This window comes from Streptomyces desertarenae (genome assembly GCF_042681365.1).
Lineage (GTDB): Bacteria > Actinomycetota > Actinomycetes > Streptomycetales > Streptomycetaceae > Streptomyces > Streptomyces desertarenae.
The window spans coordinates 56,881-114,551 of record NZ_JBHUFU010000016.1; the positions used below are offsets into that span (position 1 = coordinate 56,881).

A 57,671-nucleotide genomic window follows, 5' to 3' on the forward strand; every position below is an offset into this window, starting at 1 on the left:
GGGGAAGCGCGCGATGATCTCCCGGCCGCGCTCGGAGGCGGCGGCCCCCGGCTCCGCGTATATCTCGCGTACGTCGAGCATCCGGAGTGCCGCGGGGGAGCCGCGGAAGGCGGTTTCGGGAGCCGGACGGCGGACCGCTCCGGAGGGCGCGGGCGGCAGCAGGTCGTCCACGGGGAACAGTCCGTCCGCTTGGTCGGGGTGGTGCAGCACGGGAGACTCCGGGCGGTTCGCGGGACGGCCGTACCGTCGAGTCTACGGGAGCGCACCCCTCGGCGGACCGGCGCAGGCCGACGGGGGCCGGGACCGATCGGCGCCGGCCCGCGCCGGGGCGAACGCCGCTCGCCGGTGACGCCGGACGGCGAGGAGGGCGCCGCGCAGGACGGCAGGGGCCACGCCGGCGGCATGCGCGTCGCGGGCACCGAACCGGTGGCCCCGAGGGGATCAGCACCGGTCCGCACCGCCGAAGCGGCTCCGCAGCGGATCTCCGGGCCGCCCGGCTGCCGCCGGCTCGACCACCGCTTCGGACGCGCCCCCGCGGCCACCTGGTCCCTCCCGGTCCCGCCGCCGCCCCGGTCCGCTGCAGGCGGCTCGTCCGCACCACCGCGGGGACACCGCCCCGAATGCGGTGACCCGCGTCACACCCGGTTCCTGTCAGCAATCGGGGCGCCGTCTCGTTCAAGGGGCACGCGAACGAGACAGGAGCAACGCCATGAAGCACCGCATCGTCGTACTCGGCGCCGGGTACGCCGGGGCCTTCGCCGCCGGAAACCTGGCCCGCCGGCTCTCCCGCGCCGACACCGAGATCACCGTCGTCAACGCCGTGCCCCACTTCGTCGAGCGGATGCGGCTCCACCAGCTCGCGATCGGCCGGGATCTCGCGTTCCACAAACTCGCCGACGTGTTCGCGGGCACCGGGGTGCGGCTGCGCCTGGCGCGCGTCACCGGCCTGGACCCCGAGCGCAAGACCGTCGCCGTGACCGGCGAGGACGGCGACGGCGAGCTCGCCTACGACACGCTCCTCCACGCGCTCGGCAGCTCCGTCGCCCACCACGGCGTCCCCGGCGCGGCCGAGTACGCCTTCGACGTGATCGGCCTGTCTTCGGCGCTGCGCCTGCGCGAGCGCCTGGCCGGCCTGGGCAGGGGCGGCACCGTGCTGGTCGTCGGCGAGGGACTGACCGGCGTCGAGACCGCCACCGAGTTCGCCGAGTCCCGGCCCGACCTCTCGGTCGCGCTCGCCGCCCGCGGCGAGCCGGGCGCCTGGCTCTCCCCGAAGGCCCGCCGCCACCTGCGTCAGGCCTTCGACCGGCTCGGCATCACCGTCCACGAGCACACCGGCATCGAAGCCGTCGAGCCGACGCGGGCGGTCGCCGCCGACGGCACGTCCATCCCGGCCGAGGTGACCGTGTGGTCGGCCGGGTTCGCCGTGCACCCCATCGCGGCCGCCGGCGGCCTGGAGGTCGCCGGAACCGGTCGGATCCTCGTCGACCGCACCATGCGCTCGGTCTCGCACCCGGACGTCTACGCCGCCGGCGACTGCGCCCACGCGATCGGCGACAACGGCCGGCCGCTGCCGATGTCCTGCGCCTCGGCCGGCTGCACCGCCACGCAGGCGACCGCCGCGATCATCGCGCGCCTGACGGGCGGCGAGGTCCCCACCACCGCGCTGAAGTACCACGGCAACCACATCAGCCTCGGGAGGCGGGACGCGATCTTCCAGATGGTGGACGGGAACGCGCGGCCGAAGACCTGGTACCTGGGCGGCCGGACCGCCGCGCGGCTCAAGTCGGGAGTGCTCAAGGCGGCCGGATGGGGCATCGCCCACCCGACCTTCGGCATGCCCAAGCGCAGGCGCCGCCTGGCCACCGCGTCCGGCCGGTCCGGCGTGAAGATCGCCGCATAGGCTGTTCCGCATGGACGGCGCAGCCATCGAACGGTTCGAGGCCGGCCGGTGCCGCCTGGCCTCGCTCGCGTACCGTCTGCTCGGCTCGGCCGCCGACGCCGAGGACGTCGTGCAGGACGCGTTCCTGCGCTGGCAGGCCGCGGACCACGAACGGATCGAGGTGCCGGAAGCATGGCTGACCAAGGTCACCACCCGCCTCTGCCTCGACCGGCTCCGCTCGGCGCAGGCGCGCCACGAGCGGGTGGCCGGTGCCTGGCTGCCCGAGCCGCTCCTCGACGGCGACCCGATGCTCGGCCCGGCCGACACCTTCGAACAGCGCGAATCGGTGTCCTTGGCCGTGCTGCTCCTCCTGGAGCGCCTCTCGCCGGTCGAGCGGGCCGTCTACGTCCTGCGTGAGGCGTTCTCGTACCGTCACGCCGAGATCGCCGGCATCCTCGGCATCACCGAGTCCGCGAGCCAGCAGCACGCCCACCGGGCCCGGATCCGGGTCGCCGCCGAGCGCCGCGGCGGCGACGAGGTGGACCCCGCGTCCGCGCGCCGGGTCGTCGAGGAGTTCCTCACCGCCGCCGTGTCGGGACGCACCGAACGACTGGTGGCGCTGCTCACCGACGACGTGACGGCGGTCTCGGACGGCGCCGGACCGGGCAAGCGGCTGCTGCGGTACAGGACACGCGAGCGGGTCGCCTCCTACGCACGGGCCGGCTTCAGGGCCACGCCGGCGAAGCGGCGGCTGGCCGGCGGCTCGCCCGCGATCCATATCGCGCCGGTCAACCGCTCCCCGGCCGTCCTCGCCGTGGTCGGTGGCCGGGTCGTGGGCGCGGTGGTGTTCCACGTCGACGGCGGCAAGGTCGCGTCCCTGTACGGCATCGCCGCCGCGGACCGGCTCACGCGCCTCAACGAGGCCTGGCGGCAGCACGAGCCCGACGCGCCGGTCATCGGCACCTGGTGACCGGTGCCACCGGACTCCGGTGACCCGAACCGGGGCCCGGTGGCCGGCCGCGATCGTCGGGGAGGGCTGCCGCGTGACCGGGCGGCCGTCGGGCAGGCACGGCAGGACCCGGCTCGCCCCGGTCCACAAGGCTCGACCTCGGGTTTCGCCCGGGCCCCGCACGGGTGCCGGGGGCGACACGGGCGCCGTCGAACGGACCGGCGTCCGGACCGGCGTCGTCAAGCCGGCGCAGCAAGACCCCGCGCAGGTGATCCCGCACCCCGGTGCGCGACCGGATGGCGCCGTCGGCACGAGGGACATGCCACCCACTCCGCCCCGTCCCCCGTGGAGGTCGGCGGTGTGGCCGCGACCGCCTCCGTCAGCGGTGGTCGACCTGCGCCGCCTTCTGGGCCGCTCGTCGCACGGCGTCGATCAACGACGACCGGTTGGCGCGCAGTTCGTCCGGACGGACGGACAGGGCGACACACCCGACCACGGCGCCCCCCGCACCGAGCACGGGCGCTGCCAGGCAGGCCAGTCCGGGCTGGGCCTCCTCGACGTCCTGGGCGAACCCGAGGCGCCGGACCCGCCGCAGTTCCTCGTCGAGCCGGGTGACGGACGCGATCGTGTACGGCGTGAACCGGCGCAGACCGAGCTCTTCCAGGTACCGGCGGCGGGCTGCCGGGCTCGCGGCCGCCAGCGCGATCTTGCCGTGGGCGTAGGCGTGGGAGCGCGGATCGATGCCGACGCCGAGACGGGGGCGCTCCGCCCCCTGGGCGGCGACGGTCCTGACATCCGCGATCACCAGGCCGTTTCCCTGGAAGGCCACGTAGTTGGCCGAGGCACGGGTGGCGCGCTGCAGCCACGTCAGCAGCCCGACGACGCCCTCGTCCAGACCCGTCTGCTTCTGGAACGAGCGGTGCAGGGCGGGGACCCGGTAGCCGAGTACGTAGCCGCCGTCCGCGCGTACCAGGTATCCCCGCTCGGTGAGGGGGGTCAGCAGGGTGTACACCGTGGACAGCGCGCAGCCGAGACTGCGGGCCAGTGCCTTGGCCGACACCGGCCCGGCCGCGTCGGCGACGAGCTCGAGCACCTCAAGGGTGCGCTCCGCTGCTCGCGGCCCGGTCTGACCGGGCATGGGCCCCGCTCCTCCTCACTCGCCTCGGTGCTGCGCCTGCACCCGGGAGCGGGTCGGCCACCGGCCCCGCTCCCGCCGTTTCGGCAAGTGGGGCCGCTCCGTGCCCACCGTGGCGTCCCGGCCACGGCCAGGATAAACCCGGGTGGTGCCGGGCGGCCGACCGAATACCGTGGCTTCCACCCCGTTGGACAGGCCGGCGGGGGCAGCCGGGCCGTCGGAGGCGGCGCCCACCCCGCCAGGGAACAGGCAGTGCCCGGTGAAGAGGTGGGGGTGCCCTTGCGGATCGTCGTGGAGCAGAACGACGGAGCCCGGCGGGTGTCCTTCGAGGCGGTGAGCGACGAGCGCGATGTCACCCGGGCGGATCCTGTCCCCGTCGCCGACGAGGACCCCGGCAGGTGCCGTCATGCCTCACGGGGGGAGACCTCCGCCATCAGGTCCCAGCCCTCGCGGTCGGGCACCTCGATGCTGACGATCTGCGGGGTCGCGGCGACGGCGTACGACATGGCCTCCACGGCCTGCTTGAAGTGCGCGGACTCCACGTGCTCGCGGCCCGCCTCACCATCGCGGAAGGCCTCCACGAGGAAGAACTCGTTCGGGTTGTCCACGCTGCGGGACCACTCGAAGAACAGGTTGCCCGGTTCCCGGCGGGTGGCCCGGGTGAATTCGTCGACAAGGTCCATCCAGTCCGCACTCCGCTCGGGACGGACAGGGAACTTCACGGTTATGAAGATCATCATGGCTCCTTCGGCAGGCGGATCGGGCAGGGGGATCGCCCGGCTCCCCACCCTGCCCCACCGCCGTCCTCCGCCGGCAAGGTCCGGCGCCGCGATTCCGGCCATGCCGGAAACGGGATTTCCTCACCAGCCGCAGAGGGCGCCGTCCGGCGAGGCCGGGGATGGCCGCGGCGGTTCGGCAGCCGGCCGAAGGAACCGGCCGGAAGGGCTTCCCCGGGTACGCGGTCGCGCAACTCGTGGCCGCCGACGCGGGGTCGGCGGACCAGGTGGGAAGCGTCACCGGTGGGGCGTCGGCCCGCTGCCGGCCATCCGGCTCGTGCCGTTGCGCGGTTCGGCCGTCCGCCGGTACCGCGCGGACGACAGCACGGTCGAGACCGTGCTGCGCCCCGTCCAACCCCGCCCCGACGCGTCACGCGCCGGTGAGTCGCTGATCGCCGTCTGGTCGGGTGAACGCGGCACGGCCACAGCGGCTCGACTCGCCGCCGACACTTCGCTCGGCGCCGACGACGGCCTCGAACTCGACTTCCGCCGCGCGGTGTCCACCAACACCTTCGACGCGCACCGTCTCGCCGCTCAGGCGTCCGAGCAGGGGAAGGGCGAGGAAGTGGCCGAGCGGCTGTTCCGCGCCTACTTCACCGACGGCCTGAACATCGCGGACCCTGCCGTACCCGCCCGGATCGCCGCCGAGACGGGCGTCATGACCGACGGCGGTGGCGCGGACGCGGTGCACGCCGAACTCGCCCGCGTCCGCGAAATCGGCCTGCCGGCCCCGCCGGTGTTCCTCCTCGCCGGCGGCTCCGTCCTGTCCGGGGAACGGCTCTGCCTTTCGTGATTTCTCCGCACTTGAGGAAGGAATGCGGAAAATCGGCGGGTCGAGTCGACAGCTAGCCGAATGCGCCCGTGACGGCCTTGCCGCGGGCATTTTGACACCGGAGGAGTGAGGACTGGGCAGGTGCCCCAGGGGGCGTGCTCCGCACAGATCTGGGCCGGATGGTTGATCAGGCAGCGCCTGGTAGAAATGGGCTTGGAGTTCCGCTCCACGTCACACTCAGCGCTTCGCGAGCGCGAGTGCAGGCGACGAAGAGAAGGCAACGTTCCCGGAGCAGGTCGGCTTCGTGCTGCAGCGGGTCCGCCTCACGCGAGGTGATTTCGCGGACGAACGGAATGGTGCCCTCGCTGACGCCGAGGACGGACACCGCTCGGAACTCCAACCCCTTCATCGCGTGCATCGTTGCCAGCCGTACGCCCTCGGTCTCCCGCGTGATCTGTCCTTTGACCCGTTGCACCGGGATACCGGCGGCCTTCAGTTTCCCCTCGGCTGCGTCCAGGGAGAGGTTGAAGCGCGCGCACACGCCGATCTCGTGCGGTGCGAGGCCCTCGGCCAGCAACGTCCGGATCCGATCCACCAGGGCCTCGGTTTCGTCCTGCCGGGATGCGTACCCCTGCGTCTGGGGGCGGCGTCCGTGGAGCAGGGAGCGGTACCCGGCCAACGAGTCCGTCCCCTCGCCTTCGAGCGTGTCGACGGTAACGGGCGCGAGGAGCCGTGCCGACCAGGTGAGAATCTCCTCGGTGGAGCGGTAGTTGACGCGCAACCGGAAGCTCCGGCCGGCCGTGGCGATGCCCAGGGAGCCGAGCGACACCCGGGAGTCGTAGATCCGCTGGTGCGGGTCACCGGTGACGAACAGGTCGTCGGAGCCGGGGGACACGGCGGCGCGCAGCACCCGCCACTGCGCGGGGTGCAGATCTTGTGCCTCGTCGACGACGACATGGGAGTACGGAGTCGGCTCGCCGGCGAGGATTTCCGCCGCCCGGGCGCAGACCCGCAGGTATGTGGTCTCGCCGCGATCGCGCAGGAGCCGTTCGAACCGTTCCACGCCGCTCCACACCTCTCGACGCCGCGTGGGACCGAGTCCGGTGCCGCGGCCGCGGCGGCTCGCGCCGAGGTAGGCGTCGAGCTCGCGGAGGTTCTGGCCGAGTATGACGTGTCGGTACTCCTGGGCCAGGAACTGGGCGGTGAATGGCAGATCGAGTTGCTTGACGACCTTCTCCCACAACCGCCGCTGCTCCCGGTCCCCGATCGGCTGGGGAGCGGCCGCCGACTTCGCGCGCACGACGCCGTGCGCGTAGGCGTCCACCGTCGTCACGTCGACCCGCGCCAGCAGCTTCTCGTCCTCCTCGAGGAGCAGGCCGAGCATCTCGAGCAATCCGGTGACGAGGGCGTTCGTGTACGTGGTGAGCAGGACACGACCGTCGTCGGAACGTCCGAGCAGGTGTTTGACCCGGTGCAGGGCGGCCACCGTCTTGCCCGTTCCCGGACCACCGGTGACTTGGACGGGGCCCCCGTACGAAGTGCGGTAGGCGACACGCCGCTGGGAGGGGTGGAGGAAGACCCGCCAGGCCGCGAAGGGCTTCTCCAGGATCTCCTCCAACTCCTGCGGTCCGGTGACCAGGCGGATGCGCGCGGGAGTGTTGGCGATCACCGTGGCGAGGTCCTCGACCGGCTCGGCGGGGGCTTCGGCGGGCCGGCGAACGGCCACGACATCCCGGTAGACCTCCTCGGGGCCGAAGCCCTCGGCGAGGTACTGCAGCACCTCCAGCTGGTCCTCCGGCAGGAGCGTGGAGAACGCTTCCAGCTGGGCCTTGTCCACCAGGGAGCGCGCCGCGCGCAGAACCTGGTCGTCGATGCCGAGCTCACGCAACGTGCCGTCGGAGATGTCTGCGAACAGCAGCCGGGGAGCCGTGCGCGCGGCCGTCTCGTACAACGGTGTCAACTCGTCCAGGGCGACGGCATTGCGCACCTCCAGGGCCCGGGTCGCGGAGTTCGCGCTGTACAGACGCTTCGCCGCCCAGGTGTAGGCGTCGTCGTGCGGCAGAACGTTGACCAGGAGGAACACGTCGCTGCCGTCGTCGGGGGCGAGGACGACGCCACGCCAGAAATCGGTGATGCGAATGGTGCGCATGCGCCGGTCGCGGGCGTTCTCGACGGACTCCAGGTGCAGTCCCTTGTCCGCGTTGAGTTCGGCGACGTTCATGGTTTGGAACTTCGCCATGGCCTTGCGCACCCCGGCCCGGACCGGCTTTTCCAGGGTGTCGTAGCCGTCCCAGAAGCTCTGGGCGAAGGCGAGCCGGGGCATGAGGCTTTTTCCTTTCCCTCTGACGGTTTTTCGTGATCACGAATGTGGGGCGGTGCCGGACAACCATCCGGCCATCTCCCGGAGAGCGGACAGGAGCGGTTCCGGTTGGAGGGAGAGGTCGAGGCTGTGCAGGTAGAGCCGTATTCCTCGTCCGTCCGGCCCCGTCGTTCCGCGCACCTCGTGGAAGCGCTCGGGTCGCCGTCCGGCTGCGTACACCAGGTGCGCCTCGCGCAGACCGAGCACGGTGGCATACGCAAGTGCCTGGTACAGGTCGGCGTTGTGGGGGCCGCTGGCCTTGTCGATCTTGTACTTGGCGTCGACGACAGCGAGCGGGGTGCGGCCGTCGCCGGTGCGGACGACGAGGTCGGGGCGCATCCGCACGAGACCCGCGATGTCGAGGTGGTGGAGGTCTTGGAGGCGTGCGGTCAGACCGCGCTCCCGGAGGGCCTCGCGCAGGGCGACGGTGATGAAGTCCTCGAACAGCTTGTTCATGTCGAGTAGGAAGCCGTCCACGGTGAGCGGTTCGGACCCAGCCGGCCGGTGTTCCGGCGAGGAGCCCCGCAGGACGGCCTCGGCGAGCCGTAGCGCCGGCTGGTAGCGCGAGTTGAGACGCGATGGCTGCCAAGGCGGCAGTTCCTGCCCCCGTACCAGTGGCAGGGCATCGGCGAGACGTGCGCGTTGATGGGCGAGGCGCCGTCGGACGGGGCCGGGGACACCCGGCAGCCGCAGCAACCGTTCGGAGGCGGCACGCAGGATGCGGTTCTCGGCGGTGTCGGCGGTGTACGCGTCGTAGGAGATCTCCACGGGCGGTGTACGGCCGAAGTGCCGCCGGATCTGCTCGGCCTCGCGCAACCGCCCGCGCACGACCAGTGCGGATTCCTCCACTTCCCGGTAGCCCTGGAGGACTCCCTGCCGCAGTGCCGTGTCGATCTGTCGCTCCACGGCGTGAGCGAGCGCGGGGACGACGTCGTCGTACGCGCCGGTGTCGACGGTGCCCTCCCGGCTGTCGCGCCAGGCGCGTGCCGGGTCGAGGCTGAATCCGAGCAGGAAGAACAACCGGCTCACCGGGATCTTGGGCATGATCCGTACGACCGGACCGCCGGGCGTGCGCACGGCGCCGACATGGTTGCCCGCCCGCAGTAGCCAGTGTCCGTCTCGGCCGGGGTCCGGAACCGCGCTCTGCAGGATGCCGGAGGCGGCGAGGGTCCGCCCCACCGCGGCATCCAGCGGGACGGAGACTGCGGGCCCGTACTCGTGCAGCACCACCTCGGATATGGGCGCGGGCACGGTCATGGGTGCTGCTCGCGCAGCGCGTCGAGACCGTAGCGGGCGGTGACGTCGATGCCTTCGCCGTAGTGGTACTCCTCGAGCAGCGGCAGGATTTTCGTGCGCCAGATCCGTTCCAGGCCGCCGTCGCGGTACACGCCCGGTTTCATCAGGTAGGAGGGGCCGATGGCGAAGTCGGCGTCGTCGACGAGGGCGTTGAGAGCGTCGAGGAGGCGGGCGGGCTCCGGATCCCTCTTCTCGCGCTTGAGCCAGCGCGCGAGCAGTCCGGCGGTCGGCTCGACACGCGGGGACAGCTCCACGAACGCGAAACGGCGTCGCATCGCCGTGTCGACCAGGGCGATGGAGCGGTCGGCGGTGTTCATCGTGCCGATCACGAACAGGTTCTGCGGCAGTGCGAAGTCGTCCCCGGAGTAGGTGAGCCGGACGGACTTCGTGCGGTACTCCAGGAGAAAGTACAACTCGCCGAAGACCTTCGCCAGATTGGCGCGGTTGATCTCGTCGATGATCAGGAAGTGTGGGATGTGTCGGTTGCCCTCGCGGGAGGCGAGATCGGCGAGTTCCCGCAGCGGACCCGCCGTCAGCCGGAATGCCACCTCCCGCGTCTCGGGATCTTCCACGGGCCGGAACCCCTCGAAGAAGTCCTCGTAGGCGTACGAGGGGTGGAACTGCACGATCTTGACCTGCTCCGGGCCGCCGCCGAAGTACTCGGCCAACTTCATCGCCAGGTAGGTCTTGCCCGTGCCCGGCGGGCCGTAGAGCACCAGTTGCCGCTCGTCCAGCAGGAGTTCGCGTATCTCGTCCAGCCAGGACCGGTCGTGGACGAGGAGATCGGCGGCGAGCTCCTCGGTGATCCCCGGCAGTGACAACTCCCGCTGTGGCGGCCGTTCCGTGACGGGGTGCTGATCCGTACCGTCGGTTGCCGTCGGGTTCGTGCGTTCCGCCTGCCCGGTGAGCCCGTCCAGCGCGTCCAGGACACCGGTCAGGTCGACGACGTCGTGCTGCACTGACAGTTTCTGCTGCACCTCATCCGGCAGATCCTCGTACGCATGGCTGTCAGGTTTCCAGGCGACGGTCCGCCGCAGGTTGGACAACCCGTCCGGCGACGAGGTCTGCACGGCCTCCCCGGTGATTCGTCCGACGTGCAACCGGCCGTCGCTGATGGTGGCCACCGTGTCGCCGACGCGCATCTGCGTCAGGAAGGCGTGCAGTTCGTCGACGAGGCCCTGTTTCTGGTTGTACGAGGCCGCTCCCTCGTATCCCTCCTCGACGAAGCGGCGCAGCGCGCTCTTGGTCGGGTCGGGCTCCTCCAGGGGAGGCAGATGAGCACCCGCGAGCGAGACGAACTCCTCCTTCAGCCACAGTTGCCGCACCAGGTTGTGCCCGGAGACGTTGGAACCGCGCACCAGCCATGCCTTGCGCGGGGCGCGCCAGCTGGTGGACAGGTAGTCGGCGAGCGGATGTCCCTCGGCGGTCCGCCAGGACTCGGGCCCGGAGGCGGTGTAGCCGTACACCAGTGTGGCGGCGGCCGAGGAGGAGTTGCACTCGATGTCCCGGGCCGCTACCCAACGCGGCGGTGTCTGCGGCCGGTCGGGATCGGCGGGCGCATCGACGAGTCCGCCGCTCGCGCGCAGCTCGGCACGGAACCGGCGTGCGTGGTCCCCGATCCTCGGCCATGCTTCGGCGGCTACCGCCGACCCTTTGAACAGGAGGAACTTGTTCGTACCGTTGCCGCCGAACTGGGTGAGCAGACACCCGCGCGCCTCGCCGCCGCCCCTGGGGAGCCTGATGCGGAACTCGGGTGCGCCGGGGAGGCGCTCGGACTGAGTCATGGGAGGACCCTCCGGGCGGGACGAGGCATGCGAAGACATCGCACACCCTACTCGTTGACTCTGTCAAACGATTGAGAACTATGAACAGAGAGATCCCTTGGATCTGTTGACTATGTAAACGAAGTAACTCTAGGGTGTGGGCGTATCCGGCCGGATCTGTAGGGCGGAACTGGCGCTGGGGTGCTGAAGTGGGGGGCGCTATGGGTGAGAAAACGATGGCCGCAGCCGACCGGCGCGCGATCGAGGCGGAGTTGCCGTCCGTGATCGAAAGGCTCAGACGCTGTGCCTCTCGTACGGGAGTCGTCAGTCAGAGCGTCTTCACCCGGGAGGCAGAGCGGCTCGGCCTCACGACCGATGAGCAGCGACGAAGGCTCCGCAACGGACTTGCCGCCGTCGACATCCATGTGAAGTCCCCGCGTCGAGGGGGGGCGAACCACCGCCCCGCGCGTTCCGCGCCCGCCTCCGGCCCCGAGACGCGGATCGCGACCCCGCCGGTGGAGGCGTCCGCCTCGCCGCCCGTCGCCCCTGAGCCCGGGTCCGGTACCGGCCAGGCGGCCAGGCGTCTGGTCCAGGCCCGACGGATGCTGGCCCGTTATGCCGACGCCGACGGCAGCGTGGGCAGACTCGCCCACGACGGCGTTGTACGGCTCCACGGACTCAGCCCTGCCGAAGTGCGCGAGCTGGCCGCCGACTTCCCCATCACCCGTCCTCGCCCGCCGCGCACGTCCGTCCAGGCGGTGACAGGCGGTCGGGCCCGTGCCGAGACGCCTGCCCCTCCGGTGTCGAGCGCCGCGCTCTCTAAGTCACCGGCCGGCAAGAAGCACGCCCGCTCTGCCGTCTCCACCATGGACAGCAGGCTGTCCGACGCCGTCCGCGCGGCCCGTGCCGTGATGGAGGAGGACCGGTGGCGCCGCAACCCGGGCAGGGTGGTGCTCAAGGCGGAGGAGGAGGTGGGCCTCGCCGTTCTCCTCCGCGGCGGCGACGGTCTTGACCGAGACGTCCCGGCCGACGAGATCGCGGCACTGCCCCGCGACGGCGAGCGGTGGCGCGCCTACGAGTGCCTCCTCCGGCACAACCAGCGGCTGGTGTGGAAGATCGCGCAGCGCTACCAGGGACGCGGGCTCGACATCGAGGACCTCGTCCAGCACGGGACCATCGGACTGATGCGCGCGGTCCGCAGGTTTGACGCCACCGAGGGATGCAAGCTGTCGACCTACGCGACGTGGTGGATCAAGCAGGGCATCACACGGGCCATTGCCGACGAGGGCACCCTGATTCGGCTTCCCGTGTACGTTCACGAGAAGGTCAGCAAGGTCGCCACGGCCGAGCGCAGGCTCCTCGGCGAAGGCCGCCCCCGGAGCGTCGAGAACGTGGCCTACACGGCCGGCCTCACTTTCGCCGAGGTGGAGGATGTGCGCAGGATCAGCCGGCCCACTGACTCCCTGGACCGGATCATTGGTGACGACACCGCCCTCGGTGACCTGATCATCGGACCGAGCCGGCTTCCCGGCCCCGCTGTCGTCCTGATCCGCAAAGAACTTCAGGCGCAACTGCGGCATGTCCTGGGGCACCTCACCGAGCGTGAACGGCACGTCCTCGTCCGACGTACCGGTCTCGACGGTGACGAGCCGGACACGCTGGAGGAGATCGGCCGCGTTTTCGGCGTCACCCGTGAGCGCATCCGCCAGATCGAGCCGAAGGCCAAGGCGAAGTTCCTCGGCCAGCTGGTCCGCCACAAAATGATCCCGTCACCCTTCTGAACCGACCGCAGGCCACGGCGGATTCACTGCCGTCGCTTCCCCGTGCTCCGCCCCTGATCCGGAGGAACCCGCACATGGACCCGCGCCAGGAGCTGGTCGACTACCTCACCCGCCAGCTCGTCGGTCCCGCCGGCGGTGACGACGAGGTGCTCGACGCGCCGCCGGATCGGCAGTACCTGATGGGAACGCTCTACCCGCAGCAAGCCGACCTCCAGCGGCAGCTCGCCCTCGCGGCCGACGACCCCGAGGCACCCGGGGCGGAGCAGGACGCCCCCGACACGGCCCCGGCCACCGACCCGGTGCCCGAGACCAACAGCTGGCTGCCCGCCTCCCTCGGCCTGAGCTTCTACACCGCCGCCGCCCGCGTCGAGGTGGAATGCGCCGCCGCCCGCTACGAGACCCAGCGGAACGAGCCCGGCCGTGGGCGGCGCTGGCAGCGCTTCCCGATCGCTCCCGAAACGCACACGGTCGGCCCCGAGCGGGACACCGTGCCCGTCCTCGGCGGCCGCGCGGAGATCCGGCTGACCCGCCGCTCCTACGGCGACGGCACGCTTGTCACCGTGGCCCTGGTCAACACCGCCCGCCACGACGGCTCCGATGGCAAGGCGCCGAGCTGGGACGACATGCTGTTCCAGTGTCGGCTCACCGTCCGCCCCGCCGACGGCGCCGTGCTGCCCTATCCCGGCGTCCGGCTCGCCAGCCGCGACCCGGAGGAGCGCGAACTGCGCCTGCAGTACCGGCACGTGGTCACCCATGCCGTCGGCCACGGCTGCGCCGTGCGCGAGGAGCGCGGCGAGGACGGCCGCGTCGAACTCCTGGCCTGCGAGGTCCTGCCGCGCGTCGAGGTGCCCGCCATCCGGGCCGGCGGACCGCTCGACGCACCCGTACTCACTCTTTCCCACCTGGCCGACCCGTCTGTCGGCAGGGACCAGCTTCGCGAGGAGCTGGCCGAGTTCGCCGCCTCCTACCACGCCTGGTACGTGGGCCAGCGGTCCGTCGAGGTGCCGCCGTGGGGGCGGGAGGCCGCGGAGCGGATCCTCGGCCGCGTCCGCGAGGCGGTCACCCGCATCGAGTCGGGCGTGCGCACCCTGTGCGACCCGGAACGGCCCGAACTTCTTGATGCTTTCCGCATCGCCCAGCGCACCATGCTGCTCCAGATGCGGCACTCCGCCCCCGACCAGGCCGGCCTGCGGCGCCCCCGCTCCGAGGCCGTGGCCCTCGAACCGCCCGTCGATCCCAAGGCCGCCTGGCGCCCCTTCCAGCTCGCCTTCTTCCTCCTCGCTCTCGACGGCGTCGCCGACCCCAGCCACCGCGACCGGGGGACCACCGACCTGATCTGGTTCCCCACCGGCGGTGGGAAGACCGAGGCGTACCTGCTCCTGGCCGCCTTCACCATCGCCCTGCGCCGGATCCGCGGCGAGGGCGGCGGCACCACCGTGCTCAGCCGCTACACCCTCAGCCTGCTGACCACCCAGCAGTTCCAGCGCGCCGCCACCACCGTCTGCGCCCTGGAGCACATGCGCCGCACCGAACCCGCACTCGGCCTCGGCAGCGAGCCGATCACCATCGGCCTGTGGGTCGGCGAGTCCACCACCCCCAACAGCTTCCAGGCCGCCGAGGACGCCTTCGGCCAGCAACGCGAGGCCAGCCACCCCGAAGACGTCTTCATCCTCGACCGCTGCCCCTGGTGCGGCACCCGCATCCTCCCGGCGACCCGCTCCACCGTCCGCTCCGACTACGGAATCCGCGCCGGGAAGGACGAGTTCGCCTTCTTCTGCCCCCGGGACGAGTGCGCCTTCCACGACCTCCTGCCCGTCGCCGTCGTCGACCACCACCTCTACCAGAGCCCGCCCACCTTCCTCCTCGGCACCGTCGACAAGTTCGCCCGGCTCGCCTGGGAGCCCGATTCCGGCCGCCTCTTCGGCGCCGGAACCGGAAACCCGCCCCCGTCCCTGATCATCCAGGACGAGCTGCACCTGCTCACCGGGCCGCTGGGCACCACCGTCGGCCTCTACGAGGCGGCGATCCTGGAGCTGTGCACCGGCCCGGACGGTCGTCCGCCCAAGATCGTCGCCGCCACGGCCACCATCCGGCGCTCCGCCGAGCAGGTCCGCGCCCTGCACCACCAGGGCGTCCAGCTCTTTCCGCCCTCCGGGCTCGACGCCCGCGACAGCTTCTTCGCCGTCCCCGACACCGGCCGCCCCGGCCGCCTCTACCTGGGCGTCATGGCGCAGGGACACACCGCGGGCCGCGGCGCCGTCGCCACCGCGGCGGCCATGCTCCAGGGTGTCCACCAGCTCCCCGAAGAGCACCGCGACGACTACTGGACGCTGGTCGCCTACCACCACAGCCTGCGGGAGCTCGGCCGCACCGTCACCGCGGCCGGCGACGACATCCCGGCCCAGCTCCGCGGCCTGGAGGAGGGCGCAGGTGTGCGCACCCTCGGCGACGGCGATGTGCAGGAACTGACCAGCAACCTCAGGCGCGCCGAACAGCCCATCCTCCTCGACCGCCTCGAGAAGCCCTGGACGGATCCCCGGTCGGTGTCCTTCCTGCCGTGCACCAACATGCTCTCCGTCGGCGTCGACGTGAAGCGGCTCGCCTACCTGCTCATGCAGGGCCAGCCCAAGACCACCGCCGAGTACATCCAGGCCACCAGCCGCGTCGGCCGCCACCACGTGCCCGGACTGGTCGTCACCTACTTCAACGCCACCCGCCCGCGCGACCGGTCCCACTACGAAACCTTCGACGACTACCACCGGGCCCTCTACCGCCACGTCGAACCCGCCAGCGTCACCCCCTGGTCCCCGCCCGCCCGCCGCCGCGCCCTGCACGCCGCACTCGTCATCCTCGTCCGCCACCGGCTCGGCCTGACCGCGGAGAACCAGGCCGGCCTCATCACCCGCCACAGGAACGCGGCCGAGCGGATCGCCGACGCCCTCGCCGAGCGCGCCGCGACCGCTGAGCGCGGCGCCGCGGGAACAGGCGGCGACACCTTGCGCGCCGCCGTCCGCGCGGAACTCGGCGACCTCCTGGCGGCCTGGCACCGGCAGGCCGAGACGGCCGCGGCCGAGGGCAAGTCCCTCCACTACCGCAGCCAGGGCAAGGGCCAGCACAACCTCCTCAAGACCTTCGAGCAGCGCTACGGCCTGTGGGAGACCCTCAACTCCATGCGCAGCGTCGACCGCGAGTGCCAGATCACCGTGACGGGAGCGGGAAAGTGACACGCAAACTCCGGGTCCGCCAGGCACAGACCGTGCTGCCGTTCGGTGTCGGCGCCGTCATCGACGTCCAAGGCGAGTCCTTCGTCGCCGCCGGCATCGAGAACTGGCCGCAGCTGAAGACCCCCGTTTCCTCCGAACGGCTCGCCGCCCGCCTCGGTGTCAGGGGCTTCTTCGCCGCTCCCCACACCCTCAACGACCGCTACGACCGACCCGACCTCCCCGGCGTCCCCTACGTCCGCTTCCCCGGCTGGCTGTTCTGCGGCGCCTGCCGGAGCATGGTCCGCTTCCTGCGCGAGATGGAGAAGCCCGGCGAGCCGCCCGTCTGCACCTCCTGTGCCGCCGCACCCCGCCTGACGCCGATGCGGTTCGTCCGCATCTGTGCGGACGGGCACCTCGACGACGTCGACTGGTGGTACTGGGCCCACTCCGATCTCGCCCCCGAGCAGCGGGCTGCCTGCTCCGAAGCGGGGCGGGCCTGGAGGGCGAGCCGCCTGAGCTTCCGCGTCGCCGACCGCGCCTCCGGGCTCGAAGCCCTCTCGGTGCGCTGCGGGGCCACCGGGGCGGGCGGCAGGCCGTGCGGAGCCGAGCGCGACCTGCTCGACATCCTCGGCCCCCAGCCGGGGCGCTGCTCGGGCCGCAACCCCTGGCAGCGCAGGAAGGAGCACGCCTCTTGCGGCCAGCAGGTCCACATCGTGCAGCGCACCGCCGGCAACGTCTACTACCCGGTCGTCTACTCGGCCCTCGACATCCCCCGTACCGCCGAACCCCCGCGGGCGGAACGGAACGCGGCAGACGCCGTCCTCGGCCACGATTACTGGACGAATCTCATCGACGCGCTCGGCACACCCCGGGCCGACATCTTCCGCAACCTGATCAAGGAGGACACCGAGGCCCCCGACACCCTCATCGACCAGCTCGTCGCGGAGGCCACCGGGGAGCCCGTCCAGCGGCCCGCCGACCGGCCGAAGCCCGAGAGGATCGACCTCAGCCGCGACGAGTGGCACGCCTTCGACGCCGACGAACTGCCCGAGCCCGCCAGGAACTTCGCGGTCCGTCGCGGAGGCCTCGGCCTGGAGGGCGAGAGCGGGGAGCTCTGGGCCGCCCTCGACGCGCACATCGGCGGCGTCGTCCTCGCCGACCGCCTGCGCGAGGTGCGGGCGCTGACCGGGTTCCGCCGCCACTCCCCGAACGGCACCCTCGTGCCCGCCGACACCAGCGGGCGCCTGCGCTGGCTGCCCGCCACCGAGGTCTACGGCGAGGGCATCGTCCTCACCCTCGACGAACAGCGCCTGACCGCGTGGGAGAACGACCCCCGTGTCCGGGAGCACGTCGACGGCATCCGTACCGACCTCGGCGCGTCGTTCCGCGGGGACCAGCTCGCCGAGACCGTCGGCAGCGAGCTCTCGCCCCGCTTCCTGCTCCTGCACACCCTCGCCCACCTGCTCATCCGCCAGCTCTCCTTCGACTCCGGCTACACCACCGCCAGTCTGCGCGAGCGCGTCTACGGCCGCCCCGAGTACGGCCAGCGCGGACTGCTGGTCTACACGGCCGCCGGCGACGCCGAGGGCACCCTCGGCGGCCTGGTCCGGCAAGGCGAGGCACCGCACTTCGCCGAGACGCTCGTCCGGATGCTGGAGGCCGCCGCCTGGTGCTCGGCCGACCCGCTGTGCGCCGAGCACACCGGCCAGGGCTTCGGCAACCTCAACCGAGCCGCCTGCCACGCCTGCACCCTGCTGCCCGAGACGAGTTGCCAGACCGGCAACACCCTCCTCGACCGCGCCCTGGTCGTCGGCTCCGCCCGCGTCCCCGGCTACTTCACCGACGTCCTCACCGCCGGCCGCGAGTACGCGGCCGCCACCGCCCTGGGATGACGCCCATGATCGCCGCGAACACCCCCGTCCTCCATCCCGACCTCACCCCGGCCCAGCGCGACTGCCTGGACGCCCTGCCGCTGACCGGCAACCACGTCGTCGACGGCCCGCCCGGCAGCGGCAAGAGCCTGCTGGCCGCCCACCGCGCCGTCCACCTCTCCCTCACCGGCCACCCGACTCTGCTGCTGTCGCGCTCCAACCTCCTGCGCCAACTCCTGCACGGCACCCTCCAGGGCCTCACGGTGCCCGGCGCGCCCGTCGAGGTCGCCACCGTCCACGGCTGGGTCCTGCGCCACTTCGGCCGGGACGCGCCGCGCACCGAGGACGGCTGGTTCGACTGGACGGCCCTCACCCACCGGGCCGCCGCCGCCCTCGGTACGGACGGCGAGAAGGACGCGGACGGCGCGGCCACACCCCACCTCGTCGTCGACGAGGGCCAGGACCTGCCGCCGGGCTTCTACCGGCTGGCCCGTCTCGCCGCCGCATCCGTCACGGTCTTCGCCGACGAGTGCCAGCGCCTCACCGAGACGAACTCCACGCTCGCCGAGATCACGGCCGCCCTCGGCCGCGCCGCGACGCGGACCGGCATCACGGGCAACCACCGCAACACCCGCGAGATCGCCGCCCTCGCCGAACACTTCCGCACCGGCGGCCTCCGCCCCGTCCCGCCCACCCGCAGCGGCCCCCTGCCCGTGATCCGCCACTACTCCGGGGAGAGGGACATCGCCGACGACATCGCCGCCATGGCGGCCCGGAATCCGCAGCACCGCATCGGCGTCATCGTCAGCTCCCTGCGCACCGCGGCCGGTCTGATGCGGCGGTTGGAGCGGGCCGGTCTGGCGTACGAGCCCCGGCTCTACAGCTCGGCGGCCCCCTCCGGCCGCTACCGCGACATCGACCTCGCCCGCCCCGGCATCGTCCTCGTCCACCGGGCCAGCGCCAAGGGTCTGGACTTCGACACCGTCGTCATCCCCGACACCGAGACCGACACCGCCGCCGACCCCACCTCGGCAAGCCTCCGCACGGCCTACTACGTCATGATCACCCGCGCCCGCGAGCAGCTGGTTCTGGGCTGGCAGGGCAGCCGACTGCCGCGGCACCTGGAGGGGCTGCAGGAACGGGTGCAGACGCGGTGACGGCGCGACCGCGGCTACGAGCACACGAGGAAGCCAGTCCGGTATCGGCATGGCCCTGTGTGAGGCGGGTGACGTCCGAGCGCTGCGGCCCGAAGGGCGAGAAGCCGTCGTTCCTGTCGGACGTCAGCCGTAGGGTGTTACGGGAAACCAGGGGGAGACGATGATCAACTACTGCAAGGCAACCGTTCCGGTGTGGACGCTGGCAACGGGTGACGTCCGGGTGCCCGCATTGGCTGGGGACAAGCCGATGACGGTCGAGCGGCTGGCTGAATTGCGCAGCGTCTTGGCCGCCCTTGCAGATGAGCCGATCGCCACACTTGAGGTACATCCGCTGCCTGGCAAGCCCGACCACAGCCGAGGCATCCCGCTCGATGTCGTTAGTCCCTTGGCACAGCACCTGTCGCAGCTCATCACGCAGTCAGCGCGAAGTTCCCCTGCGGTGGCAGCGGCGACCGCTGCCGGCGAAGGCTTGTACCGCATGGTGGTTCCGGCGAAGGTAGCCGCCCAGTTCGGTCAGGGCATCGTTCGTCCGATGGCGGCGAAGGGGGTGGTCGGTGGCATCCGCGGTGCACTCGTCGACTCAAAGGGCAGCATCGCCGCCGGAGCGACGTTCGTGCCGGTCGGCAAAGTGGCAACAGCGGGCGCAGCCGGTGGAGCCGGTGCGACAGCCGGCGTCGCGGTCGGCGGCAGTGCGGCGCTCACCGTGGCCGCGCCGCTCGTGCTCATGGCCGTGGCAGTGGGGGTGAGCGCGAATGCCGACTCCAAGCGCCAGGAGGCCATCGCACACATCACGGAACTGCTGGAGCAACTGCACGAACAGAAGCTCGAAGATGAGTACAGCGAACTCGACGGTTGCCGCGACGCCATCGACAAAGCCACTGCCATTCTGCTCGACCAGGGCAAGCTCGGTGTCTCGTTGGGACTGGACTCGGCAGTGCATGCCATCAACACGGCACTGGGTGCCGCAGACCGGCGCCTCACCCGGTGGCAGAGTGCACTCGACAAGCTGCCCGATGGCAAGGCCGTCGCGATCGGCACGCTGACCGAGTCGTTCCCCGGCGTCGACGACCATGGCGGCACGTTCCGCACCCACCTCGAACTCGCTGCTCTGGCCATTGCGCTGAAGCGGCGGGTCAACGTCCTGCAGGCCGTCGAGCATGCGCAGAGCGATCCCAGCAACTTGTTCGAGAACTTCGTCCGCGTACTCAAGCACGACCAGCAGCGCCTCGACGAACTGGAGTCGGGCATCGCCGGTGTCCTGCAGCGCCTGTCGACGCTGGAGCTGGCACGACCGAATGGTTTGCGACCCATCTTCACGACCGGTGAGGTCGATCGCCTGATGAGTGCGGCACACCGGATTCACAAGCTGGGCGACGGCGTCATGGTCGACAGTCGCCCGACAGACGTGGTGATTGAGATCGCCCGCAGCAAGGACGGCTCCTTGGTCGTGTTTCCTGCACTGCCCGCGTAGGCATGACGAGTTCATGCACGGTAGGCGGTGAGGCGTCGAGCTCTCGATCACCGATCATGGTCGGGCGGTGGGGAACGCGACGCGTGCAGCGACCGTCAGCGACCGGAGGATCACCGGTTTATCAGCCGGTGTGATCGCTGAACTCGTAGCCGAGCCGGGGCCACTGTGGCATGAGCGGCACCAGGCCAAGCTCACCTCCCGGCCGCGGAAGCGGCCGTGGGTGCTGGCGCGAAGCACCGGCTGGTGTCCGTCGACCGGCTCCTGGCCACCCTCGTCCATCTGTACTACGGGACCACGCACGACGTGTCGGCCTGCTGGTTCGGCGTGGACCGTTCCACCATCACCCGCGCAGTCGGTGAGGTGCGGATCCTGCTCGCGGAGCGCGGCTGCACCGTCGCACCGGGCGTGCGGTTGCGCACCCTGGCCGCGGTCATCGACCGCCTGGGTGCCAACAGTAAAACCGGAATTATCGACAGCATCGAGATCCGAGTCCGGCGCCCGGCCGCCGGACGCAGAGACCGGGAGGCGTTCATCTCCGGCACGAGCAAGCGGAACGCCGTCAAGCCCATGGCCGTCACCGACGACGGCGGCCGCGTGCTGTGCTGCAGTCCGACCCGGCAGCTGCGCGGACACCACCCACGCCGCCAACTGGATCTGGTCAAGTTCCTGGCCGACGGGGCGGCCGTGGAGCTCCGCCGGCGCCGGCTACCAGGGACTGGGCGCGCAGAGCGGCGGGCGCGTGGTCACCCCATCACACCGCAAGGCCAAGAGGAGCGCTCCGGACTGGTACGGGAAGATGGACCAGCGGCAGCGCACGGCGCATTCCTCGCGGCGCATCCGCGTCGAGCACGGCATCGCCTACCTGAAGAATCGGCGCGCCCTGACTTGCCACGGGCCGTCGAGAGGCTGAAACCTTCCTCCAACGACTTCGGCAGGACATCCAATCTCTTCTGATTCCGGAGGCACGGCCGTCTCAGCGAGGGATACCACCCTGTGTAGCTGATGCCGGGTGCGGACAGGGCGTGGCTGGTCCTTGCATGCCGCAGCCTGCGTTCAACGCAGGAAGCGGCGCATGATGAGCAACTTCCGAACGCCTCAACTTCTGTCCTGCCTGGAACCTTTCACACTCAGGGCATGTAGTGAAGTCGATGCGGGCATGCCAGAATCCGTTCCGCCCTCTTGGCGGCGGACCGGGACACACCGGCTGACGAGCCGCTCCTGTCCGTTTTGGTCAACGCATCCGACGTCTCGCCGCACCGGCTCTACCGCCAGGTGCGTCTCGGCCTCGGCCGGAAGCCCGTTCCCGACGTGGAACTCGACGTCCATCGGGCGATGGAGGTCCTGCGGTTGCGGCAGCTCTGGTGCTACCGCAGGTGAGCAGGCTACCGGGGTGACGCCCGCGACGGGGCGGGGGTGAGCCGTGTCACGCTCCGACCGGTGCCGGGTGCACAGCACGGACGGTCGTGCCGCCAGGCGGGGGAGGCGGCCCGGTGGCCGGCAGGAAGGGCCGAACGAGTGGGCCAGAGGAAACGAGGTCCTCCGGGGCGTGCGGTGCAGGCTTGGACGGGCCCTGCACCGCACCGGCTCCGGCAGCCTGTCACCGCCTGGACGGCAGTACGCTCCCGGCGGCGGGGGTGCTCACCTCCGCGAACTGGTCACGGCCTTGTTCGTAGAGGCGTCCGAGGCGCACGAGCTGGGTGTCCTGGGCGGCCTGGTCGCCGCGTTCCACAGCGTCGCGCAGGGCGTCGCGGGCGGCCAGGACCTCCCTGCGGAGGGTTGCCGGATAGGAGTCCTGTTCGGCGAAGCGGATGGCGAGGATCGAGACGCGGACCGCCGGATCGAGCCCGGTCCACAGGTCCTCGGCCCGCTCTGTGGCAGCTCGCATCGCGTCGGTGTCCATGGCGCCACGTGCGTCCCTGACCGCCTCCGCCGCGTCCCGCAGTTCCTCCAGGAGCGCCGGCGGCAGCAGTCCGCGCCCGCCCCGGGCGGCGACCGACGCCCGGGCGGAGGCATCTCGGGCCCGCGCGCACAACTCCAGGGTGTCGCGGGCCGAGTCCAGCAACCCGTCCAAGGAACGGCCCACGGCCTCCCCCCTGCCCAGAGCCGCCAGGTCCGCCGTGATCTCGGTGAGCGCGTCCTGCTCGGCGGGGGTGATCTCCTGCTTCCAGGTGTCCAGGAAATCCGTGTAGCGGGCGTGGAGCTCGGCCGCCTTCCGGCCCACGGCGGGGGAGATCATGACGCGCCGTAGCCGGGCCTTGTACCAGTCGCCGGAGTCGACGCGGTACTTCAGGTCGATGGTCCGGTCGGCGTCGAGTCGTGCCAGGACGGTGAGCGGTACCTCCCCCCGGAGTCCGTCGGTGCGCTCGTGGACGAAGCCGCCGCAGAACTCGTTGCGCTGCGCCGAGCGCAGGTGCGGCCCCTCCCAGATGTTGAACCGCACCGATCCGCCGCTGTCGCGCACCACGAGGTCGTCCACCCGCCGCCATTCGGTCGGGTAGGGCGTGCTGTCGGGGAAGAGGACCTCCACGGTGCCGTCGGAGAGTTCGAGCCCGATGGGCTGAGCTGTGACCTGTTCGGCGGGGGCGGTGCCGAAGGCGCCGTCGCAGAACGAGCAGGTGCTGAGGCCGGCGGCGTTGACCATTGCGCAGTCGGGGCACTTCAGGCCGCCCGCCTCCAGCGGCGCGTCGCAGTCCAGGCACAGGGTCGCGGAGGCCGGGTTGTCGGTTCGGCCGCATTCCGGGCACTCGGTGTGGGCGGCCACCGGAGTGGCCGCGCGCAGTCCGGACAGGTCTGTGGCGCACACAGGACAGACGGCGGTGAGCTCGGGGGCGGGAACATGACAGACCGGGCAGTCCACCGTGGCCGTGCCGAGCAACGGAGCGGTACAGCCCGGACAGGCGTCGGCGGTGGCGGGAATGCCCTCGACGGTGCAGGTCTCGGCGGGGCAGTCGAGGGTGCCGAGGAGGCCGGCCTCCACGGCGGCGCCGTGGGCGACGGCCATCATGGGATCCACCGAGTGCGCCACCTTGTCGGCGCCGAAGATCTCTTCGAGGATGCGCCGGACGGCCGGAATGTGGGTGGAACCGCCGACCAGGAGGACCCGCTGAACGTCCTCGGGCAGCGCGTCGCCCTCCTTCAGCATCGACTCGACCGTCTCCCGCATCCGGCGCAGATGCTCGCTGAGGAGCCCTTCGAAGACTGTGCGCCGCACCGTCCCGGACCAGGACCCGCCCCGGCGGCCGAGCGGAGCGAGGACCACCTCGGAGACATCCTGCGAGGACAGTTCGATCTTCGCGCGCTCGGCGGCGGCCCGGATCCGGAAGGCGTCCAGTTCACCACTGTGGTCGCGCTCGCCGAGCCGTTCATGCAGGTGGTCGTCGAGCAGCGCGTCGAAGTCGGCGCCGCCGAGGAGGTTGTCCCCGCTCAACCTGTCCACCGCGAAATAGGCCGGACCGATCGTCAGCAGCGACACGTCGAAGGTGCCGCCGCCCAGATCGAAGACGAGCACGGTGGCGTAGTCCTTGGTGCCGTCCTCGCCCGCCCTGACACCGAAGGCGTGCGCGGCGGCGGTCGGCTCCGGCACGATCCGCGCCACATGGAAGCCGGCCAGCCGCCCCGCCTCGCGTACCGCGTCGATCTGCGGTTCGGCGAAGTACGCCGGCACCGTGATCACCGCACGCCGGAACGGCACCCCCGCGGCGCTCTCGGCGTCCTCCTTGAGCCGGCGCAGCAGGATGGCGGAGACCTGTACCGGTGAGAGGTAGTGCTCGCCGAGCCGGATCTCGACCGAGCCGCCGGCGCCCGCCCGGACGGGCGGCGCATTGTCGGGCCGCGTGGTGAGCGCCTGCTGCACGAGTTCGTCGTCCCAGCGCCGCCCGATCAGCCGCTTGACCTCCGTGACCACGGAACCGGGTGCCGCGGCACGCCAGTGAACGGCTTCGCGTCCGGCCAGCAGGGCACCGCGGGAGTCGATCCCGAGAGCCGAGGGGGTGGCCTGGTCGCCGTGCCGGTTGGGCAGGACGACGGGGACGCCGTCGTCCAGCCAGGCCGTGACGGAGTTGGTGGTGCCGAGATCGATGCCGAGAGTGCGATGCATGGAAGGTTGCTTCCCGATGGTCGTGAGGTGTCGGTGAGGGCGTGGACGATGTGGCGTGGACGCGATGCGAGGGCTGCGGTGCCAGGCCGGGGCCGGGCGGGGACCGCCGGAGGCCCGCGGCACGCCGGGTGCGTCGCGGACGAGGGCGCCGGTGGAGTGCGGCCACGGAGTCAGGCGCGACGGGAGCGGCGAGGGCGACGTCCCCGCCCGGCCGAGGGTTTGCGTGGCAGGCGTCGCTGGGAGCGCGTGGTACGCCGCGGCTGCGCCCGCCTGCCACCGGCCGAGGTCGTCCGGGACGCCTCCCGACCCGGAGCGTCCTCGACGGCCGGGGCCGACTCGGACTCCGGAGCGGAGCCCGGCACCGCGATGACCACCTGCGCGGGCCGCAGGGTGGATGTGCCCAGACGGAAGCCGGTGACTTTCTCCCTCAGGACCGTCCCGTCCGGGGCGGAGGGGTGGGCTTGTGTCCCGACGACGCGCATGTCCGCCGGATCGACGGCTTTGCCCACCGCGTCCATCGGGCTGACGTCGTACCGGGCGAACTCGCCGCGCAACATCAGGTGTGCCGCCTCGATCTGCTCGCTCAGCGCGACGGCGGCCGAGGTCGCCTCGCGGGCGGACCGCACCTCGTGCAGGGCGCCGGCCCGGCGACGCGTGTCGGCCAGCAGATCGTCCAGCGGCAGCAGGGAGCCCAGCAGGGCGTGCAGCCGAGCCTCGGCCTCGTCACGTTTGCGGGACAGCGCCTCGACCCTGCGCCGCAGCTTGTCGAGTTCGGACGGCGGACCGGCGGGGGTGGCCGGAGCGGAACCGTTCACGGGAGTTCCTCGGTGTCGCGGCGGGGCAGAGGCGGGGTGAGCATTTCGGCGACGAGGGCGGCGACGGCGTTGCGGGATTCATGGTCGGCCCGGCGGATGCGTTCACACCGGTCCGGATCCCGCTGCGCCTCGGAGAGGGCCTGCCCCACCTTCCTGCGGAGGACCAGGGGCCGGGTGCCCGGCGGGCTGCCGGGAACGAGTTCGTGGAGTGTCGGGCCGAACCAGGGGATCGGGGGCGCTTCGGTGTCTTCGGTGTGCGAGGTGGTTTTCCCGGTGGTCAAAAGAGGGCTTCCTGTCCGGAGTCGTGGTGAAGGTGGCGGCTGCGAGGGGAAGGGCCGAACAGCAGGCCCTGGTCCGGCAGTCCGGCACCGATCCGTTGCGCGTGTGCGCGGTCGCGCTGCGCCCCGCCGTGGTCGCCCTTCCTCTCGCGCATCGCGGCGCGGCGCAGATAGGCGGTTTCCACGGTCCGGTCGAAGCGCGCGCTGACACCGGTCCGTATCAGGTCCCGCAGGAACAGCTCGATGACGTCCGACGGTGGCGCCTTGGCCTCAAGGTGTTCGGCGAGGTCGAGCACCGCCGCCTCGTGCTCCTCCCTGACGTGACCGGGGGCCGGGTCCGCGACACCGGCAGCCGCGCTCAGCAGGTCGACGCGGCGTTCCAATCCGGCGCGCGTGCTCTCGGCTCCGGCGAGCCGGGCCGCGTCGAGCAGGAGGTCGACGAGCACGCTGTCGACGAGTTCCTCCTCCTCTTCCTCCCAGTACAGGTCCTCGTCGAGGTCGCTGTACCGGATCATGTCGCGCACGGCGGACCGCGCCGCTGCCGTACGTCCGCCGGACGCGGCGGCCACGGCCTGCTCGGCGTAGTGCCCCCCCAGCCACTCCCGGGCCGGTGCACAGCCCGGATCGCGCCGCAGCAGGTCCCGTACCGCGTCCACGCGGATCTTCTCCCCGGGCCGCGCCCCGTCGAGCACCTGGCGCAGGTCCGCCCTCAGATGGTCGTCCAGGCCGCACCGGGCGTCCCGGTCACCGGGCGAGACGGCCAGGGCCCGCGCGAAGCGGTTCCTGCTCTGCCGGGGGTCGCTGCCGAAGACTTTCCGGCCCTGCCGCACCAGTTCGGCGGTGAGCTCGGCCGCCAACGCCCTGTCCTCGGGCAGCAGCGCGTGGGCCGACTCCAGGCCCTGGATACGTGTGATGGGGGAGTAGTCGCGCCCGGTGCGGCTCCGCCCGACGTTCCTTCCCGCGCGCAGGACAGCCGCCCGTTCCTCGGCGCCGAAGGTGCGTCCGAGCCGCGCCGCCGCGCCGAGGTCGGTGAGCGCTTCACTCCACTTTCCGGCCCGTACCCGGCTCTGGGCCCGTTCCACGAGGGCCCGGGCGAGAGCGTCGGCGCAATCGCTGTGGTCGGGCGATTCCGCGGTCCACGTGGCGGGGTCGGGATGGCGCGCGGTGTAGGCATCGAGGAGGGCGTCGTGGCGGCCGTGGCCCACCAGATACCGGGCGGCGTCCCCGAGCGGAACCAGGCCGTCGGGCCCGGCCCCCGAGAGGACGACCGCAAAGACGGCGCGCTCGGCCTCCCAGGCCGTCTCCCAGGCGGCGAGAACGTCCCGGCCCGCCCGGACGTCCAGGACGTGCAGCAGGTCGGTGATACGCCCGATCAGCTGCCGGCGGGCCCCCTCCCAGAGCTCGTCGGACACGGAAGAGCCACGCCGCTCGGTGAGCAGCGCGCGGAAGTCGCCCGGGTCCCCTTCGTCCAGGAGGTGTGCCCACAGCACGATCGCCAGCGCCGCGGTGCCGTGGTCGGCGTGCCGGCCGCCCTCTTCTCCCAGTCTGCGGAGGGCACTCACGGCAAGAGCGTGCACGACCCCCGTCGCCGCCGGCTCCAGCTCGCCGTCGGGGAACCGCCGGACCGCCTCCGGCCATTTCCCGACCCGCGCGGCCAGCGCTGCGCGGAGCACGGCGTACCGTACCGCGGCGTCGTCGGCCTCGGGGGTGCCGAACTCATCGTGGAAGCGCTGCAGGAGTGGTCGTACGATGTCGAAATCGGCGTGTGAGAAGGCGCGTTCGGCATCGGTCAGCAGATGGTCGGCCGTGACGGTCCGGCCGGGTTCACCGGTGTCGTCCACCCCCACGGCCCCCGCCCCCTGATCCCCCCGCATGACAAAAGCCACCATAGACAAGTCTGTTGACGGCATCAACGCGCCGCCGGAGTGGGGAATGGAGCTTGATGTGAAGCCTCTCCAGGCCGGGGCGCGATACGCGAAAAGGGCTACCGCGTCTCGTCGTCATCCTGCCCGGTTCGGCTCGTTCGCGGGGCGGACGTGGCGAGTTCGGCCCGGACGGTCTTGCCGCCGGGCGGGTGGGGGACGCACTCCCAGCGGTCGGCGAGGGCGGCGACGAGCGTCAGGCCGCGCCCACCGGTGCGGAGCGGCTCGGCCTCGGTGCCGACATCCGGCCCGGCGTCCGGCGCGGGAGGGCGCAGCTTCGACTCTCCACGGGCGTCGGTCACTTCGACGACCAGGCGACCGGCCGCCCGGTCGTGGGTGAGCGCCAGCCGGAAGCAGCGGCCGGGCACGTGGCCGTGGAGGACGGCGTTGGCGGCCAGCTCGGCGACGACGAGTTCGACGCGCTCGGCGAGGTCGTGCGGCACCTCCCAGGAGAGCAGTTCGGCCACGGTCAGGAGCCGGGCCAGACGGGCTCCGCGCCGCGTGGAGGACAGCAGTTGCGTGAAGACGGCGACGGCCGGTCCGGCCTGCGGTGTTGCTCGGTTCATGCGGGTCAGGGTGGGGGTCGCGCGGGGGCGTGAACGAGTGCGTGACCGTGTACGCGGAGCCCGTGTACGAGCACTTCGGGTGGACGGTACGGAAGTGTTCCGTCACGCCGGCCGGTGATCGTGAGCGCCTTCGGTGTCCATCGCGTTCCAGGCCCGGAACACGGCGTCCCCGGTCGTCGTCGCCGGGGCCCGGTCGGCCCCTCGTCCATGGCCCGGATGCCCTCGATACCGCGCAGTTGGTGCACGAATCCGTACCGCGCGTCCGGCAACGCGCCGCCCGGCCCTGAGGCGCGACGAGAACCCGCCCGGGCGACAGGACCGGGCGGGGGTGGTCACGCGCGGCCGGACTCCGGCCCTTCGGCCGTGCCCGGCCGCGCGGTGTCCCCTCGTATCACCGCGTCCCGCACCGCGTCCCGCCACGGCCCGTCGCGGAACCCACGGCGCGCATCACGCCTTCGCGGGTGAACCCGGCCTTCTCCAGGGATCGTTGCTCGGCGACGTCACCGGTCTCGGTGTCCGCTTCGAGCCGTACGACGGGAAAGTGCGCGAACAGGTAGTCGACGGGGAGGCGCTGCGCGGCGGTGCCGATGCCCCGGCCGCGCGCCCCGGGCCGCAGTTGCGCGCCGACGTTCCGGTACGGTGTGCGCCCCGCGCTGGTCCGGCGCCAGGCGACGATCCCGAGCGCGCCGCCGCTGGACATGCCGGCATCTCAGAAAATCTGAATGGATGTGATGTTCGGCGGCCGGTTGGGGTAGGTCACGATGTTCCAGCGACTGATCCTGATGGTGGCGCCGTTGGCGTCGTTCATCTGGATGTCGTTGTTCCCAGTGGAAATCTTGTCCACCCAGGCGCCGGCTCCGAGCCGCATGGTTCCCGCGTTGGCGGCGCAGAATTCGAAGGGCCCGGAAGGGCCGACAATGAGCGGACGATCATAATGGCCCCATACGTGCAGCAAGTCGCCACTGGTGCAAGGTGTCTGATTCATGGCGTACGCGGCATTCGTCGGAGCTGTAACGCTGAAGCCCGCGGCCAGTAACGCTACAGCGAACAGGCTCCGGGCGGTCTTCCTGGTGGTGGGCACGGTGTGATGTCTCCTTGAGGATTGGGGCCACGCTGCGTGAGTCAGGTTGCTTCCGAACGATGAGGCAACTGTCCGGTCGGGCGTGAGGGTCGGCCTTCTGCGTTTCCATCCTGGTGCGGTGCTGTGTCGGCCGGGAACAGTGCGCGGGTTTGGTGCCTTCCCGTTGCACGGGCCGGTTCTGCCGCAGCTGTTACACCTACGGCCAACTGCGCGCCGTCGGCGAGTGAGTCGGCTGCCGACGGCAGGTCCCCGTCGATGATAAGCACAGATACCGAGCTCTTTCCGTGCGCCGGTAGAACAGGAGGTGACACCGTGACATAGCGGTGTCACCTCCTGTTCTACCGGCGCACGAAACCGGTTCAGTTGCCGCGTGGTTCGCAGTGGATCGTTCAGACGCTTCCACCTGGGTGCCAGTGAGACAGGAGGAAGGCCGAGACATGCGAACTGTTCCCAACGGCGGTCATCTCGAGCCCTCGGGCGAGACGTTCCTGCAGGCGCCGGCCGCGAACTCACCGAGGAGACAGGCATCCCGCCCCACGTCGTCACCCCGCACGGCGAGACCCCACTCCATGTCGACATCCACTCCATCGACGCCAACCCCGCCAAGAGCGAGCCCACCCACCGGGACATCGACTTCCGCTTCCTCTCCCGCGCCACAGCCGGAGTCGGCGAACTGCAGACAGAAGAGGTCGGTGACGCCGCCTGGCGCGTGACCGAGGGCTTTCACGACGAACGCCTCAGGCGGCGTGTTGCCCAAGCACTCCGCTGAGCCACAACCGGCTGCCTCGTGCTCGTGCCGCCGCGCTCCTGTCCGTGTGCGCGGGTGAGCGCGTGCCTCTGTGCACTGCCGTCATGCCCGATGACGACGGGGTCTTACGGACTCGTTGGCGCACCGAGCCGACGCCGGGCGACCGCGACTGGGCACTTCGCCGACCCCAGGGGTGAAGGCTTCGGCCGCCCCGTCCCGGAGTGGTGGCCGACCGGCCGTCGAGTGGCCATCGGTCGTGAGATCCGGTCACGCAAGCCGAGATCCCACACCGGGGGTGCGACGCCTCGTCGTCGGCGGAGAGCGGTCCGGGCTGCGGTGTTGCCCGGGGCGTGCGGGGCGGGGCGGAGGCGCGCGGGAGGCGTGAACGAGTGCGGGATCGCGTACGCGAGGTGAGTGTACGAGCACTTCGGTGGACGGTGCGGGAAGTGTTCCGTCACGCTGAGTGGTGGCCGCAGGCGCTTTCGGTAGCCGTTGCGGTCCGGGTACGCAGCACGGAGCAGGCGGAGAGGGCGGCGGATGGACAACGTCGACAGGGCCGGGGTCGGGGCCGAGGTCGGGTTCGAAGTCAGGGCCGGGCACGAGGCCGACGACGAGGCCGGAGCCGGGACCGGCGACGGGGACGAGACCGCGCGGGAGGCCGCGGGCGACGAGGAGCGCTCGGGCCCGGAGCGGGAGTGGGACCGGGAGCCGCATCCCTCGGACAGCATGCGCACCTTCGGCGCGGTCGTCCAGGCCCTGCGCGAGCACGCGGGCCTCAGCCGCGCCGAACTCGGCACCTGGGTGCGGTACTCCAAGCACACGGTGGCGTCGGTGGAACTGGGCCGCCGTATGCCGGACCAGGCGTTCGTGGAACGCGCAGAGCTCGCCCTCGGCAACACCGGCGCCCTGCGCAAGGCCACCCGCCACCTCACGCGCGGCGAGGTGGGCCTCGCCGCGTGGTTCCGGCAGTGGGCACGGCTGGAGCGGAAGGCGGTGAGCCTGTCCACCTACGAGTGCCGACTGGTGCCGGGGCTGTTGCAGTCCGAGGCGTATGCGCGCGCGGTGTTCGACAACAGCATCCCGCTGCTGACCGACGAGCAGGCGGAAGCCCAGGTCGCCGCACGAATGGACCGACAGAGGATGATGCGGGAGCGGCCGACCGCCCCGTTCAGCTTCATCGTGGAGGAGGCGGTTCTCCGGCGCGGGCTGGGCGGACCGCAGGTGCAGGCGAGCATGCTGGACCACGTGCTCGAACTCACCGCACCGCGCAACGTGACGTTCCAGGTCGTGCCGCTGTGGCTGGAGTTCCACGGCTGCCTGGACGGGCCGGTGCGGATCCTGGAGACGACGGAGGGACGGTGGCTCGGGTACTCCGAGGGGCAGCAGAACGGGCGGCTCATCTCGGACCGGAAAGAGATCAGCCTGCTCTGCCGGCGCTATGAAACACTGCGCTCGCAGGCCCTCAACCCCAAGGAATCCCGGGACCTGCTGGAGCGACTCCGAGGAGAGCTATGAGCAGCGGTACGACGGAACTCACCTGGTTCAAGTCCAGCTACAGCGGCACCCAGGGGGACGACTGCGTGGAGGTCGCGATCGCCGAACAGGCCGTCCACGTACGGGACTCCAAGGACCTGACCCGCCCCGCCTTCACAGTCGGCCGCGAGGGCTGGACCCGGTTCGTGCGCTTCGCGTCGGAACGCTGAGCGACTTCGGGCGCGCCATCCGCCACCGGGCCTCCCCGGCGGCGGACGGCACACCCCGTGCGGCTCACGAGGGGAACGTAGGACGCCACGATGGAAGCGCCTCATCGAACGTCCATGTAGTCAAGCCGAATTGGTGGATGAGCGAGCCGACATCAGCTTCGAGGGGAGTCGGCGGGGGCAGATCTTCGGGCCCCACCACCTCCACTGTGGTCCACTCGCCGGTTGCATACCTTCTCGCCACATGAGTGCTGCGATCGGAGGAGCGCATCTGGCCGCATGCAGCCGAGTAGAGGCGCTGTGCCGCTTGTCGGCTTGCGGCGGGTGAACCATCGTGCGTCGGCGGCTCCCTGTGGGGAAACCTGAACAGCACCTAGTTCTCGGAGACCAGCTCGGCTGTGTACGGATGCTCGCTGATTGCATACGAACTTTCGGAGTCGGCTGTGGTGTTACGCCCCGCAGCCGACGCAAGCACGTGGTCGAGTGACAAGAAGAAGTTGATGGCAGAATCGACACTTCGGATTTCCGGCCAGAGCGAGGTGCTGCACCTTGCCCAAATCTCGTCATGGTCGCGCAGGCTCAGCGCATGGATGATTTCTTCCGGTCCGCGATCTTCCACAGAGCATAGCGTGTGCAAAACGTCATGATCCGTTGTCCCGTCTGAGCAAGGCCACACGAGAGCCCAGGCGGCATCATCGTGCAAAGGGCAGTACGGGTCCTCTCGGGGTGCACTGCCCGGATCATCGCAGTACGGACACAGGTCCCAGGCCACCTCCTGCCGGTACCAGATATTACGCGGGCCATAACCACGGTTCCGCTTCCAGTCTTTTGACTCCAGATACGCCTCGATGGCGGCGGGACCGTGGGAGATGAACGAGGCGATCTGGGTGTCCGATATTTCGTAGGTCACGTATCACGTTTTCTGTCAGGTCGGTCGATGGAGGCTTGACCGGAGGTGAGGCAGGGAGGAGCGGTACGTGCCGAGCTTGCCTCTGTTACCTGGGACATGGCCACGCCTTACGCCTTGTCGGTCGGCGCGTATCCGAGGGCCGCGCGGTTGATGTAGCGATTGCCGAGGTCGTGAACGGGAGCTGGCTTCGGTTTTTGTGCGGCCTTCGCCGTGGACTTCTTCGCAGTGGTCTTCGTGGCCGATTTCTTACCGCCCGCACGTGTGGTGGGCTTCGGCTGCGGCTTCTTGCCGTTCCTCGCGGCCGGCGTGTCACGCGCCGCGTACTTCTTGCGGAGCTGCGAGAGCTGCTCGCGTTCCTGAGTGGTCAGGTTGGCGGGAAGGGCATTGACGAGGGCCCACGCCCTGCTAAGCGCGTAACGTGCCTGCGGCCAGCGCTTTTTGTTGATTGCCGTGCGGGCCACCTCGATGGTCTGCTGCAAGGCTTTGATTTTCGCGGGCTGCCGGCGGGGCATAGGGGACTCGGCTCCGCTGCTGCGCCGCTGGGACGCAGCACGGGTACCCCAGCCCGTGCCCGAGGTCAGGACGACGGTTGAGCGCGGGTTGCTGGTCTGGCTTCGACGTACCACGTGGTGCTGGTTCCTTGCGTGAGGTCAGTCGCCCCTGGGTGGCCGCGCCTGCGACCACCCGGGGGCGGCGGATCAACCGTGCCGGGGCCCCTGGCCGGGGGGCGGTGTGAGGGTGGAGCGGTACGTGCCGGACTCACCCTCGGTGAGCGGGTTATCCAGCGTCAGACCAGTGCTGGCCATCCGGTCGTACTCGGCGAGAACCAGCCGCTTGGTGCGGTACTCACCGAACTTGGCGATCTCGTTGTTCTTCAGGCCACCCGACTCCGACTGGAAGGACTCCAGGATGTAGTCGGTGTCCTCCCGGGAGATCCCGTAGAGGTGGAAGAAGTACGCGTCCAGCTCGGCGCGGAGCTGGGCGCGACGTTCCTCGTCCCACTGGAACGGGTTGCCCCCGTCGCCCAGATCGCGGGCGAGCGGGGTCATGTCGTAAGCGGTGTAGACGAGTTCGAGGACTCGGGGAAGGAGGAAGGGGAGGTGTGGCTCAAGAGTGGCGGGGGCAGGAACTGGAAGCTGCTTCCAGATGAAGAGCCCCATGCTCGTGCTGCCGATCTTCTGACGACTGACGAAGTCGAATACGAGAGAGGACTGAGTGGCGATCAACGCCGCCACCAGCCGAGGTGTCACACAAGGCATCATCAGAGGGAATTTGTGGCCGACGGCCGTGCGCGGGAGGAAGGCCGGGATAGCGGTGCGCTCATCCGTTGCACGGCACACATCGCGCCAGCCCAGCAGCCAGCCATGTGTCCAGTGCACTTCGGTGAGACGCTCATTGACGCCGCGCTCCTCGGTGTCTTTGCCCCGGCGAACCGTGGGGATGGGGCCGTTTTCGAGGATCCAGTATCGAGGATCAGCGCATGCCGCAGGATTTGCCTTCTCCGAGGCGCTGATGCGACGGCGGTCTTCATTGCCAGTACCGGTGTACGAGTTCCAGCGGTGGTCGAAGAGGTGAGCCATCTTGCCCTCATACAGTGGCAGCATCCGCTCCCCGCCGCGCTCGAAGACGTTGCCACACAGCTTCCACCCCTCGGCCTCCAACAGCTCACGGCTGCGGAAAAGGTCGGAGTCATCGGTCATGTTGAAAAGGTTTTTGAAAGCCATGCCCCACGGGTTGCCGTCACGGCGCCCGTCGTTCCACAACACCGGAATGCGCCGATACACGTCGGCCGTGATGTCTGCGTCGCGCTGCGTTCGGAACACGGGAAGGGTGCCTGTGTTCGGGTTGATCCGAGCCAGGTCCTCGGGGTCCAGGGCGAACACCCGGTTCGGGTCCTCCAGATCCGTGATGTCGGACAGGAAGAAACCAATACGACTGGCGTCCGCGTGTGTGGCCCGGCCGGTGAGGGAGAGCAGACAGAACTTGTAGCTGGAGTGCACACTCTCGAACCACTTGCCGCCCTTAGGCAGCGCGGGCGACTTGGGGCGCTTGTTCTCAAAGTCGTACAGCGAAGCCAGAGCTCCCCGCTGGGTGAAGTCCGCGAACAGGTGCTGGGAGCCAGCGCCTGTCGCAATCGCTGTCGGCAGAATCAAGCCGAACCGCCCCTCGGGTGCGACCACGTTCGCCATCCGCTCGGCGAACAGCGTATCCGTCTGGAGGGAGTTGACGCCCTTGACCGTCAGCCCCTTCGCGCACAGCGGGAACACTCCCGAGTCTCCTGCGAAGTGGAACGTTCCCTTGACCGCACGTCGCGCCTGGCGGTACCGCTTCCCGGCCCCCGGGTTTTCCCGTTCCCACTCGGCGATGCGGGTACGGCGGGCCGTGCCGGAGATTTCCGCGATCTCGGGGGCGACCACGCTGAAATACTTCTTGTCCTCGAAGTCGACCTTGTCCCACGGCGGGTTGCCCACCACGCACGAGAACCCACCGGCCCAGCCTGTTGCGGGGTTGACCGAGTTGGTGGTTGTCGAGGCGTCGCCGCCCTCCGGAACCGTGAAAATCTCGGGGAACTCCAGGTGCCAGTGGAAGAAGGCGTATTGGTCGCGCAGGCGCACGATCTCGTCGTGCGTCGACTGTGGTGCCGAGTCGCCCTCGGGGTCCTCCAAGCCCCGGAACACCTTGTGTGTGACGGCCGGCGGCGCGTCCTCGCGCTTGACCCAGACGAAGGCCGCGCACCAGGCGTCCGCCAGGTGCAGGGCGTGCAGGTACTCGGCCGAGGTCGCCCAGTCGCGGTAGGCGGCCTCCATGCGGCGGACGTCGGTGAGGCTGTCGGCCGGAGATGCGGTGATCCGGCGCAGCCCGCGGGCGAAGGAGGCGTTGGCGACCTTCGTCTCCGTCTCGACCTCGAACAGGCCGCCCTGGCCCTCGCGCTCCAGGGCGTTGCGGTTGAGCAACTGCCGCGCCCAGGCGTCGTCGTCGCCTTCGGCCTTCTTGAACGCCCTGTCCGGGATGCCGTCCCGCATCAGAGCCGGGGTCGCGCCGATCAGACCGTTGCCGTGTTTGATGTGCGCGTCCAGGAAGCTGAGAGGCTTGCCCGGCTCCATCGCCTCCAACCACAGCGACACCTTGGCCAGCTCTACGGCCATCGGGTTGAGGTCCACGCCGTACACGCAGCGTGCGACGACCTCGTGGAGGGCGTGGCGTACGGACTCGGCCGTGGGCTCGGGGTTGCGCTCGCGCACCGACGCCACACGCTTGGCGATGCGGCGGGCAGCCGCCACGAGGAAGTGGCCCGACCCGCAGGCGGGGTCGCAGACCGTGAGGGAGAGGAGTTCCTCGACGATCGTGTCGGCGGGATCGGGGCGACCCTCGGCGCTCGCGCGCTGCTCCCCGCGCTTGACGGCGTCGTCTATCACCGGATCCAGCGTCGAGTCGAGGAGAGTCTCGGTGAGCGGGGTCGGGGTGTAGTAACTGCCGGTCTTCTTACGGTCGTTGCCGATGCGGTCGACCAGTTCGAAGGTGCGGTCGGCGGCGCTGTGCTTGGGCACCAGCTCCAGCAGCGCCTCGTACACCGAGCCCAGCTCCTCGGCTCCCATGTGCTGGTAGTCGACGGGACGCCAGCGGGCCGAACCCGTGTCGCGCACGCGCGCCAGATGCTTGACGGCCTCGAACAGATGGCGGTTGGACAGCCGCGCACCGCGCAGGGGATCGTCGGCGGGGTCGTCGTTGAAGAGGCCGCCGAGGCCCTTCAAGCCCAGTTCGGGGCGGCCCTCCTCGGAGCCAAGTGCCTCGATCAGCAGCTCAAGGGCCCGGTACTGGTCGTCGTGGGCGGTGCCCAGGCGGCGCAGGGCGTGGCGGCGCAGGCGGGCGGTCGAGAAGTAGCGGGTGAAGCGCTCGCGGGTCCGCTCGTCCGCCTCGGGATCCAGCAGGGCACCGCGGTCCTCGGCGACGAAGAGGAAGATCATGCGGTAGACGAGCCGCAGCAGCGCCGTCTGGAAGGCGTGGACGTCCAGGCGTTCGCGGAGCTCGTTGTTGTGCGGGTGGCTGAGGAATCCGGTGCCGAGGACGGTCAGGGCGGCCTGGACGCCGTCGCGGAAGTGGTCCAGCGCCCGGCTGCCGGACTCGATGGCGACCGTGCGCCACTTCTCCAGCCAGCACCCCGAGGGCGCCGCGCCCTCGGGGACCTCGAAGCGGGAGGCGTGCAGCACGCAGTACAGCAGCACGAACTCGCTGAACAGCTCGCCGTCGAAGATCGCCTCCAGGTCGAAGTCGACGTAGGCGGCGGTGGCGAAGGACGAGGAGTCGCGCAGCAGGCGCAGGCGGCGGCCGTTGGTGAGGACGGCCCACAGGTGGGCCTCGGTGCGGTTGAGGCAGTCCTGGAGCATGGACTGCGGCGGGACCTGCCCGGCCGCCGGGCGCTTGTCCAGCTCCTGGTTCCAGGGGATGAGGTGGACCAGGGCCGGGCCGTGGCGGTGGGAGACGGGGAAGCGCCTGTCGGGGTCGGAGTCGGCGGCGACGCCCGCCGTGCCGATCTCGGTGAGCGCGCCGAAGTCCAGCTTGCGGAAGAGCTGGGAGAGCCAGTCGGTGCCGGCCCGGCCGGTGGGGTCGGCGGCGGGCGCGCCCGTGACCGGGTCGGAGGGCAGGGCGGCGCGCAGCTCGCGCCAGAGCGGCTTGAGGTACTCCCAGGCGCGCTCGGCCTCGTCGCGCACGGGGATGGATGCGGGCAGGCCGTAGTCGGCGGACTTGGTGCCCGGCAGGTTCCGCGCCTCGGCGATGCGCAGCAGCATGTCGGCGGGGAGCAGTCCGCCGACCGTGGTGACGGCGGTGAAGGCCAGGGCGGTGCGGGTGGCGGCGGCGGACATCAGGCTTCGGCTCCGGAGGCGGTAGAGGCGGCGGCAGAGGAGACGGCAGGGGCGGCGGGCGGCAGGTAGACGTACACGCCCAGCACGTCGGCGGGCTCCTGGGGCACGACCTTCAGGCCGCGGACGATCTCCTCGTTGGCCTTGCGCACGCGGCGGTGGGAGGCGTCGAGTTCGGCGGCCAGGTGCCTGCCGTACTCGGCCAGGTGACCGGCCAGCTCCGGCAGGGCGTCCAGGTCGCGGGTGATCTGGTTGCGGGCCCGCTGCTCGTGGGTGTTGGCGGTGGCGCGGGCGGTCAGGAGGGCGGCGGCCGCGTCGTCGTCCAGCCAGCGGGCGCGCTGCGGCAGGCCCTCGTAGGCCAGCAGGCGGGCGTCCTCGGCCACCAGCTGCCGCTCGCCGGTGCGGGAGGGCAGGGTGAGGTGGAAGCGGTAGCGCACCAGCAGCAGCGTGGTGCGGACGGTGACCGCGTCGGTGGTGACCACGCCGCAGCGGCGGGCCGGGCGGGGGCCGAGGGCGTTCACGTCCAGGGCGGAGTCCAGGACGTAGGAGGCGACGGCGCCGATCGCCGGGTCGGTGCGGACCAGGGCGACCTCGCCGCGGGCGACGGCGGGGGAGGAGCGGAAGGGGATCTCGCGGTCCTCCTCCACCAGCCGACCGCCCAGCGTCGCGGCGAGCGCGTCGCGCAGGCCCGCCGGGGTGCCGCCGACCTGGGCGGTGAAGTCGCCGCTGCCGTCGCGCGGATCGCGCACCAGGGCGTCCAGGTCGCGCAGCGCCTCCAGGGCGAACTCGCGGACCTCCCCGGCGCCGCCGAGCGCGGCCCGTACGGCGGCGACCTCGCGGGCCACCTCCTCGGGGTGGATGGCGCGCTGGGCGTACTTGGAGCGGGAGGTCTTCTCCCGCTCGGCGGCCGAGGTCCACTCGCGCTCGACGCGCTCGAAGGACTCCTGGTGGCCGGGCAGGTCGAACAGGCTCTCCTGGCTGCCCTGCCGCCCGTGCAGCAGCAGCCACTCCACCACGGCGTCGGTGACGCCGGAGGCGGTCTCGTCGGGGACGGAGACGGAGATGCCCAGGTCCTTCTTGATCTGCCGGTGCTTCTTGAACAGCACCTCCAGCACCTTGCCGTCGATGCCGTTGTCCTCGCCGTACATGGTGATGACGCGGACCTGGTCGCGCCGCTGGCCGTAGCGGTCGACGCGGCCCTCGCGCTGGTCGTGGCGGGTGGGGTTCCAGGCCAGGTCGTAGTGGACGACGGCGTCGAAGTGGTGCTGGAGGTTGACGCCCTCGGACAGGCAGTCGGTGGCGATCAGCACCCGGCGCACGGCCGGGTCGCCGGACTCCGCGGACTCGGCGGCGAGTTGCTCGATGCGCTCGATGCGCTGCTGCGGGGAGAGGGTGCCGGTGACGGCGGCGATCTTCGTCTTCTTGCCGAGTTTGCCGTCGAGCTGGTCGGCGAGGTACTCGGCGGTGGGGATGTAGCGGCAGAAGACGATCGGGTTGTAACCCTTGGTGATCAGATCCTTGAGGTGCCGGGTGAGGGCCTTGAGCTTCGCGTCCTCGGCCGGGCCGGTCAACTGCTCGGCACGCTCGGCCAGTTCCAGCAGCCGGGCGCCCGCGTCGTCGGTCTCGGCGGCGCCGGGCGCGACGTCCATGCCCTCCAGGCGGTCGTTCTCGGCGGAGTCGGCGGCCACCGGGGCGCCCAGCACGTCAGCCTCGTGCGCGGTGCGGGCGGCGGCGGACTCCGAGCGGGTCCTCAGGGTCTGCGCGGCGGCTGCCGGGGAGGAGACCATCGAACGCAGCAGCGCGATCACCGACCACCAGGCGATACGGGCCTCCCGACGGCCCTGCTCGCCGGCCGCCTCGACCCGGTCCTTGGCGTAGGCGATGGCGTCGTCCAGCAGCGCCCGGTAGGCGGGGGTGAGCCGGTAGGGCTCGTCCTTGGTCCAGCGGTCCGACGGGAAGGCGGTGCGCTCGGCCAGGGAGTCGTCGGCCAGCCCGTCCTCGCGGGTGAGGTAGTCGCGCACATCGGCGCGCTTGCGGGCCACGAAGTGCTCGGCGAGCTTCGCCCGCCCGGCGGCCGTCTCCAGGTCCAGCGTCGCCAGCTCGGGCCGCACCAGGCCCAGCAGGTTGCGGAACGCGGACTCCTTGCCGGAGTGCGGGGTGGCCGTCAGCAGCAGCAGGTGGCGGTCGGCGTCGGCGGAGACCTTGCGCAGCAACTCGTAGCGGAGCTGGTTCGTGGCGGAGGACGCGCCGCCCTGCGTGGCGTCGTCGGCGGCGACGCAGGTGTGGGCCTCGTCGACGATCACCAGGTCGGGGCAGTGGCGGACGAAGTCCTCGCGGTGGCGGGTGGACTTGATGAAGTCCGTGGAGATGATCGTGAACGGGTGCTTGTCGAACAGGGACTGGCCCAGCTCCAGGCCGCGCTCCAGACGCGACACCGTGGAGGCCAGCACCAGTTCGGCGTCGATGCCGAACTTCTCCCGCAGTTCGCCCTGCCACTGCTCGGCCAGCGCCGGGGAGCACAGCACCGCCAATCGGGACGCCTCGCCCTGCGCCAGCAGCTCCTTGGCGATCAGGCCCGCCTCGACCGTCTTGCCGATGCCGACGTCGTCCGAGATCAGCAGCCGCACGGTGCGCTGCCGCAGCGCCATCAGCAGCGGCACCAGCTGGTAGGCACGTGGCTCCACGGCGATCGACGCCAGCGAGCGGAACGGGCCCGCGCCCGACCGGAAGCCGATGCGCAGCGCCGTGCGCAGCAGACCGGCGGCGCGCTGGTCACCCAGGTCGTCCGGGCTCGGCGGCGCGAACTCGGCCGGGCGCACCTCCTCGAAGGAGGGGAAGACGGCCGCGATGTCGTCCTCGCTTCCCCCCAGGGGACGCAGCACCAGCATGTCGGGGGCGCTCTCGGGCAGCACCACCCATTCGCGTCCGCGGGCGGCGACCAGCGAGCCGGCCGTGTACGTGGGACTCATGAGATGTATCGGTTCCTCGGGATCGAGAGGGTGGGCGGGGTGGTCAGCGGAGGTGGAAGTAGGCGGCGTGGTGGTCGACGATGGCGTCCCAGTCCGCGTCCGCCGGGAAGCGCAGGACGTCCCAGCCGGCCTCCTCCAGGCGGTAGCCGGCCTCGACGTCGCGGGTGGAGTCGGCCGGGCGGCCGGGGACGTCGACGAACACGGCGAGGTCGGCGCCGTCCAAGTGGAAGACCAGGTCCGGGCGCGCTGCCGCCGTGTCGACGAAGGCGCCGACCTCGTCGGGCAGCCGGTAGCCCTTGGCGCGCAGCCAGCCCAGCAAGTCGCCCTGGGCGACGAGAGCCGCCAGGTCCGCCTCCACCGGGGTCGGCGCCGGGGCCGGAGCGCTCCCGGCCGCGGTGGCGCCTTCGGACGCAGCCGGCGCGGTGTTCGAGGTGCTCGTGTTGCCGGCCGCCGGGGCGAGCCGGCGGAACCGCTCGCTGCGGGATTCACCCCGGTCCTCCCGCTCGGTGCGGGCCCGGGCCAACCGCAGCAGCAGCGGACGGGCGGCGTGCCGGCTCAACCGGCGGTGGTGCGTCTGGTTGGCGTACGTGAGCAGGCAGGCGTAGCAGCCGCGGGCGCACTTCTCGTCGTCCGCCGGCCCGCCTTCGTCCTCGCCGCTCTCCGGGTCGAAGTGGCAGATCTCCAGGGCCGTCCGGGCGGCCTGGGCGAGGGCGTCCTTGTCGTGCTGGATGCGGCGCAGCACACCCGCGCCGCCCTCGGCGGCCTCCGTGAACAGCATGCGGCGGCGCGGGCCGTCGTCCGGAGGCAGCAGCTCCGCGGTCAGCTCCGAGTCCTCCAGCTCGAACGCCGCCTCGATGCCCCGCTCCAGCGCGTACAGCAGCGACAGGGCCACCGGCTCGGGCTGCGGCTCGTCCAGGGTGACCACCAGGATGTTGCGGCGGTCCTCCACGTACGGCAGGACCCGCTTCTTGCGGCGCTTCTCGTTGCCGTCCTCGTCGACCACCGGCATGCCGGTGCCCTCGATGGCGTCCGCGGCGGCCCGGTCGTTGAGCCAGCGGCCGTCACCCAGGTCCAGCCAGTAGCCGTCCGGCTCGCCCTCCTTGTCACGGACGCGGCCGAGGTTGGTGATGCGCACGGTCGCCGAGTCGCCGTAGTCCAGGTCGAGGACGGGCACGCCGTCGGCGTCGGCGACATGGGAGGTGAGGCGCCCCTTGCGGGCGCCGTGGTCCTGGAACGCGTACGAGGTCTCCAGACGGAAACCGGCCCGGCGGCGCTCCTCCTCGTCGGAGGAGATCCGCTCGCGCGGCGTGGTGTACACGGTGTGCAGGTGGAGCAGGCCGGTGCGCTTGCCCCGCAGCGACTCACCGCACATCACGCAGACGTCGGAGCCGACCTTGACGTCGTAGTGGTAGCCGCAACCGTCGCAGCGCCTGGCCTCCGAGGTGGCCAGGTCGCCCGAGGCGTCCGGCGGCAGCTGCACCCGCGTGACCTGGTAGCGGGCCCCCTCGTGGTAGATGAGCGCGCCGGGGCCGAACTCGCGGATCGCCAGGAACCGAGGACGCTGCAGGTAGTCGCCGTCGGCGTTGCGGCGGTTGCCGGAGCGCGGGATGTACGCGGCCAGCGGCAACCGCGGGAAGCTGTAGCCGGGCAGGAACCCCTCGGACGCCAGGTAACGGTAGGGGTTGAAGTCGCTCATCACCGACTTGCTGTCGGTGGACCGGTTCAACAGCAGGTTCGTCTGCGTCTCGGCCTCCCGGCGACGGGTGCGCGCCCGGCTCTGCTCGCCCGGGGAGAGGGTGTGGTCGACGACGCGCTTGTTCTGCTCGTACTGATCGATGACAGCCGCCCGGAACAGGTCCCGCCACCGGTCGAAGGAGGCGTCGAACTTCTCCGGGGCCCGCTCGATGCGGTCCTCGATCCACTCGTCGTACCACCAGGTGGTGGCCTCGAAGTCCGCGATCAGCGGAGCGAGGACGGTACGGGCGGCGGCGACCGCACGCCGGCGGGCGCCCTCGTCCAGGGACAGGTCGCGTACGTGGGGGAGGAGCGGCAACGGCATCCGCGGATCGGGACGGTCGCCGCCGTCGGGGTCGTAGGCGACGTCGATGACGTCCGGGATCGCGGTCCCGAGCTTCATGCCGGTCTCCGCCAGCCAGATGCCCTGCAGGTGGGAGCGGACCAGGTCCTCGTTGGCCAGGTCCAGGCGCGGCGGGGCCACCTGCCCCGACACCATGTCCTGGGAGCGGCGGAAGTAGTACTGGTCGTGGCTGTTGCCCGTCGCGCAGTACGTGGTCACCAACGCGGGCTGACCCGAGCGGCCCGCCCGGCCCGAGCGCTGCGCGTAGTTCGCCGGGGTCGGCGGCACGTTGCGCATCATCACCGCGTTGAGCGAGGAGATGTCCACGCCCAGCTCCATCGTCGGCGAGCAGTACAGCAGGGGCAGTTCGGCATCGCGGAACTGCCTCTCGCGCTCCAGCCGGTCCTCCGGGGTGACCTGCGCGGTGTGCTCCCGCGCGTACAGACCGGCCAACTCGGCGGCCGCCGTGCGGTACAGATCGCGGAAGAACGGGTTGACGCGCGGGCCCTCACCGCTGCTGTAGGTGCGCGCCAACGGGTCGACCGCGCCCCGCACGCCGTCCCCGGCCCGCCAGACCAAGGCGGCCGCCGACACCCGGTAACCGGTGCGCTTCCGCTCCGCACGGCGGCGGTACGCCGGGCCGGAGTGCTCGGGGGCCGCCTCCACCTCGCGCACCAGCTCCGCGTCCCGCAGCACCTTCAACAGGTCCTCGATGACGGTCTGGACGTCGTCCAGGGGAAGGTCGCGCAGCTCCGGCATGTTACGCCGCAGGTACTTGCCGAACTTGCCGCGCGCCGACAGGAACAGCGCGGAGCGCTCCATGCCCGGCCGCGACCCGTACGGGTAAGCGGTTCCGACAGCCGGCCGGTCGCTGTCACCCAGGACCCACGGCCCAGTCAGGCGCTCCTCGCTCGCCCGCTGCAGGGCGTCGAAGTCGTCGCGGAAGTACTGCACGTCGATGGCCAGGGCACGCCGCATGAAGTCGAGCAGCGTACGGGCCACCTCCTCGCGCAGCGCCGGGTCGGCGTCGCGCAGCACGGCGTGGACGGACTGCCAGCGCTCGGACCGGGCGGCGATCCAGTCCAGGTCCTCGTAATCGATGCGCAGCAGTCCCGTCTGCTCCAGGTTCGGCATCGTGATGCGCCAACCGCGCTCCAGGTCGCGGTAGAGGCGATACCCGACAACGTCCCGGAAGACCTTCGCAGCCCTGCGTTCCATGGACGGGGGCAGGTCCGTACCCGCCGCGTACTCACGGGGCGTCAGGCCCATCACCTCGGTGACGGCCTCGGCCAGGTCGTCATGGCGCAGCCCCTCCTCACCCGCCCGCACCGCGGCCTGGTACAGGGCGCCGCGCAACTGGGTCACCTGGGTGAAGTCGTTGAAGTGCCCGGCCTGAAGTGAGGCGTCCTGCCGGTTGTCGACGAAGGTGAGGAGCTTGCGCGCCTCCTTGCCCAGACTCTCCTCGGGCACCGCCCGCAAGGACTTCACGATCGACGCGGAGATCAGCGAGGTGGCCGAGGAGCGGCCCTCTTGGTCCAGGGTGGCCAGCTTGGCGAAGTCCCGGCCGCGGGTCTGCTCGTAGGAGACCTGGCAGTGCACGCAGAACAGGAACGGCGCCGGGACGAACGCGGCTACCAGACCCTCGCCCGACTCGTTGCCGTGGGCGTCCACGACGACGCGCTTGGGCACCCGGGGCCGGTGGGACTTCTTGACGACCATCACGCCCTGCGCATCCGGCTCGAGCCACGACTCCGGCAACCGCCGGTCGTCCACGGCCTTCTGCGGATCGGCCGGCCACTCGTAGTCCTCTCCGGGCATGCCCAGATACAGGTAGCCCTCGCCCTCGCGGCCCCCGGAAGCGGAGGTGTCCCGGCGCGGCTCGTACCGGAATGCGCCGTCCTCCTCGGTGCGCCAGACGGTCAGGTACTCCTGGCCGCACTCGCGGCAGAACGCCAGCGGGAACAGCGGCTTGCCGTCGCTGTCCGGCTGCTCCAACTGGTAGGTGCGGGTCAGCGGCCGGGTGAGCGGGTCCTCCAGCGTCGTGTAGACGGTGTCGCCCTTGGAGAGGAACTGGTGCAGCCGGAACGCGAACAGCGGCCGCTCCGTCACCGGATGCTTGGCCTGCGCACCCGCCTCCAGGGTCGTCCGGATCGCCTCGCGCACGCTCTCCTCGGCCACTCCGGAGGCGGCGGCCAGCTCGGCTGCCGCCTCCTCCAGAGTGCTCGGGGCGCGGCGGCGCAGCCGTCCGGTGCCCTCCTCGCGCTCCAGCCCGAACCGGGACTCCACCCAGCGGGCCAGCGGGTCCTGCGTCAGCGCCTCGTACGAACGGGGCGCCGCCGGCACCCGCAGCCGCTCGGGCGGCACGGTCTCCGGTGCCTCCTCGGTCGCACGGACCAGAGTCTCGCCAATGACCCGCTTCGGCAGCACGGTCGTACCGAACAGCCGACCGGCCACCCTGGCCACCTCGCGCTGCTGGTCCTCCCAGGAGCCCTCGGTGGACATGGTCGCCGAGGTGCCGATGCACTGCAGGGTCGCCGAGGCCCGGCAAGCCTCACGGACCCGGCGGATCAGGAACGCCACGTCCGCACCCTGCCGGCCCCGATAGGTGTGCAACTCGTCGAAGACGAGGAACTGCAACCCCTCGGCCATGCGGATCAGAGTGGACCGGTCGTCCGGCCGGGTCAGCATCAGCTCCAGCATCACGTAGTTGGTCAGCAGGATGTCCGGGGGATTCCGGCGCAGCTCGCGGCGGTCCTCGTCGGACTCCTGGCCGGTGTAGCGGGCGAAGGTGACCGGCTCGCGGCCCTTCCCGAACCCGTGACGCAGATACTTCTCCAACTCCCCCAGCTGAGAGTTGGCCAGCGCGTTCATCGGGTAGACGACGATCGCGCGCACCCGGCCCCCCGCATCAGGCCCCGCCGCCTGACGCTCCTTCAACACTCGGTCCACGATGGGGACGATGTACGACAGGGACTTGCCGGAACCGGTGCCGGTGGTGAGCACGTAGGAGTCGCCCGCCTGCGCGGCCTCGATCGCCTGCCGCTGGTGGAGGTGGAAGGTCAGCGGCCGACCGTCCGGGCGTGACGAGGTCTCCTTCTTGCCGGCCTGGAAGATCTCCGCGCACTTCGGGTGCAGTATTCCGTCCCGCACGAGGTCGGTGACCTGGCCGCCGTCGGCGAAGAACGGGTTCAGCGACAGCCACGGGTCGGGCCACTGCGACTTCGCCGCCAGGTCGTCCTCGACGAAGCCGGCGATCCGGGCGTCCCGGATCACCGTCCCGCTCTTGGTGAAGCTCTCGTACTCGCTGATCAGGTCGGCATGGATGCCGAAGACGTCCATCGCCTCGGGCAGACGCGGCTCCCTGCGCGGCACGGGCGCCGCCGCAGCGGGGGCAGGCTCGGGGAGCAGAGCGCGCAACCGCGCCACCGGGTCCATCACCCGCCAATAGGGAGCCAGCAGGGCGGCCGTGTCGTCCGGCGCGAGCGCGAGCGGAACCAGCGCCTCACGGACCAGAGCGGCGTTCTCGGGCCGCAGCTCGGCGTCCTTCTCCAAGAGGCGATCCACCAACCGGACCAGCTCGGCCGGCAGGTCCGGACGCACCAGGGTCAGCTGCGGCGGCTGCTCGCGCTGGTGCTGTTCGGAGAGTTCGTAGGGGGTTCTGGCAGAGAAGGGCGGCCGCCCGATCAGCAGCTCGTACAGGATGCAGCCGAGCGCGTAGAGGTCCGCAGGGGCGGATACCCGTTCGGCACGGAACTGCTCGGGAGCCATGTAGCGGGCCGTGCCGACACTGACGCCCGTGCTGGTCAGCCGCGTCTGGTCGGGATCATCGACGATCGAGCCCATGCCGAAATCGAGGACCTTGACGGTGCCGTCGCGGACCAGCATCACATTGGCAGGCTTCAGATCGCGATGGACGACCCCGGCGGTGTGTGCGGCGGCGAGACCGGCGGCGATCTGCGCCCCGACAGCGGCGACCCACGAGACGGGAAGCTGAGGCTCCTCATCGATGAGGTCCGCGAGCGGATGGCCGTCCAGCAACTCCATGGCCAGGTAGGGCAGGCCGCTGCCGCCCGGCTTCTGATCCACGCCACCGTCGATCAGCAGGGTGAGGTTCGGGTGCCCCTGGGAGAGCATGCGCATGATCCGCACTTCGCGGCGGAAGCGGTCGATCTCCTTGCTGGCCCCCGAGGTATCGACCGCGATCCCGGTCCGGCCGCGCAGCACGGTCTTGATCGCGACCTCTCGGTGAGGAGAGTCAGGGGCGGCCCGAAGATCTTCGGCCCGGTGCACCTCACCCATGTTCCCGCGCCCCACGATCCCCGTGATCCGGAATCGCCCGTCGACCGTTTCCAGGCTCACTGCCCCTCCCCGTTTCACCCATCGCATGCAAGGCGAGTAAACCCCCGCAGGGAGCGTACACCTTTCACTCCTCACCGAGAACGATACATCCGTTGACTCAGTCAACGCATCATGGTTCATGAGGATTTGCGAGTGGACGATGCGCAGCGCTGGGTGTGCACGGAGAAGGTGCATCGGTGCCACGCGTGAGATGCCGGCTCCGCCGGCCCGGAAACTGTCTGCCGCGCTCGTCACCACTCCCGAGGAGGCCCGCCCCGCCGGTGCGAGCCGAGTGGTCGTTCCCATGTGAAGGCGACGAACTCCTGTTGCCGACCTCCCGACGGCGTCCGGGGAGGGCGTCGGCGCCGATGACGCCTTGGTGGCTGGTGGGGTGGTAGCTCTCGGACTGCTCGGCGGTGGCGCGGTCGCGGGTGGGCACCAGTGCGCCGTCCGTGACCGGCGCCGCGCCCTTGTGAGGCCTTCGCCGAGGCTTGGGGTGCGAGCGGCGGCCCGAGGTTGTCGACGATCCGGTCGGCCGCGGACTTGTCAGACGCCGAACAGTGGGCGAGCTGCCTCCGGATGGGGTTGTGCGCCAGTCCGCGACCACCAGCAGCACCCGGTCCCGGAGCGGCAGTTACTACAGCTGATCCTTGCGGACCGGATCAGCGCTTCCGCGCCGTGGCGCGGTGGCCAGCTTGTCGAACTGCCGCAGGCTCAATCCGGTGAACGGGGTCGCCCAGGAGGGCTCCGACGCCGTGTTCGACCAACGACAACACAATCATTTCACCTGTGACCAGCAGCTATGGGACGCCAATCAGTTCAAGGGGCGGTCCGTCTGCGGGTGGATCACCTCTTCGGCACGTGCAGCAGGGCCGAGCCCCGTGCGACAGGGTGCGTCGCGCACCTCAGTTCAGCGCAGTTGCGATCACGTCCACGACCCGACCGCCGCTCGCCCCGACAAGGCCGGGGTGTCCGGCGGCACCAACGGTTGCATGCGCCGTAACACCCATCACCTGCCATCCGTCCACGTCCAGCGCCTCTTCGACGCCCAAGTTGCCGGCGTCTCCGCACCCGGCTCCAAGCCGTGGCCGCCGAAGGCCTCCAGGAGCCGTCCGGGAAGGTCGCGGTCGGCCCCCCAGAAGTGACCACGGCCCCGCTCCGGAGCCCGGTGAGGACGGCGCCGCCCCACGGCCGCCGGGGGAGTCGGACTCCGGTGGCTCTCCACACCGGTCCCGGGCAGACGGGTCAGGGGGCGGGCGTGTGCCCACCGTGCCATCCGTGTTCCGGTCCCGTCGCCGGGCGTGTCGTCGCCGGCGCCGTCCCTGACTGCCGTACCGGCGGCCTCGGCGCTCTGGCGCTCCGCCGGCGCGCCTCGGTCCGCCGTCCACACCATCGGGGAAGCTTCGCGCCGCCGTTCGTGCCACACGGCGAGGACCTGGGCGTGCTGGAGCCGGGGCAGCGGGCCTGCCGCAGCGCATCAACCGGCAACCACCCCCCCGGTGCGGCTGCCGATCAGCCTCACCGGGCTCTCGCCGCCCACCACCGTGCTGGTGCACCGGCTGCTGAAGCCCCGACGATTGCTGGTCATCACCTCGCACAACGCGCGGGGCAGCATCGAGGCGATCGGGAAACGGGTGGCGGTGCCGGGAGGATGCGGTACCAGGACTTCAGGCACGCGCTGGCGGCACCCGCCTACCCGCTGGGGATCTACCGCGTGGTGCGCACCGAGCCGGAGGAGTTGGAGAAGCTCGAAGAGGAGCGGCCGTACACTGTCATCGACATCATCGGCGGCGGAAAGCGATGGGCGTCGCGGCAGCTCGGGCTGAACCTGTGCCGGTCGACAGCGACTACGATCCGGTGCGACTCAGGCCGGTGCCGGGGTCCGACCGGCTGCCGCCCCGGCCGGATCGCTCGTGTCCGACCTTGTGGGGAGCCGCCATGGGACGTCTGCCTGACCTGCTGGGATTTCCTCGGCTGCTGCGGCACTACGCTGCGACCGCGGTTGGCCTTCCGGCCGACGACGAGATGGCGTTCGACGCCCCGGAACCGCGTGTGCGGGCGGCCTGCGACGCCCTGCGGCAGGGGCGGTACGCCCCCGCGGAGGAGTTGCTCGCGGTCACCCGCGCGGAGTCCGACTGGGCCGCCCGGGCCGATGCCGCCAGGGCGCTCGCGGAGGCCCTGCTCGACAGCCCCGGCCAACTGGACGACTGGTGCGCACGGAAGCCCCGCGACCGTGACCTGGCTCTCGTCCGCGCCGAGGCGGCCGTCGCACACGCCTGGTCGGTACGGACCGGGGCGCGGGCCTCGGAGGTTTCGGCCGAGCAGTTCGCCGGCTTCCGCGCGCTTCTCGCCGACGCCGTGCCGGTCCTCGAAGAGGCGGTCGCCCTGAACCAGGGGGATCCCACGCCGTGGGTCGCCGTCCTCCGGCACGACACCGGGGCCGCTGCGTCCCGGGAGGACTTCGAGGACCACCTCGCGAGCGCCCTGGCGACGGACCCCCACAACTGGGCCGTCCACGCGCGCGCCGTGCAGTTCCTCGCCGCCAAGTGGTACGGCTCCCACGAGGAGATGTTCGCGTACGCCGAACGGGTCGCGGCCGCGAGCCCGGAAGGCCACTACCTGCGCGGCCTGCCGGTCGTGGCACTGTCCGAACTCGTCCTGGACGAACGGCTGGACGGCGACGCGGCGACCAAGTACGGGCCGATCGGCCAGGACCGTGTGGACGCCGCGATCGCCGCCGCCCGCGCCCTCTCGGCGGCCCGCCCCGCCGGCGATCCGCAACCGGCCCGCGTCCGCAACCACCTGGCCTGGGCGATGATCCGCGACGGCCGGCCGGCCACCGAGATCCTTGACGTCTTCCGGGCCATCGGGCGGCACGTTACCGCCTTGCCGTGGGATTACCTCGGCGGGCTGCCGACGTTCCTGGAGCTCCGTAAGGGAGTGCGCGCCCAAGTAGCCCGTGACACCCCGTTCTTCGGCGGCACGGTGCCCTCGCCGCAGACGGCGACGGCCGTTGCGGACGCGGGCGGCGCCCGCCGGGAGCTCGCCCTGGTGCCTGCGACGGCCGCGCAGGTCGCCAGGGCCGTGCTGCTCACCGGCGTCGCCTACCGCACGGCGCCGCTCGGCAAGGGCATCACCCTCCTCGAGACCGCCCCCTCACAGGAACCGGACGCCAGAGGGCGCGGTGGGCGGCGCGGCCTGCGCCGTGCCCTCCTCGGTGAGGGCGACCTCGAACGGCTCGCCCGGTCGTTCACGACCGGCGAGCCCTGGCCCGTGCTCGTCGTATCCCGGTACGTCGACCGGTACGGACTGATCCTGGTGCGCGACCGCAAGGTCTTGGCGTCACATTTCTGGCAGGGACCCGAGGGGATCCCGGCCCGGCAGGAGACCGCCGAGACCGCCGCCGCTCTCACGTCGGCCTTCCCCAAGGCCGACGAGCGCCTCGTCGCTGCCGCGCTGCGCGACCCCGGTACGGACCGCGCCCCGCTCGACGCCGCCCTCGCGGCGCTGCGACTGCCGGCGCTGCCCGCGGAGTACGGCGAGGGGTACGAAATCCTGGCCGACGTGCCGGAGGCGCAGGTCGTCGCCAAACGCTCCCTGCGCGCCGCCTTGCGGGAGTCGCTGCGCGACGGCCCGTCGGACGCCTCCCGCGAACTGCCGCCGCTGGGTCCGTGACGGCGGACGGGAACCGCACCGAACCCCCTGGGCCCGGCCGCGGCGCCGCCCGCGGGCCGGCGCCCCGGAGGCGGAGGCGTCCGCGCCCGCTGCGGTCAGGGGGGAGAGAAGCCGTCTCCGGATCACCGTGTGGGCGCAGCAGTACATGATCGCCACCGGCCGGGCAGCCGGTGTACGGCAGGGTGCGGGCCGGCGGTCGGGCGAAACCGTCGTGGGCCGCACGGGCGCCCACCTTACCGAGGCCGAGCCGTACGTGCAGTGTGCCGTCCTGACCGTCGGCTCGACGTCGATGCGGGTGCCGGCCGCCTCGGCGACTTCGCCGCACCACGCCCGGGTCTCCTCCGGCACGCCGAGGTGAACCGGGAGCGCATGGAGGAGTCTTTGAAGGACCGTGCCGTGCGACGCTCCGAACAGCCACGTGGCAGTGGTCCCGGACATCGGCAGCGGATATCCGCGAAGGAAGCCCCGCGCCGGCCTCGAACGGAGGCGGGGCGCCTTGTCCGCGTACGACAGAGACGTAATCATCTGCAGATCCCCTGCGGGCCTGCCCGGAAACCGGCTCGGTGCCCAACAGCCCGGTGTGCGAGAGTAGTTGGCTGACCAGCGGGGGTCGGTACGGAACAGCGGGGGGCGCTCGTGGCGGTGGTGCTGCCGGACGGTGTGGATGCCATCTTGGACCTGATCGGGGTGGGCTGGCCCAACGTCGACGAGGACGCCTACCGCGACATGGCCAAGGACCTGCGGGACTTCGCCGACGACGTCGACAAGGACGCCCACGCCGCCCACCAGAGCATGAAGCGGCTGGTCTCCTCCGGCCAGAGCGAGGCGCTGACCGCCCTGAACGGCTACTGGGGCAAGGTCAAGGACAAGCACCTGGCCGACCTGGCCGACGCCGCCCGCATCTTCGCGAACGCGATGGACGCCGCGGCCGACATCATCGAGGGCCGCAAATGGGTCGCCATCGGGGAGCTGACCGCGTGCGCGGCCTCGGCCGGGATCTCCCTGGCCGCCGCCCCCTTCACCGCCGGGCTCTCCACTCTGATCGGCGCCGGCGCGATCCAGGCCTGCCGCATCGCGGTCAAACGGGCGATCAAGGAGATGACGGAGCTGGCGGTCGAGCAGATCGTGACCGCCATGACCGAGCCGGCGGTGAAGTCGCTGGAGAACATGGCCGCCGACCTGGTCGTCCAGCTCGCCGCCAACGGCCTGGGCCTGCAGGAAGGCGTCGATGTGCGCCAAGTGGGCGATGCCGGCAAGGAAGGCTTCCACGACGGTGTCCAGTCCGGCAAGGAATCCCTGCACCTGGCCTCCGCCGACAGCCCCGGTGCCGGACTGCCCAACCTGGGCGGACTGATCGGCGCCCTGGACCTCGACGAAGACGAACACGACCGGGCCGCGACCAAACTCAACGGCGTCGCCACCTCCCTCAACGGCTCCACCACCGGACGGCTGACCCGGGCCAAGTCCAACCACAACCGCACCCGCGGCAGCGACGGCATCGCCCAGTCCATCGACACCGTCGCCGACAAGATGATGACCTCCCTGGAGAAGGCCACCAGACAGCTCGGCGACCACCTCGGCGGCGCCCTCCCCAAAGGCGTGCGCAACATCTCCACCAGCCACCGGGAGAACGAACGCCGCACCAAGGACAGGTTCGACTCCCTCAAGACCCCCGACGCGGACACCGGCAAGGGAGGGCCCGGCCCGAGCGGCTCCCCCGCGCGGCGCGACGGCAGCGGCCCGGCCCCGCACCTCAAACCCGACTCGCTGCGCACCGTCACGTCCGACCCGCGCACCCACAGCATCCCGCTGAACAAGACCGAGTGCGCGACCGACCCCGTCGACGTGGCCACCGGCGAGATGATCCTGGCCCAGACCGATCTGGACCTCCCCGGCATCCTGCCGCTGGTGCTGCGCCGCACCCACCTGTCGAACTACCGCTGGGGGCACTGGTTCGGCCGCTCCTGGGCGTCCACCCTGGACGAGCGGCTGCACGTCGACGGCGACGGCACGGCGGTGTGGGCGCGCGAGGACGGCTCGCTGCTGACCTACCCCACAGTGCCGGAGCCGGGCGGGGCGCCGGTGCAACCGGTGGAGGGGCCGCGGCTGCCACTGGTCCGCGTCCTGGACGAACCCGGCGTCGCCTTCGCGGTCACCGATCCGCACACCGGGTGGAGGAGGTGCTTCGCCGCAGCCGAGCTGCCCGGCAGCGTCTTCGACGCCCCGGCGTTCTGCCACCTGGTCGCGGTCGAGGACCGCAACGGCAACCGCGTGGACATCGTCCGCGACCCGGACGGCACGCCGACGGCGGTGGTCCACACCGGCGGCTACCAGGTCCAGGTCGCCACCGCCCGCCTCGGCGACCACGGCCCGGTGCGGGTGACCGGCCTGGCCCTGCACGACCCCGGTGCCCCGGGCGGCTCGGTGCCGGTCCTCTCCTACGGCTACGACGCGGCCGGGAACCTGGACGCGGTCGTCAACTCCTCCGGCCTCCCGCTGCGCTTCACCTACGACGACGCGGCCCGCATCACCTCCTGGACCGACCGCAACGACTCCACCTACCGGTACGTCTACGACGACGCCGGCCGGGTGGTGGAGACGGCCGGGCCCGAGGGCATCCTCTCCTCCACCTTCGACTACGGCGTGAACGAGGCGGGGAACCAGGTCACCCGCTACACCGACGCCACCGGCGCAGTCACCGTCTTGGAGATCAACGGGCTCCACCAGGTCGTCGCGCGAACCGATCCGGCCGGCCACACCGTCCGGCAGACCTGGGACCGCTGGGACAACCCGCTGACCTACACCGACGCGCTCGGCCGCACCACGAGCTGGACGTACGACGACGCGGGCAACGCCATCGCGATCACGCTGCCCGACGGCAGCACCGCCACGGCCCGCTACAACGACCTGAACCTGCCGGTGGAGATCACCGGCCCGGACGGCACCGTCTGGCGCCAGGCGTGGGACGAGCGCGGCAACCGCACCTCCGTCACCGCCCCGGACGGGGCCACCACTGCCTTCACCTACGACGACCGCGGCGCGGTGGCGGCCGTCACCGATCCGGCGGGCGGCGTCCAGTACCTGACCAACGACGCCGCCGGGCTGCCGCTGACGGCCACCAACCCGGGCGGCCACCTCACCACCGTCGTCCGCGACGCGTTCGGCCGCCCCACCCAGATCACCGATCCCCTCGGCGCGGTCACCCGCCTGGAGTGGACGGTCGAAGGGCACCCGGCCCGGCGTACCGCGCCGGACGGCGCCACCGAGTCCTGGACCTGGGACGGTGAGGGCAACTGCACCTCCCACACCGATCCGAACAGCGGCACCACCCGCTTCGAGCACACCCACTTCGACAAGCTCGCCGCCCGCACCGAACCGGACGGGGCGCGCTACCGGTTCCGCTACGACCCCGAACTGCGCCTGATCCAGGTCGCCAATCCCCAGGGCCTGATCTGGACCTACGACTACGACCGGGCCGGTCGGCTGATGTCCGAAACCGACTTCGACGGCCGCACCATCCGCTACACCCACGACGCGGCCGGCCGCCTGACGGCCCGCACCACCCCGCTGGGCCACCGGATCCGCTACGAACACGACATCCTGGACCGCTTGGAGGCCAAGGACGTCGAGGGCCTCCGCACCGAGTACGCCTACGACGCCTCCGGCCGGCTCATCCGCGCCGCCGCCCCCACCTCGACCCTCACCGTGGAGCGCGACGTGCTCGGCCGGGTGCTGGCCGAGACGGTCGACGGCCGCACCACCCGCTACACCTACGACGTCCTGGGCCGGCACACCTCCCGCACCACCCCCAGTGGCGCGGTCACCGAGCTGACCTACGACGCGGTCGGCAACCGCACCGCCCTGACCGCCTCCGGCCACACCCTCGCCTTCACCCACGACGCGCTCGGCCGTGAGCTGGAACGCTCCTTCGGCGCCGCCGACCGGCCCGTCACCCTGGCCACCGTCTTCGACGTCCTCGGCCGCCCCACCGAGCAGACCCTGGCCGCCGCCGGCCGCACTCTGCGCTCCCGCGGCTACACCTACCGGTCCGACGGCCACCTCACCTCCATCACCGACCGTCTCACCGGCACCACCCGCCACCACGGCCTCGACCCGGTCGGCCGCCCGCTGACCGTCACCGCCGAGAACTGGTCCGAGTCCTACGCCTACGACACGGCCGGCAACCAAACCGCCGCCCACTGGCCCGATACCGCTCCGCACCCCGAGGCCCGCGGTCCGCGCACCTACGACGGCACCCGCCTGCTGAGCGCCGGCCGCGTCCGCTACGGGTACGACGGAGCCGGCCGCACCGTGCTGCGGCAGAGGACCCGCCCGTCGAAGAAGCCCGAGACCTGGCGCTACACCTGGGACGCCGAGGACCGGCTCACCGAAGCGATCACCCCGGACGGTACCGTCTGGCGCTACCGGTACGACCCGCTGGGCCGCCGCACCGCCAAGCAGCGCCTCACCGCCGACGGCGAGGTCGCCGAGGAGATCCGCTTCACCTGGGACGGCACCTGCCTGGCCGAGGAGACCAACACCGCCACGCACACCGTCCTGACCTGGGACCACGACGGCCACCGACCGCTGGCCCAGACCGAACGCCTCCTCGACCCCGACGACCGGTCCGAGGTCGACCGCCGGTTCTTCGCCATCGTCACCGACCTGGTCGGCACCCCCACCGAACTCGTCGACGAGACGGGCGAGATCGCCTGGCACACCCGCGCCACCGCCTGGGGCACCACCACCTGGCACACCGGCGCCACCGCCTACACCCCGCTGCGGTTCCCCGGCCAGTACGCCGACCCCGAGACCGGGCTGCACTACAACTACTTCCGCCACTACGACCCCGACACCGGCCGCTACGCCACCCCCGACCCCCTCGGCCTGACCCCCGCCCCCAACCCGGTCACCTACCCCCACAACCCCCACACCTGGGCCGACCCCCTCGGCCTCGCACCGGAAGGCTGCACAGACAAGGGCGGATGGTACGGAGGCCTGCAACCCGCGGGTGACGGCAAAGAGATCAACCACATACCGGCGAAGGCGTCGTACAAGCACCTCGTGGACCCCCGCCTCACACCGCACATGGGGCCGGCGATCAGAATGGAGCGCTCAGACCACAGAGAAGTGACGAGTACGGGCAGTTCCCATGAGGCCAAGGCCTGGCACGCCCGGCAACGTGCTTTGATAGATGCCGGAAGATTCGACGAGGCGATGAAGATGGACATAGACGACATCAGGGCGCGCTTCGGAAGCAAGTACGACCAGCACATCGCGGATATGGTTGAAAGCCTCAAGCAGAACAGGGGACTTCAGGAGTTCCTCAAGGCAAACGGCTGGAAGATCAACTACGACCTCTTGAAGTAGGACTCATGGAATTCGTCATCGATCCTCCTCGTGGCGTCCCGCCGGTCCAGATCGGGATGACGTACGAGCAAGCACTGTCGGCGGTCGAGACCTGGGGTCCGCCGAAAGTGTCCGGCCCCTACGCCCATACGGCGACGGTCAAAATCATGGCCACCGTGGAGACTCTCGACATTGTCGTCCACCTGGAGGGAGGTGAGCGAGTCACCGCCATCGAACTGTGGCGGTTCGAGAACGAGGAGGAGTTCAACGGGCAGGTGCTGCTCGACGGCGTAGACGTGTTCCGTTCCCCCGCTCGCGAGATCCTGCAGCACCAGAGGGAGAAGGGGCACACGGTGGATGACGCAGATCCGGAAAACCCCGTCATCCCGGGTGTGACACTGGCTTTTACCCGTGAGACGGGAAGGCAGGTCCCGCTCGATCCCGACGACGGACTCCCTCTGCACTTCACATCCGTGCTCGTCGCGGACGAAGAATATTACTGAGGTGTTTCAGCGGTGCCGCTCCAGGGGTGGGGGCGGTTGTGGTGATTGACGTCATTCGACTCGGGTTGCATCGGGCCTCGCGGAAGACCCGCCAGGATTTCAGCCGTGCCATGCCGCGTTCGACAGGGGCTCGAACCCGGGCCCCTACGCTGGCCCGCGGTTGACCGTGCGCTGGGGCGGTGACAGCTCACCGCCGGACGGCCATTCGCGGCCGGTGGCCGCCCCGGGATCGGCACCCTGATGGGCCCGGCCGACCGTCGAGGCCACCCTCGGTACGCGCCTGCCCGACGACTACAAACACCTGGCCTCCACCTACGGACCCGGCGCGTTCTGCGACTTCCTCCGCATCCACCACCCCCACGCACCCACCCCGTGGGCCAACCTCACCGGCCCCGTGCCGGCCACCCTGCGCGACCAGCTCACCCAGGACCGCGACCAGGGCAGATTCCCCGTCCCCCACGACCCCCGGGCGCTGCTCGCCATCGGGGTGACCGACAACGGCAACCACCTGTTCTGGATCACCACACCCCGGACCGCCCCCGACGCCTGGCGCATCACCGCCAACCAGCCCCGCGGCCACGACTGGTACACCTTCGACGGCACCCTCACCGACTTCCTCACCGCCGTCCTCAGCCGGCAGGTCCAAGTCCCTGTCTTCCCCGACGACCTCCTCGACGGCGGAGCCTCCTTCACCCCGGCCCCCACTCAGACCACCCCCGCGCCGGCATCGCCCCCCGGCAGCGGGCGGCGCATCGACTCCCAAGCCGTACGCGTATGGGCCCGCGCCAACGGCTACGACCTCCCCGACCGCGGACGCATCCCCGCCACCATCCTCCAGGCCTGGGAAGAAGCCCACCCCGCCTGAGATGCGGCGCCCCTCACGCACGCAAGAACCAGCAGGTGACAGCCCCCGAGGCACAGCCCCGCAACCGCGGATCCGCTCGCCCCCACACCCGAGGGATCCCGGAGCACCCGCGATCGTGTCCGCCCCCACGGTCCCGGCATCCCGCCGCAACCGCTGCACACCAACAGAACACCCCCGCGTCGGAGGGGAGGACCGAATCCGAACCACGCACGAGTGGTGTTCCGGTGCGGGTCGAGCTATCTCGGGCGCGGGGCGTGTCCTCCCCGCCGACGCGGGGGTGCTCCGGTGGTGCCGGTGAGACGGGCACGGATGATCATGTCCTCCCTGCATGTGCGGAGGTGATTCTGGGCAGCACTCCGGATCGGAACCCCTGTGGCTGAAGCGGTCCGCCCGCCGAGGGCCACTGCGGTGCCGGTGCGGGTGACCGTGGCGCCTGCCGGGGCGGCCTGGAGGACCGCCCCGGCAGGCTGTCACCGGCGGCCGCGGGCGGCCAGCACGGCCGTCAGGA

The 57,671-nt window shown here is 71.2% G+C and carries 37 protein-coding genes and 1 pseudogene (2 of these 38 only partly in view); 16 read left to right on the plus strand and 22 right to left on the minus strand.

From position 1 onward, the window contains the following. On the minus strand, nucleotides 1-210 hold the beginning of the coding sequence (locus ACFSJS_RS23195) for a spore photoproduct lyase family protein (RefSeq protein WP_380903526.1). The gene continues 969 nt to the left of window position 1, outside the view; the window shows 210 of its 1,179 coding nt (coding positions 1-210); its start codon is at nucleotides 208-210; its stop codon lies beyond the left edge, outside the window. Nucleotides 211-709: 499 nt separating this feature from the next. On the opposite strand from ACFSJS_RS23195, the gene ACFSJS_RS23200 reads away from it, so the two are divergent. Together ACFSJS_RS23200 and ACFSJS_RS23205 are read left to right on the plus strand one after the other, a co-directional pair. Then, entirely contained in the window at nucleotides 710-1,900 is a 1,191-nt protein-coding gene (locus ACFSJS_RS23200) for an NAD(P)/FAD-dependent oxidoreductase (protein ID WP_380903528.1), read from the plus strand. A gap of 10 nt (nucleotides 1,901-1,910) precedes the next feature. Then, nucleotides 1,911-2,849, plus strand: a complete 939-nt coding sequence (locus ACFSJS_RS23205) for a sigma-70 family RNA polymerase sigma factor (protein WP_380903530.1) — start codon at nucleotides 1,911-1,913, stop codon at nucleotides 2,847-2,849. Nucleotides 2,850-3,207: 358 nt separating this feature from the next. Here ACFSJS_RS23205 and ACFSJS_RS23210 read toward each other — a convergent pair whose 3' ends face one another. Together ACFSJS_RS23210 and ACFSJS_RS23215 are read right to left on the minus strand one after the other, a co-directional pair. After that, the gene (locus tag ACFSJS_RS23210) at nucleotides 3,208-3,966 is read right to left on the minus strand and encodes an IclR family transcriptional regulator (protein WP_380903532.1); all 759 of its coding nucleotides are present in this window, start codon (nucleotides 3,964-3,966) and stop codon (nucleotides 3,208-3,210) included. Nucleotides 3,967-4,367: 401 nt separating this feature from the next. After that, a complete protein-coding gene (locus ACFSJS_RS23215; RefSeq protein ID WP_380903601.1) occupies nucleotides 4,368-4,700 on the minus strand; it encodes a putative quinol monooxygenase in 333 nt (110 codons plus the stop codon). Here ACFSJS_RS23215 and ACFSJS_RS23220 point away from each other — a divergent pair. Continuing rightward, nucleotides 4,690-5,532: a DsbA family oxidoreductase gene (locus tag ACFSJS_RS23220; RefSeq protein WP_380903534.1), complete on the plus strand. Its 843-nt coding sequence runs from the start codon at nucleotides 4,690-4,692 to the stop codon at nucleotides 5,530-5,532. The two genes, ACFSJS_RS23215 and ACFSJS_RS23220, sit on opposite strands and share 11 nt — an antisense overlap. Before the next feature lie 166 nt (nucleotides 5,533-5,698). Here the strand turns inward: ACFSJS_RS23220 and ACFSJS_RS23225 are convergent, their stop codons facing one another. Genes ACFSJS_RS23225 through ACFSJS_RS23235 form a run of 3 tightly spaced genes read right to left on the minus strand, consistent with a single transcriptional unit; the run spans nucleotide 5,699 to nucleotide 10,950 of the window. Further along, on the minus strand, nucleotides 5,699-7,834 hold the full coding sequence (locus tag ACFSJS_RS23225) for a UvrD-helicase domain-containing protein (protein ID WP_380903536.1): 2,136 nt from the start codon (nucleotides 7,832-7,834) through the stop codon (nucleotides 5,699-5,701). 36 nt (nucleotides 7,835-7,870) lie between these two features. Beyond that, nucleotides 7,871-9,127 (minus strand): McrC family protein, encoded by a 1,257-nt coding sequence (locus ACFSJS_RS23230; RefSeq protein WP_380903538.1) that lies wholly within the window; start codon nucleotides 9,125-9,127, stop codon nucleotides 7,871-7,873. After that, nucleotides 9,124-10,950, minus strand: a complete 1,827-nt coding sequence (locus ACFSJS_RS23235) for an AAA family ATPase (protein WP_380903540.1) — start codon at nucleotides 10,948-10,950, stop codon at nucleotides 9,124-9,126. The genes ACFSJS_RS23230 and ACFSJS_RS23235 overlap by 4 nt, the downstream gene beginning before the upstream one ends. 215 nt (nucleotides 10,951-11,165) lie before the next feature. Between ACFSJS_RS23235 and ACFSJS_RS23240 the strand changes: the two genes are divergently transcribed. The 7 genes from ACFSJS_RS23240 to ACFSJS_RS23270 all read left to right on the plus strand — a co-directional run bounded on the left by ACFSJS_RS23240 (nucleotide 11,166) and on the right by ACFSJS_RS23270 (nucleotide 21,789). Beyond that, nucleotides 11,166-12,710 (plus strand): sigma-70 family RNA polymerase sigma factor, encoded by a 1,545-nt coding sequence (locus ACFSJS_RS23240; protein WP_380903542.1) that lies wholly within the window; start codon nucleotides 11,166-11,168, stop codon nucleotides 12,708-12,710. Nucleotides 12,711-12,784: 74 nt separating this feature from the next. Beyond that, nucleotides 12,785-15,934 carry a helicase-related protein gene (locus ACFSJS_RS23245; protein ID WP_380903544.1) on the plus strand — a complete coding sequence of 1,050 codons (3,150 nt, stop codon included), beginning with the start codon at nucleotides 12,785-12,787 and terminating at the stop codon, nucleotides 15,932-15,934. Beyond that, nucleotides 15,931-17,805: a DrmB family protein gene (gene drmB, locus ACFSJS_RS23250; RefSeq protein WP_380903546.1), complete on the plus strand. Its 1,875-nt coding sequence runs from the start codon at nucleotides 15,931-15,933 to the stop codon at nucleotides 17,803-17,805. Before ACFSJS_RS23245 ends, drmB begins: the two co-directional genes overlap by 4 nt. A 5-nt stretch (nucleotides 17,806-17,810) precedes the next feature. Beyond that, nucleotides 17,811-18,941: a DEAD/DEAH box helicase gene (locus ACFSJS_RS23255; RefSeq protein ID WP_380903548.1), complete on the plus strand. Its 1,131-nt coding sequence runs from the start codon at nucleotides 17,811-17,813 to the stop codon at nucleotides 18,939-18,941. A 160-nt stretch (nucleotides 18,942-19,101) separates the two neighbouring features. After that, entirely contained in the window at nucleotides 19,102-20,412 is a 1,311-nt protein-coding gene (locus tag ACFSJS_RS23260) for a hypothetical protein (protein WP_380903550.1), read from the plus strand. Nucleotides 20,413-20,628: 216 nt separating this feature from the next. Then, nucleotides 20,629-21,366, plus strand: a complete 738-nt coding sequence (locus ACFSJS_RS23265) for a helix-turn-helix domain-containing protein (protein WP_380903552.1) — start codon at nucleotides 20,629-20,631, stop codon at nucleotides 21,364-21,366. A 273-nt stretch (nucleotides 21,367-21,639) separates the two neighbouring features. Next, nucleotides 21,640-21,789 (plus strand): hypothetical protein, encoded by a 150-nt coding sequence (locus ACFSJS_RS23270; protein WP_380903554.1) that lies wholly within the window; start codon nucleotides 21,640-21,642, stop codon nucleotides 21,787-21,789. 220 nt (nucleotides 21,790-22,009) lie between these two features. On the opposite strand, the gene ACFSJS_RS23275 is transcribed toward ACFSJS_RS23270, so the two are convergent. The 8 genes from ACFSJS_RS23275 to ACFSJS_RS28060 all read right to left on the minus strand — a co-directional run bounded on the left by ACFSJS_RS23275 (nucleotide 22,010) and on the right by ACFSJS_RS28060 (nucleotide 29,927). Then, nucleotides 22,010-24,508: an Hsp70 family protein gene (locus ACFSJS_RS23275; protein WP_380903556.1), complete on the minus strand. Its 2,499-nt coding sequence runs from the start codon at nucleotides 24,506-24,508 to the stop codon at nucleotides 22,010-22,012. Nucleotides 24,509-24,678: 170 nt separating this feature from the next. Further along, complete coding sequence (locus ACFSJS_RS23280) at nucleotides 24,679-25,323, minus strand: nucleotide exchange factor GrpE (protein WP_380903558.1); 645 nt, start codon at nucleotides 25,321-25,323, stop codon at nucleotides 24,679-24,681. Further along, on the minus strand, nucleotides 25,320-25,604 hold the full coding sequence (locus ACFSJS_RS23285; RefSeq protein ID WP_380903560.1) for a hypothetical protein: 285 nt from the start codon (nucleotides 25,602-25,604) through the stop codon (nucleotides 25,320-25,322). Before ACFSJS_RS23285 ends, ACFSJS_RS23280 begins: the two co-directional genes overlap by 4 nt. Beyond that, a complete protein-coding gene (locus ACFSJS_RS23290) occupies nucleotides 25,601-27,475 on the minus strand; it encodes a hypothetical protein (protein ID WP_380903562.1) in 1,875 nt (624 codons plus the stop codon). The genes ACFSJS_RS23285 and ACFSJS_RS23290 overlap by 4 nt, the downstream gene beginning before the upstream one ends. A 110-nt stretch (nucleotides 27,476-27,585) precedes the next feature. Then, nucleotides 27,586-28,089 (minus strand): ATP-binding protein, encoded by a 504-nt coding sequence (locus ACFSJS_RS23295; protein WP_380903564.1) that lies wholly within the window; start codon nucleotides 28,087-28,089, stop codon nucleotides 27,586-27,588. Between the two features lie 391 nt (nucleotides 28,090-28,480). Then, nucleotides 28,481-28,789: a GNAT family N-acetyltransferase gene (locus tag ACFSJS_RS23300; protein WP_380903566.1), complete on the minus strand. Its 309-nt coding sequence runs from the start codon at nucleotides 28,787-28,789 to the stop codon at nucleotides 28,481-28,483. 9 nt (nucleotides 28,790-28,798) lie between these two features. After that, a complete protein-coding gene (locus tag ACFSJS_RS23305; RefSeq protein ID WP_380903568.1) occupies nucleotides 28,799-29,170 on the minus strand; it encodes a beta/gamma crystallin domain-containing protein in 372 nt (123 codons plus the stop codon). A 460-nt stretch (nucleotides 29,171-29,630) separates the two neighbouring features. Beyond that, nucleotides 29,631-29,927, minus strand: coding sequence for a hypothetical protein (locus tag ACFSJS_RS28060; RefSeq protein ID WP_465269800.1), 297 nt, complete (start codon nucleotides 29,925-29,927; stop codon nucleotides 29,631-29,633). Nucleotides 29,928-30,455: 528 nt separating this feature from the next. On the opposite strand from ACFSJS_RS28060, the gene ACFSJS_RS23315 reads away from it, so the two are divergent. Beyond that, entirely contained in the window at nucleotides 30,456-31,433 is a 978-nt protein-coding gene (locus ACFSJS_RS23315) for a helix-turn-helix domain-containing protein (RefSeq protein WP_380903572.1), read from the plus strand. After that, the gene (locus ACFSJS_RS23320) at nucleotides 31,430-31,621 is read left to right on the plus strand and encodes a DUF397 domain-containing protein (RefSeq protein WP_380903574.1); all 192 of its coding nucleotides are present in this window, start codon (nucleotides 31,430-31,432) and stop codon (nucleotides 31,619-31,621) included. Before ACFSJS_RS23315 ends, ACFSJS_RS23320 begins: the two co-directional genes overlap by 4 nt. A gap of 370 nt (nucleotides 31,622-31,991) precedes the next feature. On the opposite strand, the gene ACFSJS_RS23325 is transcribed toward ACFSJS_RS23320, so the two are convergent. From ACFSJS_RS23325 to ACFSJS_RS23350, 6 genes are all read right to left on the minus strand, one after another. After that, nucleotides 31,992-32,528 carry a hypothetical protein gene (locus ACFSJS_RS23325; protein ID WP_380903576.1) on the minus strand — a complete coding sequence of 179 codons (537 nt, stop codon included), beginning with the start codon at nucleotides 32,526-32,528 and terminating at the stop codon, nucleotides 31,992-31,994. A 107-nt stretch (nucleotides 32,529-32,635) separates the two neighbouring features. Further along, nucleotides 32,636-33,007 carry a hypothetical protein gene (locus tag ACFSJS_RS23330; protein ID WP_380903577.1) on the minus strand — a complete coding sequence of 124 codons (372 nt, stop codon included), beginning with the start codon at nucleotides 33,005-33,007 and terminating at the stop codon, nucleotides 32,636-32,638. A 219-nt stretch (nucleotides 33,008-33,226) separates the two neighbouring features. After that, nucleotides 33,227-37,390 carry an Eco57I restriction-modification methylase domain-containing protein gene (locus ACFSJS_RS23335; protein ID WP_380903579.1) on the minus strand — a complete coding sequence of 1,388 codons (4,164 nt, stop codon included), beginning with the start codon at nucleotides 37,388-37,390 and terminating at the stop codon, nucleotides 33,227-33,229. Further along, nucleotides 37,390-40,356, minus strand: a complete 2,967-nt coding sequence (locus tag ACFSJS_RS23340; RefSeq protein ID WP_380903581.1) for a DEAD/DEAH box helicase — start codon at nucleotides 40,354-40,356, stop codon at nucleotides 37,390-37,392. Before ACFSJS_RS23340 ends, ACFSJS_RS23335 begins: the two co-directional genes overlap by 1 nt. Before the next feature lie 43 nt (nucleotides 40,357-40,399). Continuing rightward, complete coding sequence (locus tag ACFSJS_RS23345; RefSeq protein WP_380903583.1) at nucleotides 40,400-46,792, minus strand: protein kinase domain-containing protein; 6,393 nt, start codon at nucleotides 46,790-46,792, stop codon at nucleotides 40,400-40,402. 1,456 nt (nucleotides 46,793-48,248) lie between these two features. Beyond that, a complete protein-coding gene (locus tag ACFSJS_RS23350) occupies nucleotides 48,249-48,446 on the minus strand; it encodes a hypothetical protein (protein WP_380903585.1) in 198 nt (65 codons plus the stop codon). 263 nt (nucleotides 48,447-48,709) lie between these two features. Between ACFSJS_RS23350 and ACFSJS_RS23355 the strand changes: the two genes are divergently transcribed. The 3 genes from ACFSJS_RS23355 to ACFSJS_RS23365 all read left to right on the plus strand — a co-directional run bounded on the left by ACFSJS_RS23355 (nucleotide 48,710) and on the right by ACFSJS_RS23365 (nucleotide 56,298). Continuing rightward, complete coding sequence (locus ACFSJS_RS23355) at nucleotides 48,710-50,446, plus strand: hypothetical protein (protein ID WP_380903587.1); 1,737 nt, start codon at nucleotides 48,710-48,712, stop codon at nucleotides 50,444-50,446. Nucleotides 50,447-51,106: 660 nt separating this feature from the next. After that, the gene (locus ACFSJS_RS23360; protein WP_380903589.1) at nucleotides 51,107-55,816 is read left to right on the plus strand and encodes a DUF6531 domain-containing protein; all 4,710 of its coding nucleotides are present in this window, start codon (nucleotides 51,107-51,109) and stop codon (nucleotides 55,814-55,816) included. 5 nt (nucleotides 55,817-55,821) lie between these two features. Beyond that, nucleotides 55,822-56,298 (plus strand): hypothetical protein, encoded by a 477-nt coding sequence (locus ACFSJS_RS23365; protein ID WP_380903591.1) that lies wholly within the window; start codon nucleotides 55,822-55,824, stop codon nucleotides 56,296-56,298. Here ACFSJS_RS23365 and ACFSJS_RS23370 read toward each other — a convergent pair. After that, nucleotides 56,261-56,547, minus strand: a pseudogene (locus ACFSJS_RS23370) (hypothetical protein); the annotation flags it as partial. The gene ACFSJS_RS23365 and the pseudogene ACFSJS_RS23370 sit on opposite strands and share 38 nt — an antisense overlap. Before the next feature lie 145 nt (nucleotides 56,548-56,692). Between ACFSJS_RS23370 and ACFSJS_RS23375 the strand changes: the two are divergent. Further along, nucleotides 56,693-57,163, plus strand: a complete 471-nt coding sequence (locus ACFSJS_RS23375) for an Lsr2 family DNA-binding protein (RefSeq protein ID WP_380903593.1) — start codon at nucleotides 56,693-56,695, stop codon at nucleotides 57,161-57,163. A gap of 470 nt (nucleotides 57,164-57,633) precedes the next feature. Here the strand turns inward: ACFSJS_RS23375 and ACFSJS_RS23380 are convergent, their stop codons facing one another. Continuing rightward, a protein-coding gene (locus ACFSJS_RS23380) for a hypothetical protein (protein WP_380903595.1) crosses the window boundary here: on the minus strand, nucleotides 57,634-57,671 show its 3' portion. It continues 187 nt past the right edge of the window; only the last 38 of its 225 coding nucleotides appear in the window; the start codon falls outside the window, past its right edge — the gene reads right to left on this strand; it ends in the stop codon at nucleotides 57,634-57,636.

What these genes read in the sequence shown, in the direction of transcription:
- ACFSJS_RS23245 (WP_380903544.1), top strand. Translation starts at nt 12,785, where the DNA reads ATGGACCCGCGCCAGGAGCTGGTCGACTACCTCACCCGCCAGCTCGTC.
- ACFSJS_RS23355 (WP_380903587.1), top strand. Translation starts at nt 48,710, where the DNA reads ATGGGACGTCTGCCTGACCTGCTGGGATTTCCTCGGCTGCTGCGGCAC.
- ACFSJS_RS23225 (WP_380903536.1), bottom strand. Translation starts at nt 7,834, where the DNA reads ATGCCCCGGCTCGCCTTCGCCCAGAGCTTCTGGGACGGCTACGACACC.
- ACFSJS_RS23340 (WP_380903581.1), bottom strand. Translation starts at nt 40,356, where the DNA reads ATGAGTCCCACGTACACGGCCGGCTCGCTGGTCGCCGCCCGCGGACGC.
- ACFSJS_RS23220 (WP_380903534.1), top strand. Translation starts at nt 4,690, where the DNA reads ATGAAGATCATCATGGCTCCTTCGGCAGGCGGATCGGGCAGGGGGATC.
- ACFSJS_RS23200 (WP_380903528.1), top strand. Translation starts at nt 710, where the DNA reads ATGAAGCACCGCATCGTCGTACTCGGCGCCGGGTACGCCGGGGCCTTC.
- ACFSJS_RS23210 (WP_380903532.1), bottom strand. Translation starts at nt 3,966, where the DNA reads ATGCCCGGTCAGACCGGGCCGCGAGCAGCGGAGCGCACCCTTGAGGTG.
- ACFSJS_RS23205 (WP_380903530.1), top strand. Translation starts at nt 1,911, where the DNA reads ATGGACGGCGCAGCCATCGAACGGTTCGAGGCCGGCCGGTGCCGCCTG.
- ACFSJS_RS23320 (WP_380903574.1), top strand. Translation starts at nt 31,430, where the DNA reads ATGAGCAGCGGTACGACGGAACTCACCTGGTTCAAGTCCAGCTACAGC.
- ACFSJS_RS23215 (WP_380903601.1), bottom strand. Translation starts at nt 4,700, where the DNA reads ATGATCTTCATAACCGTGAAGTTCCCTGTCCGTCCCGAGCGGAGTGCG.
- ACFSJS_RS23295 (WP_380903564.1), bottom strand. Translation starts at nt 28,089, where the DNA reads ATGAACCGAGCAACACCGCAGGCCGGACCGGCCGTCGCCGTCTTCACG.
- ACFSJS_RS23255 (WP_380903548.1), top strand. Translation starts at nt 17,811, where the DNA reads ATGATCGCCGCGAACACCCCCGTCCTCCATCCCGACCTCACCCCGGCC.
- ACFSJS_RS23315 (WP_380903572.1), top strand. Translation starts at nt 30,456, where the DNA reads ATGGACAACGTCGACAGGGCCGGGGTCGGGGCCGAGGTCGGGTTCGAA.
- ACFSJS_RS23335 (WP_380903579.1), bottom strand. Translation starts at nt 37,390, where the DNA reads ATGTCCGCCGCCGCCACCCGCACCGCCCTGGCCTTCACCGCCGTCACC.
- ACFSJS_RS23235 (WP_380903540.1), bottom strand. Translation starts at nt 10,950, where the DNA reads ATGACTCAGTCCGAGCGCCTCCCCGGCGCACCCGAGTTCCGCATCAGG.
- ACFSJS_RS23240 (WP_380903542.1), top strand. Translation starts at nt 11,166, where the DNA reads ATGGCCGCAGCCGACCGGCGCGCGATCGAGGCGGAGTTGCCGTCCGTG.
- ACFSJS_RS23230 (WP_380903538.1), bottom strand. Translation starts at nt 9,127, where the DNA reads ATGACCGTGCCCGCGCCCATATCCGAGGTGGTGCTGCACGAGTACGGG.
- ACFSJS_RS23260 (WP_380903550.1), top strand. Translation starts at nt 19,102, where the DNA reads ATGATCAACTACTGCAAGGCAACCGTTCCGGTGTGGACGCTGGCAACG.
- ACFSJS_RS23290 (WP_380903562.1), bottom strand. Translation starts at nt 27,475, where the DNA reads ATGCGGGGGGATCAGGGGGCGGGGGCCGTGGGGGTGGACGACACCGGT.
- ACFSJS_RS23365 (WP_380903591.1), top strand. Translation starts at nt 55,822, where the DNA reads ATGGAATTCGTCATCGATCCTCCTCGTGGCGTCCCGCCGGTCCAGATC.
- ACFSJS_RS23275 (WP_380903556.1), bottom strand. Translation starts at nt 24,508, where the DNA reads ATGCATCGCACTCTCGGCATCGATCTCGGCACCACCAACTCCGTCACG.
- ACFSJS_RS23300 (WP_380903566.1), bottom strand. Translation starts at nt 28,789, where the DNA reads ATGTCCAGCGGCGGCGCGCTCGGGATCGTCGCCTGGCGCCGGACCAGC.